A 48,456-nucleotide genomic window follows, 5' to 3' on the forward strand; every position below is an offset into this window, starting at 1 on the left:
GGAAGACGTTTCAATGGCAAGAATGGTTCGCATCGGCGTATTTTACCGTGACAGGCTCTGACAAGGCTGTTGAAAAATGGCGCAGGCAAGCCAAAAGGTCGTCCGGCAATTTTTTCAACAGACTGCTAAAGAATAGCGCACCGCTGACGTTAACAGTAGAACAGCAGCGGAGGGCTCCATGGAAGTCAATAACATCGCGAATCTGGCCACCACCATCGCCAATACCGCAACGAATCAGGCAGTCGGGATCGCTGTGCTGAAGAAAGCCATCGATGTGCAGGCCAGCAGCGCTGCAGCATTGCTGGAGGCACTGCCGCCCGCCACCGCGCCGAATCTTCCGCCGCATCTTGGACAGAACGTCAATACCACGGCCTGACTGATTCGCGGCTTCTGCCAAAAGAAAGCCATTCGGCAACACATCCGCTTTCCGAGCGACCGCACGACGGCGCTCCTTGCCTTGCCTTACAATATCGTCCTGCCCCGACCGCACAGCCACTCATGCAATCACCTTGCCTCACCCTGGAAAATCACAATCGTGGACAACTGGCCGAATGGCTGGATGGGGACACGTGGGTGATTGCGTGCCTGTGTGCTGCATGGTGCGATACCTGCCGCAGTTACCGAGGCGGCTTCGAACAACTGGCAGCACAGCATCCGGACAAGCATTTCGTCTGGATCGACATCGAGGATCAGGCGGATTTCATCGGCGATATTGACGTGGAAAACTTTCCGACACTGCTGATGCAGCGTGGAGATATTGTCGCGTTTTTCGGCACTGTGCTGCCGGATCCGAAACTGGCCGACAGATTGATCCTGGCGCAGGCCGAGCAAAGCGACAGCGAATTGCGCAGGCAGGCGGCAAGCTCTCCCGAACGCGCAGAGTGGCAGCGTGTCTGCAATCTGCGCACGCGACTCAAGGAAACACTTTAGACGAGACGCAGCGGCAAACTGCGCAAGCGTTTCCCTGTCAGTTTGAAGACGGCATTCGCCACGGCCGGTGCAATCGGCGGCGTTCCCGGCTCCCCAACGCCTTCGGGCGGTTCTGCGCTCCTGATCACGATCGTCTCGACAATTGGCGTCTGATTCATGCGCAGGACCGGATAGTCATGGAAATTCTGCTGCTCCACCTTGCCATCCTTGATCGTGATCTCCCCAGACAAGGCGGCACTCAAGCCGAAAATCACCCCCGACTCCATCTGTTGCGCGATGATGTTCGGGTTGACCGCCAAGCCGCAGTCAATTGCGCAGATCACTTTATGGACGCGAATTTCCGTTCCCTCAATTGACACTTCCGCAAGCTCCGCCACGATGGAACCGAAGGATTGATGCAGCGCGACGCCGTGCGCGCGTCCGGGTCCAGGCTGGCCTGCTCCGGTCAATGCCGCATCAAGCACGGCAAGATGGCGAGGATGCTTCTTCAACAGACCGCGACGAAATTCGACCGGGTCCTTGCCGGCAGCATGCGCCAGTTCATCGACGAAGCTTTCCTTGAAAAATGCATTGTGCGAGTGGCCGACCGATCGCCAGTAGCCGATTGGCACCGGCGTCGGCACCGTGACATGCGCAATATGCTGACGCGGGAATTCGTAGGGCATATCGAAAGCGCCCTCAACTGTCGTCTTGTCGGGGCCGGCACCAATTAATCCGAAGGTGCGATCCATGACCTGATGCAGGATCGCGCCGGACGCAAGCTTGTTGTTGTACGCCAGGACATTGCCGGCCGCATCGAGTGTGGCCGAGAAACGCGCGAGGGCCGCCGGCCGGTAGACATCGTGCGTCATGTCGTCTTCACGGCTCCAGATCACCTGAACCGGCATGCCACCGGCCTCCTTCGCGATCGCGACAGCCTGCGCCACCATGTCCACTTCCAGGCGACGGCCGAAGCCGCCGCCAATATAGGTAACCGTGAGGGTAACGTCCTCGGGACTGACCCGCGCGACCCGGGCCGCCATGTCGACAGCAATGCTGGGAACTTGCGTCGATGCCCATAAGCTCACCTTGCCGTCTTTAACCTGGGCGGTGCAGTTGATCGGCTCCATGGTCGCATGCGCCAGAAACGGTGCGCGGTATTCTGCCTCCAGCGTCTTCATTGCCGCCCCAGCCGCAACTGGTTCGCCTTGCTGGTAATAAGTAAAACCGGAATTGCTGTCGAGCTTCGCCGACAATTCCTGAAATACCGCGGCCGTCGACAGATTGGCGTGCGCGCCGTCATTCCAGATCACCGGCAGCGCAGCAGCAGCCTGCTTCGCCTGCCACCAGGATTTCGCGATGACAGCGACGCCCGACATGCCGGAGGCTGCGCCCGAAAAGTCGACCATGCGCAGTACGCCCGGCATGGCGCGGATCTTGTCGGCGTCGACGTTCCGGATACTGCCTCCAATGGTCGGACACATCCGGACCGCGGCATACAGCAAGCCTGCTGGACGAACATCCAGGCCGAACACGGCAGTACCGTTGACCTTGACATGCGTATCGCGGCGCGGCTGCGGTGTGCCGATCAGGGTGAATTGGGAGGGATTCTTGAGTCGAATCCGGCCCGGCTCGCTGGCGACGGCCTTGGCCGCCAGTTCAGCATAGCTTGCGCGCTTGCCGATGGAATGCGTGACCATCCCGCCTTCCGTTCTGCACTCCGAGGCGGGCACGCCCCAAGCCTTGGCGGCGGCTTCGACCAGCATTGCTCGCGCAGCCGCCCCGGCCTCGCGCATCGGCCGCCACATATCCTTTACCGAAGACGACCCGCCGGTAATCATCAGACCGAGTTCGCGCCCCGCTTTGCCGGTAAGCCAGCGCACGGTATCCTTCAGCGTTCCGCTGCTGTCCGGGTGAAACGGCAAGCCATCCTGCAATACAGCGATATTGCCGAAAATCTTGTCGATTGGTGCCTGCTCGATCCTTACCCTGTTCAGCGGAACGTCCAGCTCTTCCGCCACCAGCATCGGTAATGCGGTATGCACACCCTGCCCCATTTCGGACTGGGGCATCGCCAGAGTAACCGTGCCATCGCCGGAGATCCGGATCCAGCCGTTCAGCGCCACTTCGCCGTTGACGGCGGGGACGGGATTGGCAAGATGCAGGCGCTGGCGCGCCGGCATCACACCCCAGCCGACGATCAATGCGCCTGCGACTCCCAAGCCTCCGAGGAGAAAGCGGCGTCGCGACTTCTTTACGGGCTTCAGGGAAATCATGTGGTCTTCAAATTTTCTCTTGTCGTGTTTGTGGCATGCTTCGGGCATGCTCCTTGCCAGACTTGCAAGGCCGCGAGTATACCTTTCACGCACTTTCAAGAATTGACAGCATGAGCCAAAACTTTTTCCAGTCCTTCATCATTTTGCTGCTGGTGACCGATCCCTTCGGAAACGTGCCGCTGTTTGTCAGCGCCCTCGCACACGTGCCCGACGAAAGGCGCAGCTGGGTCATTATCCGGGAATGCGCAATTGCCTTTGTTATCCTGCTGATTTTCATGTTTTTCGGGCGGCATTTCCTGGCTGCCTTGCAACTCACCGATATTTCCCTGCGTATCGGCGGCGGCGTGATCCTGTTTCTGATTGCTCTGCGCATGGTGTTTCCGCAGCCCGGCGGGGTATTCGGCGTTGGATCGACGACAGGCCATGAGCCGTTTATTGTGCCCTTGGCCATTCCTGCCCTTGCAGGTCCATCGGCACTGGTCACCGTGCTACTGTTTTCTTCCAACAGCACGGTCGAGAGCCTGCTTCACGTGGCGATCCTGTCGCTAGTCGCGATCGTCTGGCTGGCCGTATTGTTAAGTGCAGAGCGCATGCAGCGGGCTCTCGGGCCACATGTCATGACGGCGTTCGAGCGTTTAATGGGACTGATACTGACGGCGATGGCCGTCGAGATGCTGTTGGCCGGAATACGCGCTTACGTGACGTCTTTGTAGAGAAAGCTCCCTGTTATCAATCACTTGCAAGGCTCTTCTAATGCAATTTCTTGAGATAGGCGAATATATTTAAATTCAATAACTTATGCCGCATAGTTAAAGTAATTTATGATATTCTGCGTAAACATCAGAGGTGAGCACGAATCCAATCTGCAAGCGATTCCTCGTCCAGTTCCGCAGCACTTGCCCGCAAGATGACGTGCACCGCCTCCTCCTGCGACGCATTCAAGCGCCAGTCGTTCAGATACAAGAACATTCCCAGCGCCAGGAGCGCGGTACGCTCGTTGCCGACCACGAACGGCCGGTACTTCAACATGCCAACCGCATAGGCGGCGGCAATCGCGGCGACGTCAGCCACTTGCAGCACGGCCAGATGCAGCGGATAGGCCAGTGCCGCATCAAGGAGAGCCTCGTCGTACGGCCCGACTTCCTCTCCGATTTCAGCGAGGCTTTCCTCATGCAGCAAAAGTAGCGCGGCGGGATCGATCGAGCTCAGGTTCATTCGGTCAAGGCGCGCAGCGCACGGGAATAATCGTCAATGAACTCTCGGCCGGCATCGAGCTGATTTTGCAGGGCGGGGTCGTGCGGAGATAGCAGAAGCCCCTCGACGGTTTCGGCGAGGAATACCGTATCCCCGGCGCCGCGCTTGAGTTTGGCCAGCACTTCCTTTGGCAGGATCAATCCCACACTGTCATCTATTCGTATCAGTTTGAGCGCATGCATGCTGACCTCGCGGGCATTTGAACAGGTCCAATCTTATCGACACGGAACACAAAAAATCAATGATCGAAAAAAAACCGGCCGAAGCCGGTTTTTTTCGTCCTCCTGCCGGACACACCGGCCGCGCATCCGCCATCACACTTCTTCGTACAGGGGCAGCGTGAGGAATTCGGCAAAGTTTTCCGACGTCGACATCTGTTCGAAAATCTGCGCGGCACGATCATACGTTGCGCCCTCGCCGACCACTTCCTTCACCTTCTTCAGCTCTTCCGGGATCATCGCGCGAACCATGTCGGCGCTAACCTTGCGACCGTCCTCCAGCACGCCCTTGGGCGAACGGATCCACTGCCAGACCTGCGAGCGGCTGATTTCCGCAGTTGCCGCATCTTCCATCAAGTTATGGATCGGCACGCATCCGTTGCCAGCCAGCCAGGCACCCAGATAATGAATGCCAACATTGATGTTCATGCGCAGGCCGGCTTCGGTGATCGGCTGCTCCGGCTGGAAGTTCAGCAGGTCGGCCGCGCTCACGTTGACGTCCGGGCGTTGCTTGCCGATCTGGTTCGGCTTGTCGCCCAGGACCTTCTTGAACTCGCTCATGGCCAGCTCAACCAGGCCCGGATGCGCCACCCAGCCGCCATCGTAACCGTCGCTTGCATCGCGCGCCTTGTCGCTGCGCACACCGGCCATCGCGGCATCGTTCTTTGCCGGATCATTCTTGATCGGGATCAGGGCCGACATGCCGCCGATCGCGGGCGCATTGCGCTTGTGGCAGGTTTTCAGCAACAGCAGCGCGTAGGCGCGCATGAACGGCGCGGTCATCGTCACCCTGGCGCGGTCGGCCAGGCAGAAATTCTTGTCGACCTTGAACTTCTTGATGCAGGAGAAGATGTAGTCCCAGCGGCCGGCGTTCAGACCGGCGCTGTGCTCGCGCAGTTCGTACAGGATCTCGTCCATTTCGAAGGCGGCGAGGATGGTTTCGATCAGGACGGTGGCCTTGATCGAAGCTTGCGGAATGCCTAGCTCGTTCTGGATCATCACGAAGATGTCGTTCCACAAACGGGCTTCGAGGTGCGACTCCATCTTCGGCAGGTAGAAGTACGGACCGGCGCCGCGGGCAAGCTGCTCCCTGGCGTTGTGAAACATGAAGAGCGCGAAGTCGAAAATGCCGCCGGAGATGCGCTTGCCGTCGACCAGCACATGTTTCTCATCCAGATGCCAGCCGCGCGGACGCACGACCAGGGTGGCGACCTTGTCGTCCAGCTTGTAGGTCTTGCCGCCCTGCTCCAGCGAAATCGTCTTGCGCACGGCTTCGATCAGGTTGATCTGGCCGGTGATTTGATTGTCCCAGTTCGGCGTGTTGGAGTCCTCGAAGTCGGTCATGTAGCTGTCCGCGCCGGAGTTCAGTGCATTGATGACCATCTTGCGCTCGACCGGGCCGGTGATTTCCACACGGCGGCATTCCAGCGCTTTGGGAATCGGGGCGATTTTCCAGTCGCCTTCGCGGATGTGCCTGGTCTCGGGCAAGAAGTCGGGACGCTCGCCTGCGTCCAGGCGCTTGGCGCGCTCGACGCGTGCGGCCAGCAGTTGGTGGCGGCGCGGTTCGAAAGTGCGGGCCAGCTTGGCGACCAGCGCCAGTGCTTCGGTGCTCAGGACTTTTTCGTATCCGGGTTTGATGTCGGCCTGGATATCCATGCCGGCTGGAAGTTGAAGAGCCATGATGTCCTCCTTGGGAGAAGAGCAGGTATCAGAACGTCTTGTAGAAGTAGAAAACGGTAAGGGTAAAGCCAACCACGATGATGAACCGGCGTAACCATTGCGCCGGAATCTTGCGCGCAATGGTCGCACCCCAATAGCCGCCCAGCGTTGCCGTGGCAAGCATGATGAGGGTGTAAGGCCAACTGACGGCGCCGGCGATGACAAATGTCAGCACTGTCACGCTGTAAATGATGGCCGACAGCAGATTCTTGATGGCATTGATCTCGTGCACGTCATCATGGCCGGACATGGCCAGGCTGGCGAGCATGAGGATGCCCATGCCGGCGCCGAAGAAACCGCCATAGACCGATACGACCGCCTGGCCGGCAAGCGAGGCGAGGCTGTTGCCCGGTTTGCCGGCGCCATGTCCGCGCAACAGCACCGACAGGCGGCCGGAAAAGGCAAACAGGATGGTGGCAAACAGCAGCAGCCAGGGGATCAGTTTGGAAAACGTCGCATCCTTGGTTGCCAGCAAAGCCAAGCCGCCACCGATGCCGCCGATGAACGAGACAATACCCATCGGGATCAGATATCGCTTGTACCGCGCCAGTTCCGCGCGATAGGCCCAGGCACCGGAGAGACTGGCGGGCCACAAGGCAACGGAATTGCTGGCATTGGCCATTACCGGCGGTACGCCGACGGCAAGCAATGCCGGGAACGAAAGAAAGGTGCCGCCGCCGGCGACCGAGTTCATTGCGCCGGCACAGAAAGCGGCGATGCCGACCAGCGCGATCTGCCATACGCTCATTGAGCACCGCCGATCTGCGACTGCACAAACTGCAACAGTGCATTCATGTCCGGACCGGTGGCATCCGGCGCTACACCGAGCTCTTCCAGCGGGGCGCCGGCACGGTTCACCCAGAACGTGGTGTAGCCAAACCAGGTGGCGCCGCAGACATCCCAGCAGTTGCTGGACACGAACAAGATGCTCTTCGGCGAAAGTCCGAACACGTCCGGCGCCAGCTGATAGGCCTCCGGCGCAGTCTTGAATTTCCTGACCGCGTCGACCGACAGGATGTGATTGAAAATGCCGCGCATGCCGGCGGCTTCCACCGCCGATTCGAGCATCTGCGGATTGCCGTTGGAAAGAATCGCCAGCTTGAGGCCCATGCCCTGCAACTTCTGCAGAACGGCGAGGTTTTCCGGGAAAGCCTGCAGCTTGGCGTACTGTCCCATCAGCATGCTCTGCGCTTCCAGCGTCAGATCGAGCTGAAGCTTCTTGCAGGCGAATATCAATGCGTCCTGCGTCACTTCCCAGAACGGCTTGTACATGGAGCACATGGTGCGCAGGCGGGTGTACTCGATCTGCTTGTCGCGCCACAGCTCGGCCAAGGCCGTTCCACGTTCGGGGAACAATCTCTCGGCGAGCGCACCGATGGAATACACATCGAACAGTGTCCCGTAGGCGTCGAAGGCAATGGCGTGGATGGTCATCAATGGCAGCGAGGTCAGGTTATGGATGCCTCGAAGTATATTCAATAAAAATCCATATAAACTTCACGATTAGTCACTTTATTCTTGCGTTTCAGTATTGAATCGCATAAGTTGAGGGCATGGATCAGTTCAAGCAAATTTCCACGTTTGTAGAGGTGGCCACCAAGGGCAGCCTCTCCGCCGCCGCGCGTGCCGAAGGCATTGCACCGGCCATGATCGGACGACGCCTGGATGCGCTGGAGGAGCGGCTCGGCGTGAAATTGCTTCAAAGAACGACCCGCAAGCTGGCGCTGACCAATGAAGGCCTGGCCTTTCTTGAAGACTGCCAGCGTATTCTTGTCGATCTGGAAAATGCGGAATCAGCCGTATCGGAACGCAGCGCGCGGGCCAGCGGCCATTTGTCGATTTCCGCTCCAGCCGGCTTCGGTCGGCAGCATGTCGCACCGCTCGTTCCGTCATTTCTTGCGCAGCATCGCGATGTAACGGTCACCCTCAATCTGAATGATCGCGTTGTGGACCTGATCGGAGAAGGTATTGACGTGGCGATCCGCATCGCCACCCTGTCCGACTCCAGCCTGATCGGCGTGAAGCTGGCTGACAACAAGCGTGTGGTGGTGGCGTCGCCGGCCTACATCAATAAGCACGGCGCGCCCGCTTCTCTCGATGATCTTGCCAAACACAACTGCCTGGCCATCAGCAGCGAAGGCAGCCAACGCGGATGGACCTTCCGCCAGGCAGGAAAAAACGTCACGCTGAAAGTGAGCGGCAATATGGTGTGCAACGACGGCGCGGTGTTGCACGACTGGGCCCTGTCCGGCAAGGGGCTGGCCTGGCGCTCGATGTGGGAAGTCGGAAACGCGATTGAAGCTGGCCAACTGGTGACCGTTCTTGATGAATTTGCGGCTCCCGGCAACGATATCTATGCCGTGTTCGCGCAACGACGTCACCTCCCGCTGCGCATCCGCGCATTTGTCGATTTCCTCCGCCATACCTACGCCGAACCGGATTACTGGCGCAAGACCTGAATGTGCAGTGCACGTCTTTCACTTCAGACGTGCAAGCTTTTCATCCATAGCGCAGAGTTTGCGTGCCAAAATGCATCACAAATTTCCATTGAGAAATTTGAGTTGCGTCAACCGGCTTCAAGAAATACCAACAGATGAGCCGATCAGGTATATTTCCATATGGAAATAACTAAAATCGTTAACACCCTCTTACCTTGTGGATGGCCTGCTATCCGCCACCTGGGAAATGACGAAGCCACGCGAATTTGAGCACCAAAACACCACCAAGGAGATGATCGATGAAAATCCTACTCAAAACACTTAGTACGCTGCTGATTGCCGGTTTTCTCAGTGCCTCCGCATGCGCCGCGGAACGGGGTACGGCGGAGGAAGCCAGCGCGCTCGTCAAGAAGGCCGTCGCTTATTTGAAGGCGAATGGCAAGGAAAAGGCATTTGCCGCGTTCAATGATCCGAAGGGAGAATTCGTCGATCGTGATCTGTATATCTTCGTCTACGACATGCAGGGAACCAATCTTTCGATCGGCAACGGCAATGCGTCCAAGATGGTCGGCAAGAATCTGATCGACATGCGCGACGCCGATGGCAAGTACATCATCCGCAGCTTCGTGGAAGTCCTGAACGCGAAAGGAAAGGGCTGGGTCGACTACAAGTGGCCGAATCCGATGACCAAGAACGTGGAAGCCAAGTCGAGCTATGTTGAAAAAGTCGACAACATGATTGTCGGGGCCGGTTTTTTCAAACCCTGATTTCCTGATTGCAAAACGAAAACGGCCATTTGCTGGCCGTTTTTTTTCGCCTGCATCTGGTTAAAACTGGATACCGATTCGCAATGCACCCCAGTGCTTGCCGTCGACCACAATCGGCACCGACAGGTCCTTCATAACGACATGCTTCCCGCCTCCCATGTCGCGCCGGTAGGTCTGGAGCAGGAATCTTTTGCGGTTATTGATCGCGGCTGTTTCCGTGCGGCCGATGAAGAAGCGCCGGTTGCGGGAATTTGCCTGGTTCCAAACCGGATCGCTGCCCTGCGGCTTGGAAAACTTGCGGTTATGCGTCGGAATATAGCCTTTGCGGTCCGTTACCACACTGAACACGATCTTGGGCGCCCAGGTCAGGATGTCTTCCAATATCTCCGGCAGCACTTGGTCACAGTATGGCGTGAAGCGCGTCATGAATTGTTCGGGGTTGGTGCCGGGAATGGGCTTGTGCTTGCTGTCGAACAGGTCGGCTTCCGACAGGGCGCCGCTGCGCACTCCCTCTTCGAGCAGCGCGCAGATTTTTGCAGCCGCCTCCACCGCGCCTTCGATCAATGGCGTGTCTTCGGTTTGAGCGCCGCTTTCGGCGGTCATTTCGATCAGGGACTCCGACAAGGACAGAAATCCCTCGGTTCGCTGGCGCGCGGTCTGCAGCGCGGTGGCGGTGCCGGCGACTTGATCTGACAGGCCGCGGACCGAATCCAGAACGCCGGCACAGCCCTGGAGATTTTTTTGGGCGGTATCCGCAATGTCGGCGACGCCGCGCTCGACCTCCGAAACCGCCGCGTGGAAGGAATCGTGTTTGCCCGAATCGCTGTGCCCGGTTTCCCTGGATTGTATGTTGTCCGCAAGAAGCTTGATGCGCTCATCCAGTTGCGTGACCGTGCTCATGATCAGCTTGGACGACTGCTCCACCTTGGCCGCCAATTCCCTCACTGCATCGGCCACGACTGCGAATCCGCGCCCGGCCTCACCCGCTCTTTTTGCCTCGACCGAAGCATTGAAAGCGACCAAGCGGGTCTGCAAGGCAATCTGCGTGATCTCATTGGCGGCGTCGGCAACTTCGGACAGGTTGTTCGTCACGGCAATGACACCGTTTCCGATCTGTTCGACGGTATGACGCGCATGCTGAACCGAGGCTTTACTGGCCTTGGTCACCTCCTCGATGGCGAGGTTGGCGCGAACCATGGCATCAATCTCGCTCGCCAGAACCTTGAAGGTCTCCGCCTGCTTGCTGCTCATGACCGCCAGATCGTCGATGAGACCGTTCAAATCGGCAGAGCTTTTTCCCAGTCCTGACGCCTGCCGCGCGACATCGCTGAGAACGTGTTCCATCCCGGACGTCGATGACACGACCACCGACTCGGGTTCTTTCTCCGCCTTGCCAAATTTGAAAATCATTTTTTGTCCCCAGATTTATTTTTATTTCACATCGTAAATCCCGATTTCATGAAGGTCAATGAAATGTCATGCTCCAGATCGCGCAATATCATGGATAAAATCCTTGCTATATTGAGATCATGAGCAATTCTTTACTCAATACGGGACATGACGGAACCATGCGGGCCATGCTGCTGGACGCGCCGCACACGCCATTGCGCCTGGCGCGCGTGGCGATCCCCTTCCCCGCCGACTATGAAGTGCTGATCCGCGTGACGGCCTGCGGGGTATGCCGCACCGATCTGCATATCGCGGACGGGGAGCTCGCGCCGCACAAGTCGCCCCTGATCATGGGACATGAAATCGTCGGCGAAGTGGTCCATGTCGGCCCTTTCGCACATCAGTTGACGGTGGGCGATCGCGTCGGTGTGCTCTGGCTTGGCGGAAGCTGTCATCACTGCGGCTTTTGCCAAGCACATCGCGAGAACCTGTGCGACGACGCGCGCTTTACCGGTTACGACCGCGACGGCGGTTATGCGGAATACGCGACCGCCGATGCCCGTTATTGCTTCCGGATACCCGACCGTTACGACGACCTGCATGCCGCACCCCTGCTTTGTGCCGGACTGATTGGCTACCGTGCCTACAGCATAGCCGGTGATGGTCGACGGCTCGGGTTATATGGCTTCGGGGCGGCTGCGCACATCATCGCGCAGGTGGCGTGCCAGCAAGGCAAGGAGATCTATGCATTTACACGGCCGGGCGACAGTCGTTCACAGGAGTTCGCGCGCGCACTCGGCGCAGTGTGGGCTGGCGATTCCGGTACCGCGCCGCCGGCTCCGCTTGACGCGGCAATCATTTTCGCGCCACTCGGCGCACTCGTGCCGCTGGCCCTCGCGGCGACCCGCAAGGGGGCAAGCGTGGTGTGTGCCGGAATACACATGAGCGATATTCCGGCGTTTCCATATTCACTGCTGTGGGGGGAGCGCACGCTGCGCTCGGTGGCGAACCTGACGCGTGCCGACGGCGAGGCGTTTTTCGCATTGGCGGACGTTATTGACATACGCACGACGCCGGTCGCGTTTCCGCTGGAACAGGCCAATGAGGCCATGGCCGCCTTGCGGGCTGGACAATTCGATGGTGCGGCGGTCTTGCTGCCGCGCTGAGTGAAAGGGAAATTAATACCGGGTGCGAGGCGCTTTTACACACGAGGAAAGCGCGCAGGCATAAAAAAATCCCCGGCATGCCGGGGATTTTTCATTCTGCTGGATTCAACTTACAGCGGCTGAATCGCGGAAGCTTGCTTGCCCTTCGGGCCAGTCGTCACTTCGAAAGAAACGCGTTGGTTTTCTTTCAGCGACTTGAAACCATTGGATTGGATCGCGGAGAAGTGCGCGAACAGATCTTCGCCGCCTTCGTCCGGAGTAATGAAGCCAAAACCTTTAGCGTCGTTGAACCACTTGACAGTACCTGTTGCCATTTTCAATTCCTATTACAGTTAATGGGCTTGCGCCCGGTAGATCCTTTGAAGCAAGAAAAGGTATGACAGACAAATACTGCACCACTAGCTCAAACTTCAATCGGTGGCGAATTGTACCCCATATGCCGCAGCGAATGTAAACATATTTCTCTTCGATTTCCCAGAGGAATAGCAGCTGTTTTTCATTGGAAATTGAAGCAGTGAGGGACCATTAGGCATGTTTGCTGCTTGAAGGCAGATCATGCCACTTCCTCAACATAACACCATGCATCGCATTTTCCCTGCGGCCGATTCCATCGACGCAAATACCCCTGCCCACAGCGCCCGGCGAATGAAATCGCCGCCCGAAGACAAGGCGCTGCGTGATGCCTTGCACGACACATTCGGCATCAATCACCTGCGCCCCGGCCAACAGGAAGTGATCGAGAGCGTATTGCAGCGGCACGACACCCTTGCCATCATGCCAAGCGGTGCCGGCAAATCGCTGTGTTACCAGCTCCCCGCGCTGGAAATGCCAGGTACGACCATCGTCGTATCGCCGCTGATTTCGCTGATGAAGGACCAGGCCGGCAAACTGGAAAGTGCCGGCGTCGGCGCGCGCGAGGTGAACAGCACCTTGAGCAGCCGGGAAGAAGAGTCGGTCATGGACGGCATCAAGCGAGCTGACAGGGAATTTGTCTTTGCCACTCCTGAACGGATGTCCGATCCGGATTTCCTGGCCGCGGTCGGGCAGAACAAGGTCAGCCTGTTCGTCATCGACGAGGCGCATTGCATCTCGCAATGGGGTCATGATTTTCGCCCCACCTATCTGCAACTCGGCGCGGCGATCCAGGCGCTCGGGCATCCCACGGTCCTGGCCTTGACGGCGACCGCGACCGACAGCGTGATCGAAGATATCGGCAAGCAATTGGGGCTGGATGATCTGAATGTCATCAACACCGGCATGTACCGCCCCAACCTGCACTACCGCGTGATCGTGACGACAGGCGAATCGGAAAAACTTGCGCAGACCGCGCACCTCGTACGCGAGAGCCGCGGCTCCGGCATTGTGTATACGGCCACGGTGAAAGCGGCCGAGCAGATCTACCAGTTGTTGCGACAGGCTGGCGAAAGCGTCACCTGCTATCACGGCCAGTTGCCGGCGAAAGCGCGCACGCAGAACCAGGACAGTTTCATGACGGGTGCAAGCCGGGTCATGGTGGCAACGAATGCCTTCGGCATGGGCATCGACAAGCACGATATCCGCTTTGTCATCCACTGCCAGATCCCCGCCAGCCTGGAAGCGTATTACCAGGAATCCGGGCGGGCCGGACGAGACGGCGAGGCGGCCGAATGCACGCTGCTCTATTTCGCGAAAGACAAGCAGGTGCAGCAATTCTTTCTCGCTCGTCGCTATCCCGGCATCGATGACTTGAACACGGTGTATGCCGCCGTGCAGACTCAAGCGGCGGAACACGCGCATACGTCGTTCGCAGATCTGCGCGACTCGTTGGAGCAGGTGCCGGAAAACCGTTTGCAGGTGGCGCTCAAGCTGCTCAAGGACGGCGGTCTGGTCGAGCAGGACGACAATCTCGAATACAGCGTGACGAGACAACGCGTCAAGACGAGGGAGCTCAATCAGTTGGTCGAGACTTATCGGGAGAAGAGCGCGCGCGATCACGAAGCCCTGGAGCGCATGGTGTTTTATGCGCAGACCGGCTTCTGCCGCTGGAAGGTAATGCTCGACTATTTTGGCGAGGAAGTCGAATGGACGCACTGCGGCGTCTGCGACAACTGCAGGCAGCCGCCGGAACAGGCGCTCAGTCCGGCCCATGTCCGCGAGCATATTCCGCCAGAGACGCAAAAATTGAAGTCGCCGTTGCCTGAAGTCGGCAGCGCGGTAAAAGTGCCGAAGTATGGCGAAGGACGCGTCATGTCGCTGGCTGACGACAAGGTCACGATCACCTTCCCGGACAGCCAGACCAGGACCTTCCTGCGCGAATACGTGACGCCGGCGTGATTGTCACGCCAGCGGACCGGCATCCCATGCCGGGTGCATGAGGCGATCCTGGCTCAACAAGGCTTCGAGCATTTCGGCGGGCACCGGTCTGCTGAAGTAATAGCCTTGCATGTGATTGCAACCGTAGCGCAGAAGGTAATTAAGCTGTTCGCGGGTCTCGACGCCTTCGGCAACGACATGGCGTTTTAGATTGTGCGCCAGCGAAATGATGGACGCCACGATGGCCTCGCCGTCATGTTCCTTCGCGATGTCGCGCACGAAGGATTGATCGATCTTGAGCGAATCGAACGGCAGGCGCTTCAGGTAGGAAAGGCTCGAATAGCCGGTGCCGAAATCGTCGAGCGACAAGTGCACGCCCAGGGCCTTGAGGCTGACAAGGATCTCGATCGCGCGCTCGATATCCGTCATCACCAGGCTCTCGGTCAGTTCGAGTTCGAGGCAATCCGCAGGAAGGCCGGTTTCCGCAAGAATGTTGGCAATGGATTGCACCAGATCGTGTTGCATGAACTGGCGCGCGGAGAGATTCACGGCGATACGCAGGTCGCCGTATCCGGCATCGTGCCATGTCTTCGCCTGCGCGCAGGCCGTGCGCAAGACCCAACTGCCGATTTGCACGATCATGCCGGTTTCCTCGGCAAGGCTGATGAAACGCAGCGGCATCACCATGCCCAGCGTCGGATGCTGCCAGCGGATCAAGACCTCGGCGCCAATGGTGCGCCCGCTGCTCAGATCGACCTGCGGCTGATAGTGCAGCACGAATTCCTGACGTTCGATGGCGTTGCGCAGATCGCTCTCGATACGCAAGCGCTCGAGCAGGCGTTCGTTCATCGTCGCGGTATAAAACTGGAAGTTGTTGCGCCCGGTTTCCTTCGCACGGTACATCGCGATGTCGGCGTTTCTGATCAGGGTTTCGGGATCGTTGCCGTCGTTCGGATAGACGGCGACACCGATGCTGCACCCGAGAACGAATTCATGCCCGTCGACCTTCAGCGGCTTGGCGACGGCATCCATGATGCGCTGGACGACCGCGGTCGTCAGGCATTCGTCATCGCGCTCCGGCAATACGACAAGGAATTCGTCGCCGCCCATGCGTGCAACGGTATCGGTCTCGCGCACGGCGAATTGCAGGCGGGTTGCGATGGCGTTCAGCACGGTATCGCCGGCGTTGTGGCCCAGGCTGTCATTGACGAACTTGAAGCGGTCGAGATCGATGAACAGAACCCAGATCGGATAGCAGTAGCGCGCCGCGTAGGCGATGGCCTGGTTCAGGCGATCCTGCAGCAATGCCCGGTTCGGCAAACCGGTCAGTATGTCGTGACCGGCATGGTATTCGAGCTGCTGCGCATATTTGCGGCGCGCTTTCTCCGCGCGCAGCGCCATGATGCCGTAGGCCAGGTTGTCGGCCAGTTCTTCCGCGACCTGGACTTCATCCGGCCTGAAGGTGTCCTGCTCGTGCGAATAGACAGTGAGCGCGCCGAGGATCTTGTCGCCGGTCTTCAAGGGCAGCGACATGGCGGAGACGATCGCATGGCTGACCATGAACTCGCGCCATGGCGCATGGAGCGAACTGGTCTGGATATCCCTGACAACCACGACATTGCCACGCCGGATCGCCGTGCCGGTGGCGCCGCGTCCCGTTTGCGAATCGTCCCAGCTGACATGGTTGATGGCGGCCATCAGCGCGCCCTTGTGCGCTTCGGCCAGGGCCGCCGGATAGACTTTCTTGCCGACGCCCTCTTCCACGTAGCCGACCCAGACAAACGGATAGCCGCTGATCTCGTGGATGCTGCGGCAGACTTCGTGAAGCAGGACCGCTTCGTCGCTGGCGCGCACCAGCGCCTGGTTGCATGCGCTCAGGACACGCAAGGCGAGGTCAAGCCGCTTGCGCTCGGAGATGTCGAGCATGATGCCGATGGTGGCGGGCTCGCCATCGATCTTCATCAGCGAACCGTACACTTCGACATCGAACAGCGAGCCGTCCTTGCGGCGCGCCTGGCGCTCGTAGTGCACTTCCCTGCTTTCGCCGGTCAAGCGCTTGCGGATGTTTTCTTCCACGGTGAAGCGGTCATGCTCCGAGACCAGGTCGTACACGCTGATCGACGAAATCATTTCTTCCTGGCTGTAGGCAAACATCTCCGCCATTTTCGGATTGACGAAGCGGAAGCGCCCGTCCTGTGCGATATACACGCCGACGACGGAATTTTCCGCGAAGCCGCGGAACATGGCCTCGGCTTGCTTGAGATTCTGCCGGTCGTGATCGATACGCGCGATCAGATTGCCAATGCGTTGCGCGGACTCGTTGAAGCTTTCGGCCAGCAAACCGATTTCGTCCAGCGACGGGTTTTCGATGCGAGCCACGTAGTTGCCGTCAGCCAGCTCCCTGCTGTGCCGGGCCAGCTCGCGCAGGGGAAACACGATCTGGCGGCGCACCGTGACGAACATGATCGCTAGGATGACCGCATCCAGCATCAGCAGGGCATACATTTCCATGAGGGCGCGCTGTTGCGCGTGCTGCGCTTCGCCGGTCAGCGAATTCACGAGCTTTTCCGAGCTGGACAACACACTTGCCGCATCTGCCGTGATGCGGCTGGATTCGACGCGGAAGTTGCCGCCCTGCGCCCCTTTCAGAAGTGCCTCCTCGACGTGGTTGCGGTATGTGACCCAGTCCGCGTGGGCCGCGTCGAACAGTGCATGGTGGTGCGCGGAAAGCGGCTTGACCTCGTAGCCGAACGCCTTGCCGCCACGCGCGAGCGCCATCAATGCGGTGTCGAAATCATTGAGACCGGCGGATATTGCCCCCTTGTCCTGGTCGCTCTGGTGCAGCACTCTCGTCACATCGAAAGCGATTTTCTGGCTCAGCATGCGCAACTTGCCGGCCACGTTCACGGTCTCGGCCACGCCGTTGACGTCGGCCAGCATGTGGTGCACCACCAATACGTTCCCGGTGGCGGCCAGCAGAATGATCAGGAATGCGGTCGCGATGGTCTTGCTGATAGTCGTGCGCGGCAAACGCAGTGTCTGCCCTGCCTGCGGCACGTGCGGAACCAACTCCTCGGCCATGGGCCTCCCAAGCAATGAGTACTTGATCTTATTGTTGTCAGCCTGGACCGCCTGGTATCCATCGCGCGCCGCCATCGCCATGTACGCGGTCATCTCGACATGCGATTGCAAACGCAATCGAATTCAAACCTTTGCGGCTTGCTTCAAGGCAAAACGATAATCTCATTCTGCTCTCGCACCTGTCGAAATGAAATTGATCCAGATCAATTAAACAAATCAGCGCGCCGCCTTGCGGATCTTCTTGGTGTCGAACATGCGTGTGTCGGCGATTTTCAGCAGCGCGTCCACGTCTTCGCCGTCCTCAGGGAACATGGCCCACCCGATCGATACGCCGACGCTGGCCGTGCCGTGATCGAGCTGCACCGGCTCCTCGACGATGCCGCGGATCTTTTCTTCGGTGGCGATGACATCGTCGACGGCAGTCACGCCCTTGAGCAGGACGACAAACTCGTCACCGCCGTAGCGCGCGACCACATCGGTGATGCGCACGGATTCCTTCAGGCGGGTCGCCACCGTCGCCAGTACCTTGTCGCCGGCGCCATGGCCGTAATGGTCATTGACCGTCTTGAAATGGTCGAGGTCGATGAACAATAGCGCGAAGTTGGGGCGTTCGACGTTGTTCTGTGCGAGCTGGCGCCGCAGGAAGCCGATCTGCGCAATCAGCGATGCGCGGTTGAATACCGCGGTCAGCTTGTCGATGCGCAGGTTGTGCTCCATTTCGCGAAAGCTCGTCGCGAGCTGTCCGATTTCATCGCTGCGGCGGATATTCAGCGAGGGCATCGGCTCGCCTTCGCCGATTCTTTTCGCGGCTTCGGTCAGGTTGCGGATGTCGCGCAGCACTCTGTCGAGGAAGAACAAGCCAAGCACCAGCGCGACGATCACGCACAGCGCGGCAATCAGCAGGCCGTGTATGAAACTGCGCGTCACGCCGCCCATGAAATCGACGCGCGGCACGGCGACCACGGTGACCCAGTTCACGCCGTATTTTTCGCCGAGCCTGGCGGCGGCCACTTCAAGATAGCCGGCGGGAGCGGCCAGCTCCGGCGAGGTGGCCGCGTCTTCCGCCTTTGCGTTCTTCCACTTGCGCACCTTGGCATAGGCATCCCTGATAAGCGGGGTCTGCATCTCGTCGATGCGCATCCTCTCGGGCGCGCCGTTGACCATCTTGAAGGGCAATTCCGTGCCGGAGGTGGCGATCATGAAGCCGTCGCTGTCGAGCACGAAGGCAATGCCGCTCTGACTGACTTTCAGGCTGCGCAGGAAATCGGTCAGTGCCTTGAGCGTCACATCCGTCGCCATCACGCCTGCAAATGTCTTGTCCTCGCGATAGACCGGCTTGGCCAGGGTAATGGTCGGCTCTTTCGAAGTGAAATCGCCGTACACCGGTGACCAAACGGGTTTCTTGCTGCGGGCGGCGATGTCATACCAGGGACGGGTGCGAGGGTCATATTGATCGGTGCGCAGGATGCGTGCGCGATCGCCCGGCCGGGTGACCGCATAGACATGCCGTTTTGCGGCGCCGGGCTCGCGCAGGTAGAGCTCGACAAAATCCTTGTTGATGCGATTGACACCGATGAAGCGGCCGTCCTCGCCGCCGAAATAGACATAGTTGTTGACGTCCATGAACAGCCCGCTCGCAACCCAGAGGCGCGGCTCCAGCGCGGCCAAGCTGTCGGAGAACGGCTGTGCCTGGGGCAGTGTTTGCGGATCCGGGTCGATCGCATTCAGCGCAGTCAGCGCGCCGGCCAGATGCTGTTCGGTCGCGGCATTGATGCGGTTGACCATATCCGTCATGACCCGGTGTCCGAGCGTACTGACGGCCTTTTCCCCGGCCTGGTAAGACACCCAGCCGATGGTGGCGCAAACGAATACCACAAGCAGAACGTACGGCAGCACGAGCTGCCGCCGTAATGAGGATTTGTTCATATGTCCCCTCAAAAACGAAAAAGGCCATGTGCATGGCCTTGTCTTTTTTTTATTCTTGCGGGGCATTATATATCGGCAGAAAAGAAAATTGCCGATCAACAATAGTAAGGATTAGTAAACAGCCCCTCTCACTACGGCGATAGTTGATACGTTCCATTTATTGAAAAAATCATATCGTCACTGATATTTATCAATGTTTGGACAGGCACTTAACGCCCCTCGATTTCTCCAATTAGCCGTGCACTTGTTGACAACTATATTTTCTTGAGAGGAACCAGCATGAAATATTCAGTATTGCTCGCGGCGCTTGTCGCCACGTTGACACTAGGCGCGTGCGAAAAGAAAGGCGCGGACACTGCTGGCGCTGGCACGGGTGCGACCAGTTCGGGCAGCACCGCCGGAACCTCCAGCGGAACCGCGGGCTCGACCGGATCGACGGGTAGCACGACGGGCAGCGCCGCCGGCGGAACGGGCACCCCGGGAAGCACCAGCGAGAGCACGCCAGGTGCGGCTGGCGGCACCGGAAGCACTCCGGGTAGCGCTGCGGGATCGACCAGCACGACGCCTGGTTCAAGCAGCAGCGACACGGGTGGCGCAGCCGGCGGTTCGGCCGGAAGTTCGACCAGTGGAACGAGTGGCACGGCGGGAAGCACGACCGGCGGAACGAGTGGCGCGACCGGCACAACCGGCACGACGGGCGGCAGCACCGGTGGCACCAGTGGTACAAGCGACAGCACCACAGGTGGAACGAGCGGCAGCACGACCACGCCGGGCGGCACATCCAAGTAATCGGTCGGCCTGACCAAGTAGCGCAGCCGCGGTACTGCCCGGTTGCGCTGCTTTTACATCTTTACGCCTTTGGCCCTTCAGTTGGCCGCTTATCAAGTTTGCCGCGTTTGCCGCATTTGTCGCGCCTGGCAAGCGTGACCGGTTCGATGCGCAACTCGCCACGCAGCATCGGCTTGACAAGAATCTTGTAGGTATCGACATCGAAAGTGCGTTGTGCGGCACGGCTGATTTTCTGCGCACCTTTGGCCTGGTCGATGGAGCCGACATAGAACCAGTGATCGATGACGTGAGTCTGCTTCCAGCCGTCGCATTCTTCCACGATGCCCATGGGTCCGTCATAGGGCCAGATCACGATACGCATTTCCTCCAGCGCCGTCCTCAGGCGCAGATAGTGCGCATCAATGGATTCCGCACCGACGCACGCACCGAGGCAGCGTGAAATCTGGCGCGCAAAACAGGCCCGCCCGTGCGTTGCGGTTTCCAGCCCCGTCATCGCAGGACACAACATCTCCACATCGACAATCTCGCGCAGTTTTTCCAGTGCAGCCTTGCGTGTCGCAAACAAGCCGTACAGGTCGGCTGTTTTCGCGAAATCGTGATCGCGCGCATAAACGATATCGGGTGCCGACTTCATGTCCTGCCCCAGGTGCAGCGTGCACATCTCGCGCGTGCGGCGCAGCTTTTTGTTGTGCAAGGGTTGCAGTTCCTTGATCAGGCGCGACTCCAGCAGGAGTGCGCCGATATCACCGGCGGTGCGGCGAAATTCCACATAGCGGCTTGCCCGCAGCATGCGCGCTTCTTCCGGCGTGCGCAGGTGCGACAGCACGCGGCTGCGGATGTTGACACTCTTGCCAACGTACAGCGGCCTGTCCTGCTCATCGCGAAAAATGTAGATGCCCGGTTTTGACGGCAAGGCATCGAGGCTGGCGCGATCGATGTGATGCGGGTAGGCGAAGGTGTCGGCGGGATCGGGCTTGATCACCAGGCCGACGGAAGTAATGTGCGCTTGCATGAAATCTGTTCTTTACATTACGAATTTGTACTAAGAGACATCCTTGCAATACTGTATATTTATACAGTATAAATAACAGAATATATCCCAGAAAAAAGAACTAGGAGGTCCGGATGTCTGCTTTAGTTTCCACCATATCGAAGCCGGATGCGGCGATCCCCTTGCCGCATGCGGTCTGGCGCGCCGATCAAATGGGTTCGTATCAGGCTGCGGTCACTTCCACCGGTCATCGCGCGCTCGATGCTGAATTGCCCAATGGCGGTTGGCCGAGCGCGGTCCTGGTCGAATTGCTGTTGCAGCAAGCCGGGATTGGCGAGATGCATCTACTGCGCCCCGCCTTGCATTCCATTGCGAAAACCCGTCGCATCGCGCTGGTGCAGCCGCCCCATCTGCCGCAAGTCGCTGCCTGGACATCGTGGGGGCTGCCCGCCGATCGCCTGCTGTGGATCAGAACCACGCGCAGCGTCGATGCCTTGTGGTCGGCGGAACAGATCCTGCGCAACGGCAGTTGCGGCGCCTTGCTGTTCTGGCAATCGCATGTACGGAGCGAATCGCTGCGGCGCTTGCATCTAGCCGCGCAAGGCACGGAAATCCTGTTCTGGATGATGCGCCCGCTCGCCTGCGCACAGGATGCCTCGCCCGCGCCGCTGCGGCTGGCGCTGCGTCCTGCCAATGGCGGCATCGACGTCGAGATCGTCAAGCGGCGCGGCCCACGGCGGGATGAAGCGCTGCATCTGCGGCTGGACGAGATGCCGTTTTTTTCCTCCTCCATTTTCGGCCCTGCTCCTCGGAGTCTGGTTGAAAACCGCAGCGAACAAGCTGAATTCCGGCCGGGGAGCGCACGCGCACCAATAGTGCGTCGGGCATCGGAGGTCGAAAATCAGCTTGTGCAGTAGTTTTCAAGCAGACGCCCATGCGCACATGGATCGGCGTGCATCTGCCGCTGCTGCCTCTCGAAACGGTTCGTCCGTGCTGGTCCGATCCGGGCAGGCATGTCGTCGTCGATCGCGAACGCGTGCTGGTGATGAGCGCGCAAGCCGCTGCCGAAGGCGTGCGTATCGGCATGCGGCGCGGCGGCGTGCAAGCCATCTGCCCCGATGCGATCCTGCATGAGCATGACTCTGTGCGCGAGCAGGACGCCCTGAACAGCATCGCGCTGGCGCTGCTGCAATACACGCCGGAAGTTGCCTTCGCCGAAGAGGCCAGCCTGCTGCTCGACGTCACTGCCAGCCTGCGCGCATTCGACGGACGGCGCAAGCTATACCGATTGGTACGCGCCAGTGTCGGCGTACTCGGTTTCACGCCGCGCATCGGCATGGCGCCGACCGCGCAAGGTGCATGGCTGCTTGCGCGCCATCCCACGCGTTCGACATTGCGCCGCACGGTCCGCATGGAGAGCATGATGAGCTTGCTCGATGCCCTGCCCTGCATGCTGCTGCCGGCCCTCCGGCCGTATGACGAATGGCTGGAGGGCATCGGTTGCCGCACTCTGGGCGAACTGCGCAAGTTGCCGCGCGCGGGATTGCAGCGCCGCTGCGACAAGAACGTGCTCGATGCACTCGACCGCGCCTATGGGCAAGCGCCGGAATTGTTCGAATGGGTGCAGGCGCCGAAAAGCTTCTCCGCCAATCTGGAACTGCCCGACCGCATCGAACATGCGGAGGCCGTTCTGTTTGCCGCGCGCCGCCTGCTGCTGCAAATGACCGGCTGGCTGGTGGCGCAGCAATTGGCGGTGGCGCGCTTCGTGCTGTGGCTGCAGCATGAACGCGGCCGCAGCGCCATTGCGCCCACGCCGATCGAGATCGCGCTGGCGGATCCGGTGTGGCATGAAGAACACCTGACCCGTTTGCTGAAGGAACGGCTCGGCCGGCTTGAACTGTGCGCGCCGGTGATCGCGATACGCCTCGAAGCCGCGCAGGTATCGGCCATGCTGCCGCCTACCGAATCGCTGTTCCCCGATCCCGGCGGCACGCCTGCCGATTATCATCGTCTGCTGGAGCTGCTGACCGCGCGACTGGGTGAGCATAGCGTGTTGATCCCCTCGCCGCGCGCCGATCATCGACCGGAAATATGCAATGCCTGGGTTCCCGCTGCGGCGGTGACGCGCCCTGCGCCATCCGCGCCGCATCATGCGGAGCGCCCGTTCTGGATACTGGAAACGCCGATTGCGCTGATGGTGCGCGACCATCGCCCGTTTTACGGTTCGCCGCTGCGAATGATCAAAGGGCCGGAGCGGATTGAGTGCGGCTGGTGGGACGGAAAACTGGTGGTGCGCGATTATTTCATTGCGCAGGGACAAACGGCAACCTGCTACTGGATTTACCGGGAGCGGACAGGCGAGGAAATCTGCTGGTTCCTGCATGGCTTGTTTGCGTGAGCAATGCCAGTCTTCGCAGCAATGTTCCCGCGGATTTTCCGCATGCAATGAAACGTCGTTTTCGCCAGAACAAAGTTGCAGCCGCTTGGTCGAACATCCTTTATCTTTCGAAGGAGAAGCCTATGCAAACCACCTGGATTATTGCCGCGGACGAGCATCGCGCAAGGATCTTCGAAGTCGAGGGTGCGCAACAGGCCAATTTTCACGAGATCGAAGATTTCGTCAGCCCGGAAGGACGCATGCGCGAACAAGATCTGACCAGCGATGCGAAAGGACGCTATTCCGACAATAGCCGGCGTGTCGTCGGCCATACGGCCGAGCCCAATGTGTCCCAAGCGCAGCATCAGCAGGAACTCTTCGCCAAGCAGATCGGCGAATATCTGGACAAGGCACGCATGGAGCAGCGCTACGACAAGCTGCGCGTGATCGCCTTTTCAAAATTCCTCGGTATGCTGCGCAAGAACCTGAGCAAGGAGTCGCAGCAACTGGTCGAGGAAGAAGTATCAAAGGACATCACCTGGTTCGACGACAAGGAGATCGAGAACTACATCAAGACGCAGCTGCATTGATCCCGACAAAAAAATCTCCGGAATTTTGCGGGTGACGATTCATGCCGGACCGGGGGGCGCTTCCGGCAATGCGCTTCCCGGCATGGTCGTGCTCTGCGTCGGGGTATTGCCTTCCCGCTCGCCGAATACCATCTCGGTCATCCAGTTCACGAGCAAGGAAGTATAAGCGCGCTGGCTGCTTTCATCGGTCAGTCCGTGGTCGGCTCCCTTGATGACGCGGTAGGTGAGCGAGTGCGCGTGAATGCAGGCGTCGAGATAGCTGGAGATCACGGCGTGCGGTATCGTCTTGTCGAATTCCGATTCGATCACCAGCACGTCCCCCTTGAACGCCATGCAGGCCCGCAAGGCCCGGTTCTCCGCGGCGGGCACCAGGCTGCTGCGATAGGTGCCGAGATCCTGATCCCTGTGCAACTGACGCTTGGGTAACTCCCAGCCATTGTCCATGTACAGTGCCGGCACCCGCAAGGCCAGCCACTTCACCGAACGCATGGTCGTCAGAATCGCCGCGAGGTAGCCGCCGTAGCTGCTGCCGACGACAGCGATGGTCGACGGGTCCACGAAGCGATGGCTGGCCAGCACATCGTAGGCCGCCAGCACATCGCGCAGATTGCTCTCGCGCGACACCGTTTCATATTGCGGGCGAGTATTGCCATGCCCGCGCAGATCGAAGGTCAGGCAGACGCAACCCAGTGCCGCGATTTCCCGCGCCCGCGCCAGATACTGCTCCTGGCTGCCGCCCCAGCCATGCACGAACAGCACGCCCGGCAGGCGGGTCCTCGGCGAAACCATGGTTCCCGAAATATGTCCATCGTCGACAGCGATCCTGATTGCATCTTCAAGAGTTGGCATACGGTTCCAGCCTCGCATATTTCGTGATGGGGCCGACGCTTTCATCCACGCCCTGGAAATAGATGTCCGCATCGGCCGGCATCACACCGTCAGCCCCATAGATCTCCGTAGTCGATGCGCAGACTGCTTGCAGCGACGGATCGCCCCGAAACGCCTCGAAGGCCGCGACCTCGGCCCCGCTCGCGCCACCGATACGCCAGGATTGCTCCAGCACTCCGGACTGCCAGCGGCCATCTTCATCGATACCCTGGGCCACGTCATAATTACAACGCGAGGCGAACATCTCGGGAAAAGATTGCATGACCGCCGCATGGTATTGGCGTGCCTGCGCGATGGCCATCAGCATCTGGCGTTCCAGCTTCAACCCAAGCAGCGCATCGAAATCCCCGCGCGCCACGATCAGGCGCGAACCGCCGTACACCTCTTCGCCGGCATTGTTGACGGTCAGCTGCTGGGTGCCGCAATAGGTCACAAGTAAATCGTCCACGCGTACCTGGCCCACGCTCAGCGTCGACACCTCCGGCAGATTCCGCTCCAGCACCAGCCCGCAACGCGCCACTTCATCTGCATCGAGTGCCTGCAGCCGCGCGTCGAGTTTGTCCGCATCGGCAAGCACCCATTGCCCGAGTCCGCCGATCCCGCTCGCCATCTTCAGGCGCACCGCGCCCTGCTCCAGCAAGTGCCGGCCCGCGTTGCGCGCGTCCTCCAGTGAGAAGGCGGAAAACCCCGGCAGCACCACCTCCTGCATGCGCCGCGACAGCTCGCGCGACCAGCCATCCGGCGCCCGCGCATGCTCGCCATACAAGGGATGGGTAATGGTCTTGGTCGCGATGAACGGAAAAGGCACCACGCCACCGAACAAATCCTGCTCGCCGCGAACGCCGAGCCGATGCGCGTCCTCGAGCGTGAGAAAGGTATCGCTCGGCACAAAATACAAGGCAGCGGAATAATCGCGCGAAGCATCGTACTCGCCGGCAAACGCATACCCCTTGATGAACGCGAGCCTTTGCGCCAGGGCATGGTAAGTCGCACACTCGTGATCGCACAAACTTCGCTGCGCATTGCCGGGATAAACGACGACCAGCCCGACGCCGGATTGCGCGGCATCGCTCGCAGGCTGTCCGTCGAATGGATACACCGAACCCATCATTTCACCTCTACTGGCACCGAAGCAGTTTCGTCACAACAAGGCGTATGCTTGCCGTCCGCCATCTCTGAGTCGAAGCAAAAAACGCGCCGCGCGGAACCCGCGTTGGCCGGCTTGCTTTCTCGACATTGGCAGATTACAAGCTGTCGAACCAGCAAGTTGCGAAGCCGTCAGCGCTTCGCCATAATGCGTTACGGCATTGCCAGCCATCCCTGGGAAATGCAGCGCCCCTTCCCTCTTTCTGCACGCGAAAACGAGCTTGTCGAACGATCTCCAGATATCCGCCTGTAGCGATTTGCCACAATGATCAAGACACTCGACGATCCTTTTTACTATCTGCAAAATTTTCACCAGGTGATCAGGTGGATCAGCGAGCGTTACAGCGACTTGCTGACCGATGAGGAGCGCAGCTTTGTCGACATTTTCTCCGGCTTGCCACAGGCCTCGCGCGCGCTGCTTGTCAGGATGGTCATGCGAAAGGGGAACCTGTTCCGCGCCAGCAAATTGCGCTACGAGGAAATCGGCTGCACCCGCACCGCCGCGATACCTCTTGCCGAGCTTGGCTGGATCGACGATCGTCCCTTGCTCACGCTCGACGAAGTTTTCCATTTGCTGAACAAGGTCGAGATCGCCACTGCCTTCGGCGCCGCCCTGCCCGGCTTGCAGGCACGCAAGGCGGAGCAGCTCGAAGCGCTGCGCGAGAAATATGCCGAGAGCCGCCATTTCCACACCTGGCATGCCGGCATCGATGATTGCGCCTATCGCTTGCTGATCGGCCCGCTGTGCGACCGGCTGCGCCTCATGTTCTTCGGCAACCTGCATCAGGGCTGGACCGAATTCGTGCTCGCGGACCTGGGCATCTATCGCTACGAGAAGGTCGAGATCTCGGCATCGTCACGCGGATTCCGCGCGCGGGAGGATGTCGATACCTACATGCACCTGTCCGCGTGCCGCGAACGCTTCGAACAAGGCGAAGCGCCGGAAGATATTCTCGGGCAGATTCCCGGCGCGATTGCGGATAACGACTGGCTGGAGCGACGGCGCGGAAAATTGCTGTTTCAGATTGCGCAGCATTACGAACGCAGCGGCGAACTGGCGCAGGCGCTCGATATCTATTCCGCCTGCCCTTATCCCGGCGCCCGCCTGCGCGCGATCCGCGTGCTGGAGCGTTGCGAGCAATTCGACGCCGCTTTTTCCCTCGCCAGAACGGCCGAACAGATGCCGGAAGACGAAGCGGAAAGGCAGCAACTCCTGCGCATCCTGCCGCGTCTGCACCGCAAGCTCGGGCTGCCGAAAACCCCTGCGGCACCGGCCCGATCCGTGACGCGCGTCGAACTGGTCCTGCCGCCTCCCGAAGCTGAATATTCGGTCGAAATGCTGGCCGCCGCGCATCTCACGCATCATGACGCGCCGGTGCATTACGTGGAAAACACGCTGATCAATTCGCTCTTCGGCCTGCTCTGCTGGGAGGCCGTGTTCGCTGCCGTGCCGGGCGCTTTCTTCCATCCCTTCCATGCGGGGCCGGCCGATTTGCATAGTTCGGATTTCCATCGTCGCCGCGAGAAGGAATTTGCGGCCTGCCTCGCGCAGCTGGATACCGGAGAATACGTTCAGACGATCAACCGGCACTTCGCGGAAAAGGCAGGCATCCTGTCGCCCTTCGTGTTCTGGGACATACTGGACGCGGAGTTGAAGGACTTGGCGCTGGCTTGCATTCCCGCGATGCACTTGAAGAAATCCTTCCAGCGCATGCTGCTCGACATCAAAGCCAACCGCGCCGGCTTTCCCGACCTGATCCAGTTCTGGCCGCGCGAAAACCGCTATCGCATGATCGAGGTGAAAGGTCCGGGCGATCGCCTGCAGGACAACCAGATTCGCTGGCTGGACTACTGTACGGAGCATGACATGCCGGTCGCCGTCTGCTACGTCCGATGGGCGGATGAGGAAGCATGAAATACACCGTTGCCGTTCGCGAGCTGACCGAGTTCACTGCCAAGCAAGGCGATCTCGACCTGCGTTTCACGCCCTCGCCGTCGGCGCAGGAAGGCATCGCCGGCCATGCGGTCGTCACCGCGCGCCGCGCCGCCGGATACCAGACTGAAGTCAGCCTCAGCGGCGACTACCGGCATCTGACCGTGCGCGGCCGCGCCGATGGTTATGATCCGACGCGGAATCGGCTTGAAGAGATCAAGACCTTCCGGGGCGATCTCGAACGCATGCCGGCCAATCATCGCCATCTGCACTGGGCGCAGGTGAAGATGTACGGCTGGCTGATGTGCGACAAGCTCGGCCTGGAGGAAATGCGCTTGGCACTGGTGTATTTCGACATCGCGAGCCAGAAGGAAACGGTCATCGAGGAAACGCATTCGGCCACCGCCCTGAAGCAGTATTTCGAAGAACAATGCGGCCGGTTTCTGGCATGGGCCGAGCAGGAGCTGGCGCATCGCAACGCCAGCAATCAGGCATTGACGGCGCTGCGTTTCCCGCACGCGTCATTTCGTCCCGGCCAACGTCAACTGGCCGAAGCCGTGTACCGCGCGACGGCGACCGGCTGTTGCCTGATGGCCGAAGCGCCAACCGGCATCGGCAAGACCATCGGCACCTTGTTCCCGCTTCTGAAGGCCTGCCCCGGACAGGAGCTGGACAAGGTCTTTTATCTCGCCGCAAAAACCTCGGGCCGAGGCCTGGCGCTCGATGCGCTGAGCCTGATCAGGAAAAGCGAACCGGCGCTGCCGCTGCGCGTGCTGGAACTGATTGCGCGCGACAAGGCCTGCGAATATCCGGACAAGGCCTGTCATGGCGAATCCTGCCCGCTGGCGAAAGGCTTCTACGATCGCCTTCCGCAGGCGCGTTCCGCCGCGCTTGTCCATGGCGCGATGGGCAAGGAAGCGCTGCGCACGGTCGCGCTCGAACACCAGGTCTGCCCCTACTACCTGAGCCAGGAACTGGCGCGCTGGAGCGACGTGGTGGTGGGCGACTACAACTATTATTTCGACACCAGCGCGATGCTGTACGGCCTGACGACAGCCAATCAGTGGCGCGTCGGCGTGCTGGTGGACGAAGCGCACAATCTGATCGATCGCTCGCGCAAGATGTACACCGCAGAGCTGGATCAGACCGAGATTCATTTTCTTCGGCAGTCCGCTCCCGCTGCGCTCAAGAAAAGCCTGGACCGTTTGAATCGCGCATGGAATGCATTGCACCGGGATCAGGAGGAAGCGTACCGGGTTTATCCGGAGATTCCATTGAAATTCACGACGGCCATGCAGCAAGTCATCGCCGACATCACCGACTTCATGGCCGAGAATCCGACGCATGTGGACAGCAAGCTGCAGCGATTCTATTTCGACGCCTTGCAGTTCTCGCGCCTGGCCGAGACCTTCGATATGCACTCGCTGTTCGATATCACGCTGAAGGCAGACTCGCGGCGTGCCGATTCGATGCTCTGCATCCGGAACATTATCCCGGCCCCTTTTCTCGGCCCGCGCTTTGAAGCCGCACGTTCGGTCACACTGTTTTCCGCCACCTTGAGCCCCTGGCATTTCTATTGCGATACGCTGGGCCTGCCGGAAAATACCGTGTGCGTCGACGTCGAATCGCCGTTTCGCGCGGAGCAATTGTCGGTTCGCGTGATCGGCAAGGTCTCCACGCGCTATCAGCACCGTGAAGAATCGCTGTCGCCCATCGCCGACTTGATGGCGCGGCAATACGAAGCCAAGCCGGGCAATTACCTGGCCTTCTTCAGTAGCTTCGATTACCTGCAAAAGGTGCTTGAACTGTTCAAGGTGCGTTATCCGCAGATCACGGCGTGGGAGCAATCGCGACGCATGGAAGAAACCGAGCGCGAGCAATTTCTCGCCCGCTTTACGCCGGTCAGCCAGGGTATCGGCTTCGCCGTGCTGGGCGGTCCTTTCGCCGAGGGCATCGACCTGCCCGGCGAACGACTGGTGGGCGCGTTCATCGCGACGCTGGGCCTGCCGCAACTGAATCCCGTCAACGAACAGATCAAGGAGCGCATGGGCGCGGCATTCGGCGCCGGCTATGACTATACCTATCTGTTCCCCGGTATCCAGAAAGTGGTGCAGGCGGCCGGGCGCGTCATCCGCACCCAGCAGGATCGCGGCGTGGTCTACCTGATCGACGATCGCTTTGGCCGGCCGAATGTGCGGCGCCTGCTGCCTGCGTGGTGGAAGGTGGAGAGTTAATCGAGAAGCGCCAGCCGCGCCATCTGCAATGCGCCCTCAAAGGACCTGGCCGCCGCAATGAAGCGGCCGTTGTGGCAGAAGACGGCATCGGGCACCCCGGTCGCGGCAGCGAGTTCCGCATCCTGCAAGCCCGCCCACACTGCAGGCAGATCCTTGCGTGCTTCGAAACTGTCCTGCGCTGCCGGCACAGTGTGCAGCATGTAGCGCTGTTCCGCGATGCTGTAGCTGAGCACGAACAAGACGTTCGGCATTTCATTGCGCACGATGGTGGCCCAGGGCATGGCGCTGTTCTGCAGGAAGAGCAGCCTGCCGTTTTCAAGCAGCTCCGCATTGCGCACCTGATCCGCTGCATGCAAGGCGCCGACCCGGTACTTGACCGCGTTGATCAGGATGTCTGTCATGAATTCCATGCCGCGCCGAAACTGTGTCTGGCGCAATTCTTCGGCCGCTTCCACGCTGCCGGCGTGCTGCTCGTCGAGCCAGGTGGGATTGAATCCGGAAATCACTGCCGACAAGCCATAGCCGCCGGGCGCATTTTTCGCCGCGCCGGTGTCCGACATGTCGAGGTATTGCACCAGGTCGGCGTCAATGGCGTAGGCCATGTCGCGCGCTTGCTCCTCGGTAATCGCATGGCCGGCATGGATTTCCGCGATCAGGGCCACGCAACGCGGACCATGCGTTCTCCACACCAGGCCGGCGCTGGCATACACCACGCCCGACTGACGCGCGCCGGCAAATCCTTTCTGGTGATGGTCGAAGCGCCCAGTTTGCGGATCCCAAATGCCGCCGACATCGACGGCAAAATCCGCTTGCCGGATCAACTCGGGGTCGCGCGTGCGAATAAGCGTGCAACCGGGAAAAATCAGTTCGAGGACGGCAACCGCCCATACGTCGTCGGCGTGAAACTTGCCTGAATGTGTCGCGATAATCATGGAAGGACCAAGGTTGGAAGTGTCGGCATTGTATTCCGATATGCCCGATTTGATCCTCGCCGTCCAGATGGTTCCGCCTCAATCCTTCCCGGTTTGCGCATGCAGCAAGCGCACGCGGCCGGTACCGCCGTCGACTTCCAGCATGTCGCCATCCCGCACCTTGCCCAGAATCCCCGGCAGGTTGACCACCGCCGGCAGCGCGAATTCGCGCGCCACGATTGCGCCGTGCGAGAGGTAGCCGCCAGTTTCCATCACCAGTCCGCCGGCCTTGAGGAAGAGCGGCGTCCATGCCGGGTCGGTCGAGGGCGCCACCAGGATTTCACCTGGCCTAAGACGCGTTCCCTCGGCAGGATGGAGAATGACGCGCGCAACTCCGCGTGCAACGCCGGCGCCGACGGCCACACCGATCCATCCATCGCCCGCATGCGGCTTCGGTGTCTCAACGGGAGCGGCGATGCCGCCCTCGTAGATCACGTCCGGCGCATGATGCGTTTCCCAATGTGCGCGGAGGGCAAGGCGGTCGGCAACACGCGCGGCAATGCCGGCAGGTGGAATCTGCCCGGAAAGCGCACGGCCGGTTTCACTAAGGGTCAATTCGCACACATGCTCGGCCTGCGAAAGCGCCCCCGCCTCGACCAGCTTGCGTCCGATTTGCAGGAACAGCGGGCGCAATCCGTCCGACAGCGCCATCAGCGAACTGCGCGCCAATTCACGTTGACTGCCTTCGCGCGCGGCTGCCGCCACCAGCGACTTCAAACCGAGCCGCGCATACCACGGCAACGTCGCCCGAACCGTACGCCAGGCATCGGCTTGTGCCTGCTGCTGGCGCGCACGCACTGCCGCGATATCCATCTCCATGAGGCTGGCGATGTTGTCGAGCAAATAGCCTGGCGCCTCGTGCCAGCGCGGCTGCCGCCAGTAGCTCTCGTAGACCGCTCGATGGCCGTATTTGTCGAGGAATTCCGCGAAGCGGCGCCGAAACGGATGTTCCTGAGGCCATTGACACCACGCATCGTCGCCCCGCATCGGATCGGTCAACCAGGCGCGCGTTGCCGGATCGGAAGAAGCAAATTCCGCAATCGACATCAGCTCGTAGCCCTGTTGCGCGGTAACACTGGGCGCACCGCCGGCCAGCAAGGCAGCCGCCAGTGCATGCGACTGGCCGGGAACATGCTTGTCGAGCTTTTGCGTCAGCATCGATATCGTGCCACCGGGAGCTTGCAGCAGTGCCAGCTCACTCTGGGCGCCCATTATCCGGGCGCGGGAGAAAAGCAGATCGCGGCACACACCCGCATCCTCTGGCAGCGGTGTCTGCTTCCAGCTGCGTGCATGCGCTCGCGCGGCATCGGCGAAATGCTGCGCATTGCGGTGAATGGCGATCGTGTTACGCAGGTACCTGACGAAAAGCGGGATGCGGCGCAGCTTGTCCCGCAGGCGCTCGGGCGGCACACGAATTTCCGGCTGATGACCGCCCGCCATCTGGTTGACGAGCTTGGGTGCCACGCCGAAGCCGTCCCATGCCTCCCACATGATCAGCGACAGGTTCAGGTAGAGCCGGCCGTTGTACAAGGCGGCGCGCTGCGCTCCGGGCAGCAAGGGATAACCGGCACGACGATAGCCCTGATCGAGAATCGCATTGACCAGCCGCCGAGTGGTGCTCCAGTCGAGTGCCGACTGCGGCAGCGGCATCACGTCGCGCGTATTGCCGTTCGACCAGATCGTCGGCTGATCGGCGATCGCGGCATAGGTGTTGCGCGCCATGGCGGTGACCGGGCGCGCCTGCACGATCCAGAAGCGTGCGCCATCCCAGACCCACTCGACGTCGTAGAAAGGCCGTCCGAAATCGAGTGCAAAGCCGGCGTCGCGCACCAGTTCGCCCAGTTCCACCGCCTGCGCATCGCTCAGGACCGATTGCGACCGATCCGCGAAAGCGGTATCCACGGTGTGCGTTCCGCCCTCTTTCTTCAACATCGTGCGGCGCGCCTTGCCGCCGATGCGTCTCTCGACCAATTTGAGTTGCGTGTCGAGCGGATCTTCCTGCAGGCGGTATTCATCGCCGTCCGCTTCACCGGCCACCAGCGATTCGCCCAAGCCCCAGTGCGCATGCAGGATGAACTGGTCGTCGCGCCCGCTGCGCGGATCGCAGCTGAAGGCTATACCGGCGGCTTTGGCGGGCAACAGCGGCATGATCACGACGGCCATCGCGGCCTCGTTCGCCGGAATGTCGAAGCGCCGCCGATAGGCATCGGCCTGTGGTGTCCACAGCGAAGCCCAGACCTCGCGCACTGCGGCGATCAATGCATCCAATCCGCAAACGTTCAGGCGCGAAAGATGGATGCCGGCGAACGACGCCTTCTCGGAATCCTCGGTGGTGGCGGATGAGCGTACCGCGAGGGGCACGTCGCTCCAGCCGCGCCTCTCCAGTTCCTGCTGCAAGAGCACTCTCAGTTCTTCCGGAAAGGGGCATGCCTCAATCTCGGCACGGCATTGCGCAAGAATGCCATCTGCAAGCGGCGCGTCGGCGACAAGCGCAAGCCGCTCGGCGATACCCGCAGCCTCCATCACCGCGCGGCAGATCGCTGCCGGGATGACAAAACCATCGGGCACCGGCAATCCATACCGCGCCAGCAAGCCGAGTTGCCAGCCTTTTCCACCGGCCTCCTGCCGGTTCGCGGCGGCGGCTTTCCAGTCCAGCATGACGGGGAGCTCGAAAGGCGCGTTCATGCTGCATCCTTCCCGGCACCGGTCAGAAATAGATCGAGCATGGTCATGAGTTCATCCTCCAGTGTGGTGTCCGGCATCGCCACCCAGCGTGTAATCGCCGCCAGATACAGATATTGAAAATAATGGACCAGCGTCGCGGTATCGCGGTCGTCGCGCAGGCGACCGGCCCGCTGTGCGTCACCGATCAGCATGGTGAAAACGGCTTCCAGGCCGCTGCGTTCCTCCGGAGAGCGGCTCGACTGGCTGAGGCGGTAATGCAGATAGTGAGGCCAGTACTGACGGTGTCGTTCCGCCCATGTTGCGGCATGCCGCAACACCAGCCTTATGCGCTCGATGACATCCGGCGTGCGGTTCAACCTGGCTCCGATTTTCGGCGCCCCGGCGGCAATCTGCTGATGGAAATAATGGCGAAGCAGCGCTTCCTTGACCGGAAAATGGTTGTACAGCGTGCCCTTGGCCACATCCGCGGCTGCGGCAATCTGCTCCATGGTGACGGCTTCGTAGCCATGTGCTTCGAACAATTCGACTGCCTTTTCTGTCAGCAGATCGGCGGTTTGCTGGCGCTTTCGTTCACGTCGGCCGAGGGTCATGTCCATCGCAGGTTCACTCATATTATTGAACGTCGTTCAATTTTATTCTTCGTTCAAAAATAGTGCAAGCGAGCCGATTTCGTCAGGCCGGGCAACTTGCGGTGGATCAAGGAACTCGCCGGCCCCGTGTGCCAGCCTTTCAGTACATTCTTACGGGAGCGATCATGGGCAAACGCATTCTCCTGCTGCAGGGCCACCCGGATGCCGGCAAGCATCATTTCTGCCATGCGCTTGAAGAAGCCTACGCCGACGGTGCCCGCTGGGCCGGCCACGAGCTTCAGCGCATTCATGTCGCGACGCTCGACTTTCCTCTATTGCGCAGCCAGGAGGAATGGGAGCACGGCAAGTTGCCAGCCGGCCTGACCGAGGCGCAGGCGGCGATCAAATGGTGCGAGCACATGGTGCTGTTTTTCCCGCTGTGGCTGGGCGACATGCCGGCACTGCTCAAGGCTTTTCTGGAACAAGTTGCCCGCCCCGGTTTTGCCTTCTCGGGCGAAGGCAAGAATCCGCTGGCCCATAAGGGATTGACCGGCCGCTCCGCTCGGGTAGTGGTGACCATGGGCATGCCGGCCGCGGTGTATCGCTGGTATTTCCGTGCACACAGCGTCAAGTCGCTTGAACGCAATATTCTCGGCTTTGTCGGCATTGCGCCGATCCGCGAAACCCTGATCGGCATGACCGGCGACCTGCACCCGGAAGCTGCCGCCAATTGGCTCAACCGGCTGCAGAAGCTCGGCCGCATGGCCGCATAGAAAGGATCATCATGGCTCAGCATCACATCATCACGACCGAGGACCGCAACATTCTCGTGCGCGGACTCTTCATGCTGCTACTGGCCTTTGTCTATCAGTTGTCCGGCACGGTGCTGTTCTGCGTCGCTGTCATCCAGTTCCTGTTTGCGGCCCTGAATGGTGCGCCGAATGCGCGCCTGCTCGCATTCGGTCACAACCTGTCCACTTACCTCCGACAGATTGCGCGCTTTCTGACCTTTTCCTCGGAAGACTTGCCGTTTCCGTTCAGCGATTGGCCGTCGGGCGATTGACGTCATTCAGCCGGGCATGGATGGCACCGAATCCCTCGCGATAGCATGCCGCCAGCTGTAGGGCCGCATCCCGAAGCGGTTTCCGGTCCGCGGCCAGTGCCGACCCCGTTGCGTGCGCGATGTCCTCCACGCCGACGGCGGACGGCATGCCGGGCACGTCCCAGGTGGAAATGAACGCCTCCTGCTTGGAGGCGCCCGGTGCTTGCGCGGCATGCCGCAGAGTGATGCGCGGCAGGGCGCAAGCCATGGCGACAATTCTGCCGTGCAGACTGCTGCCGACATAGGCGGAACCGGCGGCGATCAGCGCGCAGATATCCCATAGCGACAGCGAGCCAAACAGATGGACCGCCGAAGTGCGCATGCGTTCCGCCACGCGCTGATAGCAGGACACATCGTCATGCCAGGGTGCGGCGCCGGCACGGAAAAACACAATGCCCTTCCCGCTTGCCTGCGCAAAACGATCGAGCTGCGCAGCGATCGTCGCGAGCGTTTCGTCGTCGCCAAACTCGGTGCTGAACTGCACGGCAAGATAGCCCTTCGGGAAGGCGGACCGCACGCGGGCAACTTCCCCCGTTCGCACATGCTCCCGGATTGTTTCGCCGAACAATTCGGCCACCATCACCGCCGGATCGGGAATGAGCCTTGCAGCGATGCCGGCCTCATGCAAGCCGTCTTGCGTGCGCTTGTCGCGCACGGTAACTTCATCGGCCGCCCCGAGATTGACCAGCACCTCGGCCTGCATCGCCGGATCGCACTCCTGCAGACCCACGCCACCGACAGCGTTATAGATGACATTGGCAGCATGGGGAAACATTCCGCGTGACACGGTGTACGGCGCCAGTGCGGCGATCCCCAACTGCGCACGCGCCCATTCGAGTGCTTCGCGAGGATGACGATCTAGACGCTGGATGACGGCGTGCGCCTGATCCGGCGGCAGCAGCATCGCGGCCGCCTGCCACGCGTTGCAGGTCAGAAGCTCGCCGCCGGCATGGACGATGTCGGCCGGCCGTTCGCGATAAGCTGCAGCAAGTTGCGCGAGTGACTGTACAAGATGTCCGCCATGACAGCGCATGTCGCGCTCGGCCAGACCGGCAAATATCAGGCGCTTCCCGTCCAGCAATTTCGCAGCGATATGCGGAAACAACAGGTCGCCGAAGTTATGGCGGTCGAACGCACCAAACAAAATCACCGGAAGGTCGCTTGCCATATCCTCAGTCATGCCCCCTCGCCGGATTCGATGCGGCAGCAGTTCGACAATTCGCGGCAGGAAAAATCAGGTGAAGAATTCGCATGTCGCACCGATCCGCATGCCATAACAACCGCGCAAAAATAACATTTGGCGCATTTCATTGTCTCACCAACTGGCGACCGATCGCATGAAAGATGACCACGTTCTTGACACGCCTCCTCGCAGTTGCATTTCTTGTCTTGCCGATACTGACGCAAGCTGCCGCGCTGCGGGTCGTCACCGATGACAATTATCCGCCCTATCTGTATCGAAACTCCAATGGCGACGTGGAAGGCTACGTCGCTGACATCTGGAAATTGTGGGAACAAAAAACCGGCATCAAGGTGGAATTGACGGCGACCAACTGGGCGGACGCCCAGCGCCAATTGCTGGAGGGGAAAGCCGATGTCATCGACATGATTTTCCGCACACCGAAGCGGGAGCCCCTGTACGATTTTTCGGAACCCTATGCAAGCTTGCCGGTGGCAATCTATGTCGACTCTTCCATCGCCGGCATACACAATATCGCGGACCTGAAGGGCTTCGAAGTCGGTGTCCAGCGTGGCGACGCCTGTGTGGAAAAATTGCAGACCGCCGGCATTTCCAGCCTTCGATTGTTTGCCAATTACAGCACGCTGATCTCCGCCGCCTCCGCTCAGGAGATCAAGATATTCTGCCTCGACGAATATCCCGCCAACTACTACCTGTACCGCTTCGGGAAGCAGAAACAATTCATCAAGGCATTCGATATTTACAAGGAGGAGTTTCGCTGGGCGGTCAGGAAAGGGAATGCCGAGATCTACAAACTTGTCGAGCAAGGCATGACGCGCATCAGCGCAGAAGAGAAAAAAGCGCTGAAAAAGAAGTGGCTGGGCCAGGCGGCACCGTTCTCGCAATACTCGGAATATGCCGGCATCTTCCGCAAGATCCTGGCAGTCCTGTCCGTCGCCGTCGTCGTCCTGGTCATCTGGCTCAAGTCCTTGCAGAAGGCCGTCGAAAAACGCACCAGGGAACTCGAACGGGAGCGAGCCCACTTGCACACGCTGGTGGAGAATAGTCCCGACCTCGTTTGGCTGAAAGACGTCAACGGAGCCTACCTGACCTGCAATCCGAAAGTGGCCAGACTGTTTGGCAAGCCATGCGAGGAAATCATCGGCAAGACAGACTTCGAATTCTTCAATCATCAATCGGCGGAATTTTTTCGCACCAACGACCTCCTTGCGCTGAAAGCCGAACAACCCAGGGCTCATGAATCATGGGTGACCTACCCTGACAACGGCGAGACACGGCTGATCGAAATCCTCAAGACACCGGTGTTGAAGCCGAATGGCGAGGTGCTCGGCGTGCTTGGTGTGGGGCGCGACATTACCGAGCGCAAGCGGGACGAAGAGAAACTCCGCGAGCAGGACGAACTGCTCAGGCAAATGAGCGCGATGGCCCGCATCGGCGCCTGGGAGATCGATCCCGCAACCGGGCAAGCGACCTGGACCGACGAAGTTGCGCTCATTGTTGACGCTGTCCCCAGAGCGGAAACCGATTTGTCCTGTGCACTCGGTTTCTTTCATGGCGAGAATCGTTCGATAATCGAAGCGGCGGTCAATGCGGCGATTGCCCATGGCACGCCCTGTGACCTCGAACTGGAACTGGTCAGCGCTGCCGGCAAGCACAAATGGATCCGCACGATTTGCCGTCCGATTGTTGTCGACGGAAAGGTAATCAAGCTGCGCGGTGCCATTCAGGACATCACCGATCAGAAGCTGAAGGATGAATTGATCTGGAAGCAGAACAACTTCGATGCGCTGACCGGCTTGCCGAACCGGGGCCTATTTCTTGACCGGCTCGAACAGGAAATCAAGAAGGCGCTCAGAACCGGCAAATCGCTGGCCTTGATGTTCATCGATCTGGACCGTTTCAAGGGAATCAACGACACCCTGGGGCATGCCAAGGGCGATGCGCTGCTGGTCGAGGCAACCCGACGCATCACAAAGTGCGTACGCGAGACCGACACCGTAGCGCGCCTGGGTGGCGACGAATTCACGATCATCATGAGTGAATTGGATAAGCGGCCGCAGCTTGAGAGAGTCGCGCAGAATCTTATCCAGGTCTTGTCGACCCCGTTCGATCTCGGTGACGGCGACATCGGCTACGTGTCCGGCAGCGTTGGTATCACCTTGTATCCGGACGATGGCGACGACATCGAAACCCTGATGAAAAACGCCGAGCAAGCCATGTACCTGGCCAAAAAGGAAGGACGCAACCGCTTCAGCTATTTCACGCATTCGTTGCAGAAGGAGGCGCGGGGCAAACTCTTGCTGACCAATGAATTGCGGCAGGCGCTGGCCCGCAATGAACTGCATGTCTATTGCCAGCCTATCGTCGACACCAGGACCGGACGGATCACCAAGGCGGAAGCCTTGCTGCGCTGGAAACATCCTCTGAAAGGCATGATCGGCCCGGCCATCTTCATACCCCTGGCCGAGGAATCGGGCCTGATCATGGAGATCGGAGAATGGGTTTTCAAGGAAGCGATCTCGATTATCGAACGATGGCACAAGAAATTCGGCATCATCATTCAGCTAAGCGTGAACAAGTCCCCGGTGCAATTCGAAAAAGCGGATCATCACGCGTGGCTGGACAGACTCGTCCAATCCGGCCTCCCCGCCAGCTGCATCACGGTCGAGATCACCGAGGGTCTGCTCATCAATGATTCGGACAAGGTCAAGGCTCGCTTGAATGAATTCCAGGATAGGGGCGTAGAAGTGTCGATCGACGATTTCGGGACGGGGTTTTCAGCGCTTTCCTATCTCAAGTTGTTCAATATCGATTATCTCAAGATCGACAAATCCTTTATCAGCAACCTTACCGAAGACGAAAGCGACAAGGCGCTGACCGAGGCCATCATTGTCATGGCGCACAAACTGGGCATCAAGGCCATCGCGGAAGGCGTCGAAACCGAGGCGCAGCGTGACGCCCTGATCGCCTTTGATTGCGATTACATCCAGGGCTATTTGTATTCGCCGCCGATTCCGCTGGAAGAATTCGAAACACTGCTGGAAAATCAGGACCTCGGAGAGCGCACGCGCATCGAGCAAGGCTGCAAGTAGCCCGCAAATCAGGAGCTGGCAGCCTGCAACTGCTGCGCCAGCGCTTCGATCTCGCTCGAGACCGGCGTCCCCAGCACGCTCAAGGCAATGCGTCGATAGCGCCGGTAGACCGCCAGCCCCTCGGCGTAGCGCCCCGTGTCCAGGTTGATCCGCATCAGCGTCTCGGTCAAGGACTTGCAATACGGATCGGCTTCAATCGCATGCTCCAGCAAGGTCGTGGCTGCGTTCATATCGTCATTGTTCGCCAGCAGGCGACCGGCGGCGCCGAGCACGCGCGCGATACGGCTGCGCCACAGCTCGCGCTGCGCCAGCATCCAGGTCGCGCTCTCCCCCGCCAGCATCTCGCCGCGATACAAGTCCAGCAGGCGATTCGCGGCGTCGGCGACATCGTCCGTTGTGGCATCAGCGCGTTCGATCGCCTGCTCCAGCAAGGACAATTGCCGCTCCAGCGCGGAGGTGTCGGTCCAGCAGATATCGCGATTGAAACTCAACATGCCGTGCTCCAGGCGGATGGTATCGGCACCCAGCGTGCCGCGCAGTCGCGACAAGGTGGTTTCCAGCGCATGCCGCGCACTGTCACCGTCGGAATCCGGCCACAAGGCTTCGGCGGCGCGATCGAAGGGCAACGGCGCCGGTGCATGTGCGGCAAGCATGCGGACCACGTCAAGTTGCCGATGCTTCGACTTGCCTTGCGAGCGGATTGGCTCGCCATCGAGTTCCAGTCGAAAGCCGCCGAAGCAATGGATCCTGACCGGCCACGGCCAGGATTGCGGCGCGTCTTCAGGCGGCGTAAGGCGAAAGGCACGAATCAATGCGCAGGCCGTATCGGTTTCGATATCGTGACGCAACGCGTGGACGCATAAGGGCTGCAGGATGCGCGGGACGGCGAACGACAGATAGCCGCCGCCCTGCCCTTTCAACTGATCGAACGCGCGCTGCACGAAACGCGAGGCGTCGCTGACCTGATCGCTGTCCTGGCGGCACAACGCGCCGTCCGACAGCAGCAGCCAGGCATCAAGCAGATCGGCGTGGATTGCTGCGACTGGATAATTGGTCTGCTCGCCCAGGCGGCGCAGCGCGACAAGCTGTGCCCGGCACGCCTCTCGATCCAGCACCGCATGGGCAACGCACTCGGCCACGCTGGAGCACAACTCATAGGGCACGCAGCCGAAGCGCCGGCCGGCCTCGCGTGCCAGGCGCGCGTGCTCCAGCGACGCACGCGCATCGCCCATCCAGCTTGATGCCCATGACCAGGTAAGGTGCACATGCCCGGCAAGATTGTGATGACCAGGCGGCGTCGAGGCAACTACCTTGTCGAGAATGGCCCGGACCTTGACGTGTTCACCGCGAAACATCAGCCCCGTGGCATGGATCAGCGCGTAGTGGCTGTCCATGATGCGGATGCCGCTTTCTTCGGAGGAGCGACAGGATCCCGCGTAGCTGTCGATGAGGCGCGCATGGTCGAGCGAGACCAGGGCGTCGTACAGCCGGATCAGGTAAGCGAGGTAGCGCGCATAGGACGACCAGGATGCCGATTCCGGAAGCGCGCCGATCAGTGCGTGCACGGACCGGACCTGTTGGTAACGTCCGGACAGAAAGTAGTGCTGCGTGAGCATCGTCGACAGACGCACCTTCAGCGTCGCATCAGCCGGCTGCCGCAAGGCGTCGAATGCGCGCTGCTCCCACAAGGGCATGTCGGCATGGCCGGGCTCGACGGTGAACAAACCGCTCCAGACACTGTGCGTCAAATGCGCCTTGAGCGTCGGGTCCGGCAACAGCTCGTAGTCGCGATGCGGATCGACGTGGCGGTTCAGGAAATCACGCAGCGGCTCCCGCGCCGCGCCATTGAAGAAATACGAGCTGATGATGGCGCTCAGGGCCAGGAAGCGATATTTGTGATTGCTCTGCGCCGCAAACGCCTCGAGCGCTTTCAGCAGCGCTTCGCGGGCGCGCGCCGTGTCGGTCATGAATACAGCCAGTCCCAGCCAGTAGTAGTGCCATGGACCGCAATGCTGCGCCGGCAAGGCATCGATCCAGCGCGCCAGCGTCTGATGGCGCGCGGTCGCGAACAATTCCTCCGCGCGCAGCTCGATCAAGGGTGCAGCGCATTGCGGCAGTCCATGTTCCAGCGCCAGCTTGATCGCCGCATCGAGGTTGCCCGCCGCTTCCAGCAATGCGACGCTGCGCTCGACGCGCTGCAAGCGTTGTGCTGCATCGTGATGCGCCTCTGCCCGATTGCGCAGAAAGCGCCGGAACAGCGGGTGCAGCATGTACTGCCGCCCCGGATATTCATAGATGAGCGCGCCGTGCGCGGCCAGCCGTGCCGCGACGTCGGCTGCGCCCGGCATGCCGGACAGGCTCACCGCCCACGCGCCGTTAAAGTATGGCAGCCAGCAGATCGCCAGCAGCGTTTCACGCTCGGCGTCGGTGAGCGCGGAAAACATTTCCTCCGCCAGATAACCCGCCACCGCTTCCGACATGATGTCTTCGGTTTTCAGCGCGGCTTGCGGTCGGCGTTTGAGCCAGGCGGCAATGAGCGCAATTCCCGCAGGCCATCCCCGGGTGATGCGGAATACCGCGTCGCGCAATTCGGTCGCGCGTTCGACCCGCAGCACATGCAGCAGCACTTCGGTCTCCTCGGGAGTGAAGGCAAGCGCGCTGACCGGCACTTCCTGCATCATGCCGTGCGCCAGCAGACGTGCGCAATTGGCCGGCGCCGGCGCACGGCTGAGCACCAGCAGCCGCACGCCGGACGGCAGCTCCTCGACCAGGATTTCCAGTAAATGCTTGAAGAATGGCGCTTGCTGGCAACGATGCGCATCATCCATCACGATACAAGCTTCGGGAGCGATCGCGCCAGCGAGCGATCGAATGAAAAGACGCAGATAACCCTGCAAGGCCGGGAGGTGTTCACGCAGCAGCGCGGGCGGCTGCCAGCCCGGCGCGACCGAACCCGTCACGATCGCTTGCTGGAAATACATGAGGAAGCTGGCCGGATCGACATCCGCCTCGTCGAGCCTCAGCCAGGCAGTCGGACCGGTACAAACCTGACAGAATTCCAGACCAAAACTGGTCTTGCCGGAACCAGCGGGCGCCACCACCCAGGTTAGCGGGACCGGCAACGGGCAAATGGCCTGTATCGCCGTCTGGCGGCCAATCAGCCGCGCAACCGGACGCGAAATTTTCGCGAGTGACGCCATGGTATTTATCTCCTCATGCCGCGGCGTCAGGGCACCGTCTTGGTTTTCGCCCGTCCGGCGACGGCACGAATTGCATGAAATGCAACGACGCGAATCATCGCATAAATTGACGAAAAGGCAAGTTTTTCGAAGGTAGCCTGCAACAAATGCAAACCGCCGGAACGCGTCCCGGCGGCAATGACGGTGGATGCTTATCAGGCGACCGTCAGCTCTGATCGACCTTGTTGCTCAGCGTGAAGTGCGCCTCGGCGTAGTTGTCGCCTTCCACCCACAGCCACCAGGTGCCGCTTTGCCCCGGCTTGAGGACAAAGGGATCGAGCTTCCATTCGTCGTAGTCGTCGGTGTCGTCGGTCGACGAGTCATAGCAGCGGATGGTCGCCTTGACCTGCACCACGTCCTTGTCGAGCAGGTCGAAGGTGAGGATCAGGCGGCCCATTGCATCGTCCGCCGTGCGGTCGAAATGCTTGACGACATGCGTCGACGAATCGGGACCGAGTTGCGCCACACCGTAGAAATCGCCGACACTGTGCGGATAGGCCGCAGCGGCAAATTCGTAGTCGGTGGTGCTCATCCAGCCGTCGATCGTGATGCGTCGGAACAGGTGTGACGGCAGCTGCAGATCGATCGTCACGCTTGATGTCTGGTTCGCCGCAACATTGATGCTGACTTCGGCGGTCAGATTGTTGCCGCTGCCATCGACCTTCTGCGCGTCGATCAGCACCTTGCCGACAGGGACGCCGGTCAGCGTGAAGCTGCCGTCCGCCGCCGTGTGGGTGAACTGGTTCTCGGAGATCTGCACATTGACGCCGGCCATCGGCTTGCCCTGGAAGCGCACCACTCCCTTGATGGTGCCGGTCTGCACCACCTTCTTCCAGCGGTAGATCGTCACCTGCTCCCAGCGCGCCGGACGATAGATCACCGGCTCCATGTAGCCATACAGCGGTGTATCGTAGAAGGTCAGGTTCTCCGGGCTGACTGCATTCGCATCGCCGGTCTGGCGCCACTTGTCGGAATCCTTCGAGTCGGTGTCAGCCCAGTCGGAGGCAAAGGTGTTCAGGATCTGATTGGCAAAATCGTCCGACACATCGGTCAGGAAATCGGCAAACGAAGATGTCGATTCCAGCACGATTTCCTTCACCCGGTCGAACAACACCTCGCCGGCGGCAAGGCGTTCGTCCGCCTGGTAGAGGTACAAGCCGTCGGGCGTGGACGGCACGATCTGCGCGCCGCGCGCCAGGTCGGATTGCTCCAGCGTGCCTTCCATCTGCGCGCCCGACTGGCGGATCGACATCCAGATCAGCGAGGAGCACACGGTCGGGAAGGTGTTGGCTGCCCACTTGGCCTCGGCCGGCGCCTTGTCGGTCAAGCCGACTTTCGGATCGGTATAGCAGAAGAAGCGGTAATGGCTTTTGCCAGCCTGCTGCGCGGCGAAGTCGGCGATGCCGTGCAGCTTCTGCCGGAGCTCCGGCGTTTCATTCAGCGGATCGGGCTTGACCACCATCATCGGCACCAGCTCGGAAGCGACGCCGCCCAGGTCCATCTTCGATTCGATCGTGCCGAACCCGCTCAGGTTGTAGGTCTTGCCGGTTTCCGGATCGACAAAATCCTCGCCGTTGACGGCATGCTCGATGGTTTGCGTGATGACGCCCGGCCACAGGTACTTCAAGACATCTGGCCGCGCGCCGTCGGCCCCGACGAAGCTCGACAAGCGGTCTTCCGATGCGGTCGAATGCGTGATCTCGTCACGATTGCGCGTCATGATGCCCGAATGCGAAAAGCGCTGCGGCGGTGTCACCGTCATCAGCACGCTCGAAATCAGGCTGCCGTTGCCGGGGCTGAGGATGAGGTCGCCCTTTTTCGCATTCATGAAACGGGCCGGCATCTGCACCCAGCGCTTTTCCTGCGTCGGCACGCAATACATGCCCTCGGGAATATGGTCCGGCAGGTTCCACGGATCGCACTCCTCGCCCTCCACCGGAAAAGGGGCCGGCATGTGCGCGTCGAGCGGCCTGGCGAGCGCCGGCTTGAGTGCCTGCAGCACGGAACTCGCGTCGAGATTCAGGCGCGCGCCCGCGGTCGGCGGCGATGCCTCCAGCATGTCGTGTCGCGCCAGTTGTGCCACTTCCGTGAAGCTGATCGATTTCGGATTGGCGACCAGGCCCTTGACGACCAGGTTATCCAGCGCCGATTGCGCGGCAAGGTCGACCAGGAATCTTTTGTGCATATGCTGCGGCACGTCGAAATGCGCAGCGACACGAACCGGCAGATTGTTCGGCCCCTTCCCTTTGTAATGCACCGTAAACGCGATCGCCTGCTTCGGCAACTGGTTGTTCGGAATCACCACGTTGATGCGCGTCTGCGTCTTCGCTTTCAGGACGACGCTGGCGGCAATTGGCAATTTCATTTCGAACTCGCGCGGTGCATCGTCGTAATTCAGTTCCAGCTGCCAGCCTGTCAGCGTCATGTCCACCGGTTCCGGATTGAATACGGTGAAGCTGGCGCGATAGGCACCGTCAACGAAGAAGGCGCTCAAGTCGGAATCCACGACCGCCGGCTGCAGCACGCCGCGCTGCTTTGTCAGGTAATACGGATTGGTGACGGTAACGCTGCGCTGAATGATGCGCGGCGCTTCGCCCGGCGATTGCACCGTGGCCTTGACGTGAAACACGGAGTACGGGCGATTGGGGTCGAGCTGCGGGCCGAAATCGTGTTCAACGCTCGGGTTGGTGGTGCCGAGCAAGATGTTGGTGCCGAGGCTCCAGGAATATACCGGCCGCGTCAAGCCGCCGCCGAAGGAAACCGGGATGCGCGCGGGTTTGGGTGCTGCCGTCGCCACCTGCGCTGTTGCGGAGACGATGGTCTGTGCCCGGATGACCGGCTTGATGGCAGGCGCGGCGAGAGGCTTCACCACGGGCGCGCCCGGGACCTGAGAGAGGGGCCGCTTGCCCACTGGCCGTCCGGTCGTTTTCGGCGGCGCGGTATGCAACAGGGACAGACGCAGACGGGTTGGCTGGTCGGGCGACGTGCGCACCTGCAGCAGCGGTGGCTGCTTGCCGTCGACCGGCACGGTGATCTGCACCGACGCATTCATTTTTTCAATGTGGCCACGCGTTCCGGCGACCACCCGGATGTTCTTCATGCCGGCGCGGTTCCAGACGAGGTATTGCCTGGAGCCGGGCACGCCGTTGATGGAAATCGGCACGGTCTCCGTGTTGTCGTAGGCGTGCCCGTCAGGCGCGCGCACTTCAACGCATACGCTTTCGCCGATTGCCGCTGTCGGCGGCGTGCAAATGATCGATCCGAGCAGCTTCTGTCGCATTTCTGGCATGTCTTCTCCCTTGTCTGGAATGGTGTTTGAGTTTGAATGAATGGAGGATGCTGCCGCACCAGCGGCCCTGCCATGGGACGGCGTGGTGAAAGCGGGACGAATTATGGCAAGCGGGTCCGCACAAATTCCTCACAAATACTTAACAGAAATGCATTTGTGCCAGGCATGGCACGAACTGCATGCCATGGCGTGCCCGATTTGATGAACGTCGAAGCGTACTTTGCTTTCCCATTTTCCGGAACGGGATTCGCAATTCCCGGGAAACCCGGAATGCCTCTCGACACACCTCAAACCTGCGAAAGGCGGATCAAATGCGGGCTTGCGGTGTCGCTGCGTGTTGAAGACGGCTGTTTTCTGGCCAAGTTGGAAATTTGTGGGCGCGTCAGCCTACCCGTAGGAACCTGGCCCGGGATTTGCTGAGGGTGTGGCTTGTCTCCTCCATCCTCAACAAGGGAAGGATTTAGCCCGTGACTGGCAACGGTCACGGGCTTTTTTTGGTTCTTCACGGATTTGCGCAGTTCGCGCGCCTCTCGGAAAGCGCATATCGGCAAGGTCGGCAAGATAAATAAAACCGGCCCACCAACCAATCGTTGCACAAAGACAACAACCAACTATCAATTTTCTTGATCCATGTTAAGTTAAGGGAGCTTACTCCAAGGCAACAATACATGAGATCTTGTCGTCGTTGGATTTGCCGGTAATCGTCGCGCGCATAGACTGCCTCTGGTGAACAGCTTGCCCGCGCCCGGCGGAAAACACTTCTCCAGGGAGACCGCAGTGAAGATCGCAAACATGAAGATAGGAACGCGCCTGGCGCTGAGTTTCGGCGTCATGGGCACATTTCTGGTTCTGGTTCTCGTTTTCAGCGTATCGATGTTGAGCCATGTCCATGATGGCACCGAGCTGATCGTCAATGACCGCATGCCGAAAATCGAGGCCGCGAGCGAGTTGCAGACGGAAATCGATAACATCGCCATTGCGCTTCGCAACATGATGCTCAATGAAGACAAGGCGGACCGGCAAAAGCAGATGGCCGACATCGAGGAATCGCGGCGCGCCGCCAAGGAACAACTTGAATTGCTGCAGCGCTCGCTTCGCTTTGCGAAGGCGAAGGATCTGGCGCAGCGGATGAACGAGGCCAACGACAAATACCTGAAAGGCCAGGACGAACTGATCCGGCGAATCAACAGCGGTTCTCCGGAGGATGCGAAAGCCTATTTGAGCAATGAGCTGCGCCCTGCCCTTGCCGCTTACAAGAAGCTGATCGGCGAGCAGCTCCAGTTGCAAAAACAATTTGCGCAGGAATTTGCCGCATCGGCCGCACAGACCTATGCCAACACACGCAATCTGATGATCGGCCTGGGCGCCCTGATCCTGGCTTTTGCGGCGGCGCTTGCCTACATCATCACTGTCTCGATTACGCGTCCGCTTGCGAAGGCGCTCAAGGTGGCAAATACGGTCGCCTCGGGAGATCTGACCAGTCATATCGATATTCGCTCGACCGACGAGATGGGGCAGCTCTTGCACGCGCTCAAGCTGATGAATGAAAGCCTGGTCAATACCGTCGCCATGGTGCGAACCGGGACCGAAACGATTGCCACCGCCTCGTCCGAAGTGGCGTCGGGCAGCCTGGACCTGTCGGCCCGCACCGAGGAACAGGCCAGCTCGCTGCAGGAAACCGCAGCCTCCATGGAAGAACTGACATCAACGGTCAAGCAGAATGCGGACAATGCGCGCCAGGCCAATGCCATGGCGGAAACCGCATCGAACGTCGCGGCCAAGGGCGGCGACGTCATCGCCAAAGTGGTTGTCACGATGGACGAGATCAACAACTCCTCCACCAGGATCACCGACATCATCAGCGTCATCGACGGCATCGCGTTCCAGACCAATATCCTTGCCTTGAATGCCGCGGTGGAAGCGGC

Annotated in this window: 37 protein-coding genes (1 of these 37 cut by a window edge); 16 read left to right on the forward strand and 21 right to left on the reverse strand. The window is 60.2% G+C overall.

From position 1 onward, the window contains the following. On the reverse strand, positions 1-33 hold the 5' portion of the coding sequence (tsaB, locus tag VJ651_RS11670; protein ID WP_324107616.1) for a tRNA (adenosine(37)-N6)-threonylcarbamoyltransferase complex dimerization subunit type 1 TsaB. The gene continues 657 nt to the left of window position 1, outside the view; the window shows 33 of its 690 coding nt (coding positions 1-33); its start codon is at positions 31-33; the stop codon falls past the left edge of the window. Between the two features lie 145 nt (positions 34-178). On the opposite strand from tsaB, the gene VJ651_RS11675 reads away from it, so the two are divergent. Both VJ651_RS11675 and VJ651_RS11680 read left to right on the forward strand, forming a co-directional pair. Next, positions 179-376, forward strand: a complete 198-nt coding sequence (locus VJ651_RS11675; RefSeq protein WP_324107617.1) for a YjfB family protein — start codon at positions 179-181, stop codon at positions 374-376. 122 nt (positions 377-498) lie between these two features. Then, positions 499-930 carry a thioredoxin family protein gene (locus VJ651_RS11680; protein WP_324107618.1) on the forward strand — a complete coding sequence of 144 codons (432 nt, stop codon included), beginning with the start codon at positions 499-501 and terminating at the stop codon, positions 928-930. Here VJ651_RS11680 and VJ651_RS11685 read toward each other — a convergent pair. Further along, positions 927-3,185 (reverse strand): xanthine dehydrogenase family protein molybdopterin-binding subunit, encoded by a 2,259-nt coding sequence (locus tag VJ651_RS11685; RefSeq protein ID WP_324107619.1) that lies wholly within the window; start codon positions 3,183-3,185, stop codon positions 927-929. The genes VJ651_RS11680 and VJ651_RS11685 overlap by 4 nt on opposite strands. Before the next feature lie 110 nt (positions 3,186-3,295). Between VJ651_RS11685 and VJ651_RS11690 the strand changes: the two genes are divergently transcribed. Further along, entirely contained in the window at positions 3,296-3,898 is a 603-nt protein-coding gene (locus tag VJ651_RS11690) for a MarC family protein (protein WP_324107652.1), read from the forward strand. A gap of 127 nt (positions 3,899-4,025) precedes the next feature. Here the strand turns inward: VJ651_RS11690 and VJ651_RS11695 are convergent, their stop codons facing one another. The 5 genes from VJ651_RS11695 to VJ651_RS11715 form a co-directional block, all read right to left on the reverse strand. Next, on the reverse strand, positions 4,026-4,400 hold the full coding sequence (locus VJ651_RS11695) for a type II toxin-antitoxin system death-on-curing family toxin (RefSeq protein WP_324107620.1): 375 nt from the start codon (positions 4,398-4,400) through the stop codon (positions 4,026-4,028). Then, the gene (locus VJ651_RS11700; protein WP_324107621.1) at positions 4,397-4,621 is read right to left on the reverse strand and encodes an AbrB/MazE/SpoVT family DNA-binding domain-containing protein; all 225 of its coding nucleotides are present in this window, start codon (positions 4,619-4,621) and stop codon (positions 4,397-4,399) included. Before VJ651_RS11700 ends, VJ651_RS11695 begins: the two co-directional genes overlap by 4 nt. A gap of 132 nt (positions 4,622-4,753) precedes the next feature. Then, positions 4,754-6,337, reverse strand: a complete 1,584-nt coding sequence (gene aceB / locus VJ651_RS11705; protein ID WP_324107622.1) for a malate synthase A — start codon at positions 6,335-6,337, stop codon at positions 4,754-4,756. Between the two features lie 28 nt (positions 6,338-6,365). Beyond that, positions 6,366-7,124 carry a sulfite exporter TauE/SafE family protein gene (locus VJ651_RS11710; RefSeq protein ID WP_324107623.1) on the reverse strand — a complete coding sequence of 253 codons (759 nt, stop codon included), beginning with the start codon at positions 7,122-7,124 and terminating at the stop codon, positions 6,366-6,368. Beyond that, positions 7,121-7,813: a haloacid dehalogenase type II gene (locus VJ651_RS11715; RefSeq protein WP_324107653.1), complete on the reverse strand. Its 693-nt coding sequence runs from the start codon at positions 7,811-7,813 to the stop codon at positions 7,121-7,123. Before VJ651_RS11715 ends, VJ651_RS11710 begins: the two co-directional genes overlap by 4 nt. A 116-nt stretch (positions 7,814-7,929) precedes the next feature. On the opposite strand from VJ651_RS11715, the gene VJ651_RS11720 reads away from it, so the two are divergent. Together VJ651_RS11720 and VJ651_RS11725 are read left to right on the forward strand one after the other, a co-directional pair. Continuing rightward, the gene (locus VJ651_RS11720; protein WP_324107624.1) at positions 7,930-8,835 is read left to right on the forward strand and encodes a LysR family transcriptional regulator; all 906 of its coding nucleotides are present in this window, start codon (positions 7,930-7,932) and stop codon (positions 8,833-8,835) included. A gap of 278 nt (positions 8,836-9,113) precedes the next feature. Beyond that, complete coding sequence (locus tag VJ651_RS11725) at positions 9,114-9,581, forward strand: cache domain-containing protein (protein ID WP_324107625.1); 468 nt, start codon at positions 9,114-9,116, stop codon at positions 9,579-9,581. A 60-nt stretch (positions 9,582-9,641) separates the two neighbouring features. Here the strand turns inward: VJ651_RS11725 and VJ651_RS11730 are convergent, their stop codons facing one another. Continuing rightward, entirely contained in the window at positions 9,642-10,991 is a 1,350-nt protein-coding gene (locus VJ651_RS11730) for a methyl-accepting chemotaxis protein (protein WP_324107626.1), read from the reverse strand. A gap of 158 nt (positions 10,992-11,149) precedes the next feature. Between VJ651_RS11730 and VJ651_RS11735 the strand changes: the two genes are divergently transcribed. Further along, positions 11,150-12,136 carry a zinc-dependent alcohol dehydrogenase family protein gene (locus tag VJ651_RS11735; RefSeq protein WP_324107654.1) on the forward strand — a complete coding sequence of 329 codons (987 nt, stop codon included), beginning with the start codon at positions 11,150-11,152 and terminating at the stop codon, positions 12,134-12,136. A 110-nt stretch (positions 12,137-12,246) separates the two neighbouring features. On the opposite strand, the gene VJ651_RS11740 is transcribed toward VJ651_RS11735, so the two are convergent. Beyond that, on the reverse strand, positions 12,247-12,450 hold the full coding sequence (locus tag VJ651_RS11740) for a cold-shock protein (protein WP_088707577.1): 204 nt from the start codon (positions 12,448-12,450) through the stop codon (positions 12,247-12,249). 331 nt (positions 12,451-12,781) lie between these two features. Between VJ651_RS11740 and VJ651_RS11745 the strand changes: the two genes are divergently transcribed. Next, positions 12,782-14,449, forward strand: a complete 1,668-nt coding sequence (locus VJ651_RS11745; protein ID WP_324107627.1) for an ATP-dependent DNA helicase RecQ — start codon at positions 12,782-12,784, stop codon at positions 14,447-14,449. A 3-nt stretch (positions 14,450-14,452) separates the two neighbouring features. On the opposite strand, the gene VJ651_RS11750 is transcribed toward VJ651_RS11745, so the two are convergent. The 4 genes from VJ651_RS11750 to VJ651_RS11765 form a co-directional block, all read right to left on the reverse strand. Beyond that, a complete protein-coding gene (locus VJ651_RS11750) occupies positions 14,453-17,626 on the reverse strand; it encodes an EAL domain-containing protein (protein ID WP_324107628.1) in 3,174 nt (1,057 codons plus the stop codon). 99 nt (positions 17,627-17,725) lie between these two features. Beyond that, positions 17,726-19,435: a diguanylate cyclase gene (locus VJ651_RS11755; protein ID WP_324107629.1), complete on the reverse strand. Its 1,710-nt coding sequence runs from the start codon at positions 19,433-19,435 to the stop codon at positions 17,726-17,728. 254 nt (positions 19,436-19,689) lie between these two features. Beyond that, on the reverse strand, positions 19,690-20,241 hold the full coding sequence (locus tag VJ651_RS11760) for a hypothetical protein (protein WP_324107630.1): 552 nt from the start codon (positions 20,239-20,241) through the stop codon (positions 19,690-19,692). 44 nt (positions 20,242-20,285) lie between these two features. Next, positions 20,286-21,236, reverse strand: a complete 951-nt coding sequence (locus VJ651_RS11765) for an endonuclease (RefSeq protein ID WP_324107631.1) — start codon at positions 21,234-21,236, stop codon at positions 20,286-20,288. 113 nt (positions 21,237-21,349) lie between these two features. Here VJ651_RS11765 and imuA point away from each other — a divergent pair, with 113 nt between their 5' ends. The 3 genes from imuA to VJ651_RS11780 all read left to right on the forward strand — a co-directional run bounded on the left by imuA (position 21,350) and on the right by VJ651_RS11780 (position 24,182). Then, the gene (gene imuA / locus VJ651_RS11770) at positions 21,350-22,132 is read left to right on the forward strand and encodes a translesion DNA synthesis-associated protein ImuA (protein ID WP_324107632.1); all 783 of its coding nucleotides are present in this window, start codon (positions 21,350-21,352) and stop codon (positions 22,130-22,132) included. A gap of 17 nt (positions 22,133-22,149) precedes the next feature. Continuing rightward, positions 22,150-23,613, forward strand: a complete 1,464-nt coding sequence (locus tag VJ651_RS11775) for a DNA polymerase Y family protein (RefSeq protein ID WP_324107633.1) — start codon at positions 22,150-22,152, stop codon at positions 23,611-23,613. 122 nt (positions 23,614-23,735) lie between these two features. Beyond that, positions 23,736-24,182, forward strand: a complete 447-nt coding sequence (locus tag VJ651_RS11780; protein ID WP_324107634.1) for a host attachment protein — start codon at positions 23,736-23,738, stop codon at positions 24,180-24,182. A gap of 39 nt (positions 24,183-24,221) precedes the next feature. On the opposite strand, the gene VJ651_RS11785 is transcribed toward VJ651_RS11780, so the two are convergent. Together VJ651_RS11785 and VJ651_RS11790 are read right to left on the reverse strand one after the other, a co-directional pair. Next, positions 24,222-25,031: an alpha/beta hydrolase family protein gene (locus tag VJ651_RS11785; RefSeq protein WP_324107635.1), complete on the reverse strand. Its 810-nt coding sequence runs from the start codon at positions 25,029-25,031 to the stop codon at positions 24,222-24,224. Further along, entirely contained in the window at positions 25,018-26,181 is a 1,164-nt protein-coding gene (locus VJ651_RS11790; protein ID WP_324107636.1) for a DUF3182 family protein, read from the reverse strand. Before VJ651_RS11790 ends, VJ651_RS11785 begins: the two co-directional genes overlap by 14 nt. A 300-nt stretch (positions 26,182-26,481) precedes the next feature. Between VJ651_RS11790 and VJ651_RS11795 the strand changes: the two genes are divergently transcribed. Together VJ651_RS11795 and VJ651_RS11800 are read left to right on the forward strand one after the other, a co-directional pair. Then, positions 26,482-28,131 carry a VRR-NUC domain-containing protein gene (locus VJ651_RS11795; RefSeq protein WP_324107637.1) on the forward strand — a complete coding sequence of 550 codons (1,650 nt, stop codon included), beginning with the start codon at positions 26,482-26,484 and terminating at the stop codon, positions 28,129-28,131. Next, positions 28,128-30,383 carry an ATP-dependent DNA helicase gene (locus VJ651_RS11800; protein ID WP_324107638.1) on the forward strand — a complete coding sequence of 752 codons (2,256 nt, stop codon included), beginning with the start codon at positions 28,128-28,130 and terminating at the stop codon, positions 30,381-30,383. Before VJ651_RS11795 ends, VJ651_RS11800 begins: the two co-directional genes overlap by 4 nt. Here VJ651_RS11800 and VJ651_RS11805 read toward each other — a convergent pair. From VJ651_RS11805 to VJ651_RS11815, 3 genes are all read right to left on the reverse strand, one after another. Then, positions 30,380-31,315 (reverse strand): MYG1 family protein, encoded by a 936-nt coding sequence (locus VJ651_RS11805; RefSeq protein ID WP_324107639.1) that lies wholly within the window; start codon positions 31,313-31,315, stop codon positions 30,380-30,382. The two genes, VJ651_RS11800 and VJ651_RS11805, sit on opposite strands and share 4 nt — an antisense overlap. 78 nt (positions 31,316-31,393) lie before the next feature. Beyond that, positions 31,394-34,039: a PEP/pyruvate-binding domain-containing protein gene (locus tag VJ651_RS11810; protein WP_324107640.1), complete on the reverse strand. Its 2,646-nt coding sequence runs from the start codon at positions 34,037-34,039 to the stop codon at positions 31,394-31,396. Continuing rightward, positions 34,036-34,629 carry a helix-turn-helix domain-containing protein gene (locus tag VJ651_RS11815; protein WP_324107641.1) on the reverse strand — a complete coding sequence of 198 codons (594 nt, stop codon included), beginning with the start codon at positions 34,627-34,629 and terminating at the stop codon, positions 34,036-34,038. Before VJ651_RS11815 ends, VJ651_RS11810 begins: the two co-directional genes overlap by 4 nt. 164 nt (positions 34,630-34,793) lie before the next feature. On the opposite strand from VJ651_RS11815, the gene VJ651_RS11820 reads away from it, so the two are divergent. Further along, the gene (locus tag VJ651_RS11820; protein WP_414691338.1) at positions 34,794-35,381 is read left to right on the forward strand and encodes an NAD(P)H-dependent oxidoreductase; all 588 of its coding nucleotides are present in this window, start codon (positions 34,794-34,796) and stop codon (positions 35,379-35,381) included. Between the two features lie 11 nt (positions 35,382-35,392). Next, positions 35,393-35,671: a DUF4389 domain-containing protein gene (locus VJ651_RS11825; protein WP_324107642.1), complete on the forward strand. Its 279-nt coding sequence runs from the start codon at positions 35,393-35,395 to the stop codon at positions 35,669-35,671. On the opposite strand, the gene VJ651_RS11830 is transcribed toward VJ651_RS11825, so the two are convergent. Next, positions 35,646-36,890 (reverse strand): polysaccharide pyruvyl transferase family protein, encoded by a 1,245-nt coding sequence (locus VJ651_RS11830; RefSeq protein ID WP_324107643.1) that lies wholly within the window; start codon positions 36,888-36,890, stop codon positions 35,646-35,648. The genes VJ651_RS11825 and VJ651_RS11830 overlap by 26 nt on opposite strands. Positions 36,891-37,066: 176 nt before the next feature. Between VJ651_RS11830 and VJ651_RS11835 the strand changes: the two genes are divergently transcribed. Then, positions 37,067-40,003 (forward strand): EAL domain-containing protein, encoded by a 2,937-nt coding sequence (locus tag VJ651_RS11835; protein WP_324107644.1) that lies wholly within the window; start codon positions 37,067-37,069, stop codon positions 40,001-40,003. 8 nt (positions 40,004-40,011) lie between these two features. On the opposite strand, the gene VJ651_RS11840 is transcribed toward VJ651_RS11835, so the two are convergent. Both VJ651_RS11840 and VJ651_RS11845 read right to left on the reverse strand, forming a co-directional pair. Next, positions 40,012-43,203, reverse strand: coding sequence for a BTAD domain-containing putative transcriptional regulator (locus VJ651_RS11840; protein WP_324107645.1), 3,192 nt, complete (start codon positions 43,201-43,203; stop codon positions 40,012-40,014). 205 nt (positions 43,204-43,408) lie between these two features. After that, positions 43,409-46,531, reverse strand: coding sequence for a carboxypeptidase regulatory-like domain-containing protein (locus VJ651_RS11845; RefSeq protein ID WP_324107646.1), 3,123 nt, complete (start codon positions 46,529-46,531; stop codon positions 43,409-43,411). Between the two features lie 777 nt (positions 46,532-47,308). On the opposite strand from VJ651_RS11845, the gene VJ651_RS11850 reads away from it, so the two are divergent. Beyond that, on the forward strand, positions 47,309-48,456 hold a 1,148-nt coding region (locus VJ651_RS11850; protein ID WP_324107647.1), incomplete at its 3' end, for an MCP four helix bundle domain-containing protein.

Origin of the sequence: Noviherbaspirillum sp., from assembly GCF_035254865.1 — a bacterium.
In the GTDB taxonomy this organism is placed as follows: domain Bacteria; phylum Pseudomonadota; class Gammaproteobacteria; order Burkholderiales; family Burkholderiaceae_D; genus Noviherbaspirillum.

What these genes read in the sequence shown, in the direction of transcription:
- VJ651_RS11675 (WP_324107617.1), top strand. Translation starts at nt 179, where the DNA reads ATGGAAGTCAATAACATCGCGAATCTGGCCACCACCATCGCCAATACC.
- VJ651_RS11680 (WP_324107618.1), top strand. Translation starts at nt 499, where the DNA reads ATGCAATCACCTTGCCTCACCCTGGAAAATCACAATCGTGGACAACTG.
- VJ651_RS11685 (WP_324107619.1), bottom strand. Translation starts at nt 3,185, where the DNA reads ATGATTTCCCTGAAGCCCGTAAAGAAGTCGCGACGCCGCTTTCTCCTC.
- VJ651_RS11690 (WP_324107652.1), top strand. Translation starts at nt 3,296, where the DNA reads ATGAGCCAAAACTTTTTCCAGTCCTTCATCATTTTGCTGCTGGTGACC.
- VJ651_RS11695 (WP_324107620.1), bottom strand. Translation starts at nt 4,400, where the DNA reads ATGAACCTGAGCTCGATCGATCCCGCCGCGCTACTTTTGCTGCATGAG.
- VJ651_RS11700 (WP_324107621.1), bottom strand. Translation starts at nt 4,621, where the DNA reads ATGCATGCGCTCAAACTGATACGAATAGATGACAGTGTGGGATTGATC.
- aceB (WP_324107622.1), bottom strand. Translation starts at nt 6,337, where the DNA reads ATGGCTCTTCAACTTCCAGCCGGCATGGATATCCAGGCCGACATCAAA.
- VJ651_RS11710 (WP_324107623.1), bottom strand. Translation starts at nt 7,124, where the DNA reads ATGAGCGTATGGCAGATCGCGCTGGTCGGCATCGCCGCTTTCTGTGCC.
- VJ651_RS11720 (WP_324107624.1), top strand. Translation starts at nt 7,930, where the DNA reads ATGGATCAGTTCAAGCAAATTTCCACGTTTGTAGAGGTGGCCACCAAG.
- VJ651_RS11725 (WP_324107625.1), top strand. Translation starts at nt 9,114, where the DNA reads ATGAAAATCCTACTCAAAACACTTAGTACGCTGCTGATTGCCGGTTTT.
- VJ651_RS11730 (WP_324107626.1), bottom strand. Translation starts at nt 10,991, where the DNA reads ATGATTTTCAAATTTGGCAAGGCGGAGAAAGAACCCGAGTCGGTGGTC.
- VJ651_RS11735 (WP_324107654.1), top strand. Translation starts at nt 11,150, where the DNA reads ATGCGGGCCATGCTGCTGGACGCGCCGCACACGCCATTGCGCCTGGCG.
- VJ651_RS11740 (WP_088707577.1), bottom strand. Translation starts at nt 12,450, where the DNA reads ATGGCAACAGGTACTGTCAAGTGGTTCAACGACGCTAAAGGTTTTGGC.
- VJ651_RS11745 (WP_324107627.1), top strand. Translation starts at nt 12,782, where the DNA reads ATGAAATCGCCGCCCGAAGACAAGGCGCTGCGTGATGCCTTGCACGAC.
- VJ651_RS11755 (WP_324107629.1), bottom strand. Translation starts at nt 19,435, where the DNA reads ATGAACAAATCCTCATTACGGCGGCAGCTCGTGCTGCCGTACGTTCTG.
- VJ651_RS11765 (WP_324107631.1), bottom strand. Translation starts at nt 21,236, where the DNA reads ATGCAAGCGCACATTACTTCCGTCGGCCTGGTGATCAAGCCCGATCCC.
- imuA (WP_324107632.1), top strand. Translation starts at nt 21,350, where the DNA reads ATGTCTGCTTTAGTTTCCACCATATCGAAGCCGGATGCGGCGATCCCC.
- VJ651_RS11775 (WP_324107633.1), top strand. Translation starts at nt 22,150, where the DNA reads ATGCGCACATGGATCGGCGTGCATCTGCCGCTGCTGCCTCTCGAAACG.
- VJ651_RS11780 (WP_324107634.1), top strand. Translation starts at nt 23,736, where the DNA reads ATGCAAACCACCTGGATTATTGCCGCGGACGAGCATCGCGCAAGGATC.
- VJ651_RS11785 (WP_324107635.1), bottom strand. Translation starts at nt 25,031, where the DNA reads ATGCCAACTCTTGAAGATGCAATCAGGATCGCTGTCGACGATGGACAT.
- VJ651_RS11790 (WP_324107636.1), bottom strand. Translation starts at nt 26,181, where the DNA reads ATGATGGGTTCGGTGTATCCATTCGACGGACAGCCTGCGAGCGATGCC.
- VJ651_RS11795 (WP_324107637.1), top strand. Translation starts at nt 26,482, where the DNA reads ATGATCAAGACACTCGACGATCCTTTTTACTATCTGCAAAATTTTCAC.
- VJ651_RS11800 (WP_324107638.1), top strand. Translation starts at nt 28,128, where the DNA reads ATGAAATACACCGTTGCCGTTCGCGAGCTGACCGAGTTCACTGCCAAG.
- VJ651_RS11805 (WP_324107639.1), bottom strand. Translation starts at nt 31,315, where the DNA reads ATGATTATCGCGACACATTCAGGCAAGTTTCACGCCGACGACGTATGG.
- VJ651_RS11810 (WP_324107640.1), bottom strand. Translation starts at nt 34,039, where the DNA reads ATGAACGCGCCTTTCGAGCTCCCCGTCATGCTGGACTGGAAAGCCGCC.
- VJ651_RS11815 (WP_324107641.1), bottom strand. Translation starts at nt 34,629, where the DNA reads ATGACCCTCGGCCGACGTGAACGAAAGCGCCAGCAAACCGCCGATCTG.
- VJ651_RS11820 (WP_414691338.1), top strand. Translation starts at nt 34,794, where the DNA reads ATGGGCAAACGCATTCTCCTGCTGCAGGGCCACCCGGATGCCGGCAAG.
- VJ651_RS11825 (WP_324107642.1), top strand. Translation starts at nt 35,393, where the DNA reads ATGGCTCAGCATCACATCATCACGACCGAGGACCGCAACATTCTCGTG.
- VJ651_RS11830 (WP_324107643.1), bottom strand. Translation starts at nt 36,890, where the DNA reads ATGACTGAGGATATGGCAAGCGACCTTCCGGTGATTTTGTTTGGTGCG.
- VJ651_RS11840 (WP_324107645.1), bottom strand. Translation starts at nt 43,203, where the DNA reads ATGGCGTCACTCGCGAAAATTTCGCGTCCGGTTGCGCGGCTGATTGGC.
- VJ651_RS11845 (WP_324107646.1), bottom strand. Translation starts at nt 46,531, where the DNA reads ATGCCAGAAATGCGACAGAAGCTGCTCGGATCGATCATTTGCACGCCG.